Source organism: Muricomes intestini, from assembly GCF_004346165.1.
GTDB classification, from domain to species: domain Bacteria; phylum Bacillota; class Clostridia; order Lachnospirales; family Lachnospiraceae; genus Muricomes; species Muricomes intestini.
This window is the reverse complement of the sequence record NZ_SLZZ01000009.1, coordinates 1-57,671: the sequence shown is the minus strand read 5'-3', so window position 1 is coordinate 57,671 and position 57,671 is coordinate 1. Positions and strand designations below refer to the sequence as shown.

General features: G+C 43.6%; 56 protein-coding genes (1 of these 56 running past the window's edge). 51 read left to right on the top strand and 5 right to left on the bottom strand.

The features are described from left to right. Window positions 1–1,891, top strand: partial view of a cation-translocating P-type ATPase gene (locus EDD59_RS07920; protein WP_132380727.1) — the 3' portion only. Its footprint begins 551 nt before the window's first position; only the last 1,891 of its 2,442 coding nucleotides appear in the window; its start codon lies off the left edge, out of view; it ends in the stop codon at window positions 1,889–1,891. Between the two features lie 8 nt (window positions 1,892–1,899). Here EDD59_RS07920 and EDD59_RS07915 read toward each other — a convergent pair whose 3' ends face one another. Then, window positions 1,900–2,613 (bottom strand): J domain-containing protein, encoded by a 714-nt coding sequence (locus tag EDD59_RS07915; protein WP_132380725.1) that lies wholly within the window; start codon window positions 2,611–2,613, stop codon window positions 1,900–1,902. A 382-nt stretch (window positions 2,614–2,995) separates the two neighbouring features. Here EDD59_RS07915 and EDD59_RS07910 point away from each other — a divergent pair, with 382 nt between their 5' ends. The 8 genes from EDD59_RS07910 (at window position 2,996) to EDD59_RS07875 (ending at window position 12,048) form a co-directional block, all read left to right on the top strand. Further along, entirely contained in the window at window positions 2,996–4,156 is a 1,161-nt protein-coding gene (locus tag EDD59_RS07910; protein ID WP_132380723.1) for an SAM-dependent methyltransferase, read from the top strand. A 66-nt stretch (window positions 4,157–4,222) separates the two neighbouring features. Continuing rightward, window positions 4,223–5,569, top strand: coding sequence for a D-alanyl-D-alanine carboxypeptidase family protein (locus EDD59_RS07905; RefSeq protein WP_243117368.1), 1,347 nt, complete (start codon window positions 4,223–4,225; stop codon window positions 5,567–5,569). Between the two features lie 102 nt (window positions 5,570–5,671). Then, entirely contained in the window at window positions 5,672–6,328 is a 657-nt protein-coding gene (gene deoC / locus EDD59_RS07900) for a deoxyribose-phosphate aldolase (RefSeq protein WP_132380721.1), read from the top strand. After that, entirely contained in the window at window positions 6,321–7,202 is an 882-nt protein-coding gene (locus tag EDD59_RS07895; protein ID WP_132380719.1) for a metallophosphoesterase, read from the top strand. The genes deoC and EDD59_RS07895 overlap by 8 nt, the downstream gene beginning before the upstream one ends. A 44-nt stretch (window positions 7,203–7,246) precedes the next feature. Then, window positions 7,247–7,990: a segregation and condensation protein A gene (locus EDD59_RS07890; RefSeq protein WP_132380717.1), complete on the top strand. Its 744-nt coding sequence runs from the start codon at window positions 7,247–7,249 to the stop codon at window positions 7,988–7,990. 16 nt (window positions 7,991–8,006) lie between these two features. After that, the gene (scpB, locus tag EDD59_RS07885; protein WP_132380715.1) at window positions 8,007–8,576 is read left to right on the top strand and encodes an SMC-Scp complex subunit ScpB; all 570 of its coding nucleotides are present in this window, start codon (window positions 8,007–8,009) and stop codon (window positions 8,574–8,576) included. Window positions 8,577–8,655: 79 nt separating this feature from the next. Beyond that, window positions 8,656–9,936, top strand: coding sequence for a D-alanyl-D-alanine carboxypeptidase family protein (locus EDD59_RS07880; protein ID WP_132380713.1), 1,281 nt, complete (start codon window positions 8,656–8,658; stop codon window positions 9,934–9,936). Window positions 9,937–10,059: 123 nt separating this feature from the next. Then, on the top strand, window positions 10,060–12,048 hold the full coding sequence (locus tag EDD59_RS07875; protein WP_132380711.1) for a 2-isopropylmalate synthase: 1,989 nt from the start codon (window positions 10,060–10,062) through the stop codon (window positions 12,046–12,048). A gap of 80 nt (window positions 12,049–12,128) precedes the next feature. Here the strand turns inward: EDD59_RS07875 and EDD59_RS07870 are convergent, their stop codons facing one another. Beyond that, on the bottom strand, window positions 12,129–13,475 hold the full coding sequence (locus tag EDD59_RS07870) for a peptide MFS transporter (RefSeq protein WP_132380709.1): 1,347 nt from the start codon (window positions 13,473–13,475) through the stop codon (window positions 12,129–12,131). Between the two features lie 228 nt (window positions 13,476–13,703). Between EDD59_RS07870 and EDD59_RS07865 the strand changes: the two genes are divergently transcribed. The 12 genes from EDD59_RS07865 (at window position 13,704) to EDD59_RS07810 (ending at window position 25,751) form a co-directional block, all read left to right on the top strand. After that, the gene (locus EDD59_RS07865) at window positions 13,704–15,491 is read left to right on the top strand and encodes an aminopeptidase P family N-terminal domain-containing protein (RefSeq protein ID WP_132380707.1); all 1,788 of its coding nucleotides are present in this window, start codon (window positions 13,704–13,706) and stop codon (window positions 15,489–15,491) included. Window positions 15,492–15,527: 36 nt separating this feature from the next. After that, a complete protein-coding gene (locus EDD59_RS07860; protein WP_132380705.1) occupies window positions 15,528–16,481 on the top strand; it encodes a MurR/RpiR family transcriptional regulator in 954 nt (317 codons plus the stop codon). Then, window positions 16,474–17,706: a BaiN/RdsA family NAD(P)/FAD-dependent oxidoreductase gene (locus tag EDD59_RS07855; protein ID WP_132380703.1), complete on the top strand. Its 1,233-nt coding sequence runs from the start codon at window positions 16,474–16,476 to the stop codon at window positions 17,704–17,706. The genes EDD59_RS07860 and EDD59_RS07855 overlap by 8 nt, the downstream gene beginning before the upstream one ends. Before the next feature lie 27 nt (window positions 17,707–17,733). Beyond that, window positions 17,734–18,453, top strand: coding sequence for a (d)CMP kinase (gene cmk / locus EDD59_RS07850; protein ID WP_132380701.1), 720 nt, complete (start codon window positions 17,734–17,736; stop codon window positions 18,451–18,453). 106 nt (window positions 18,454–18,559) lie between these two features. Further along, entirely contained in the window at window positions 18,560–19,420 is an 861-nt protein-coding gene (ispH, locus tag EDD59_RS07845; RefSeq protein WP_132380699.1) for a 4-hydroxy-3-methylbut-2-enyl diphosphate reductase, read from the top strand. After that, window positions 19,401–20,483: a 30S ribosomal protein S1 gene (gene rpsA / locus EDD59_RS07840; RefSeq protein ID WP_132380697.1), complete on the top strand. Its 1,083-nt coding sequence runs from the start codon at window positions 19,401–19,403 to the stop codon at window positions 20,481–20,483. The genes ispH and rpsA overlap by 20 nt, the downstream gene beginning before the upstream one ends. A gap of 240 nt (window positions 20,484–20,723) precedes the next feature. Further along, a complete protein-coding gene (gene rsxC, locus EDD59_RS07835; RefSeq protein ID WP_132380695.1) occupies window positions 20,724–22,043 on the top strand; it encodes an electron transport complex subunit RsxC in 1,320 nt (439 codons plus the stop codon). An 84-nt stretch (window positions 22,044–22,127) separates the two neighbouring features. Next, the gene (locus EDD59_RS07830) at window positions 22,128–22,994 is read left to right on the top strand and encodes an RnfABCDGE type electron transport complex subunit D (RefSeq protein WP_408632282.1); all 867 of its coding nucleotides are present in this window, start codon (window positions 22,128–22,130) and stop codon (window positions 22,992–22,994) included. Continuing rightward, window positions 22,994–23,608, top strand: coding sequence for an RnfABCDGE type electron transport complex subunit G (locus EDD59_RS07825; protein ID WP_132380691.1), 615 nt, complete (start codon window positions 22,994–22,996; stop codon window positions 23,606–23,608). The genes EDD59_RS07830 and EDD59_RS07825 overlap by 1 nt, the downstream gene beginning before the upstream one ends. Then, window positions 23,601–24,326, top strand: a complete 726-nt coding sequence (gene rsxE, locus EDD59_RS07820) for an electron transport complex subunit RsxE (RefSeq protein WP_132380689.1) — start codon at window positions 23,601–23,603, stop codon at window positions 24,324–24,326. Before EDD59_RS07825 ends, rsxE begins: the two co-directional genes overlap by 8 nt. A gap of 11 nt (window positions 24,327–24,337) precedes the next feature. Further along, window positions 24,338–24,913 carry an electron transport complex protein RnfA gene (locus EDD59_RS07815; protein WP_132380687.1) on the top strand — a complete coding sequence of 192 codons (576 nt, stop codon included), beginning with the start codon at window positions 24,338–24,340 and terminating at the stop codon, window positions 24,911–24,913. A 13-nt stretch (window positions 24,914–24,926) separates the two neighbouring features. Further along, window positions 24,927–25,751, top strand: coding sequence for an RnfABCDGE type electron transport complex subunit B (locus EDD59_RS07810; protein ID WP_132380685.1), 825 nt, complete (start codon window positions 24,927–24,929; stop codon window positions 25,749–25,751). A gap of 13 nt (window positions 25,752–25,764) precedes the next feature. On the opposite strand, the gene EDD59_RS07805 is transcribed toward EDD59_RS07810, so the two are convergent. Next, window positions 25,765–26,736, bottom strand: a complete 972-nt coding sequence (locus EDD59_RS07805) for an FAD:protein FMN transferase (protein ID WP_132380683.1) — start codon at window positions 26,734–26,736, stop codon at window positions 25,765–25,767. A 176-nt stretch (window positions 26,737–26,912) separates the two neighbouring features. Between EDD59_RS07805 and ruvA the strand changes: the two genes are divergently transcribed. The 10 genes from ruvA (at window position 26,913) to EDD59_RS18285 (ending at window position 36,250) form a co-directional block, all read left to right on the top strand. Continuing rightward, complete coding sequence (gene ruvA, locus EDD59_RS07800) at window positions 26,913–27,512, top strand: Holliday junction branch migration protein RuvA (RefSeq protein WP_132380681.1); 600 nt, start codon at window positions 26,913–26,915, stop codon at window positions 27,510–27,512. A gap of 12 nt (window positions 27,513–27,524) precedes the next feature. After that, window positions 27,525–28,526, top strand: a complete 1,002-nt coding sequence (gene ruvB, locus EDD59_RS07795) for a Holliday junction branch migration DNA helicase RuvB (protein ID WP_132380679.1) — start codon at window positions 27,525–27,527, stop codon at window positions 28,524–28,526. A 72-nt stretch (window positions 28,527–28,598) separates the two neighbouring features. Beyond that, window positions 28,599–29,009 (top strand): cell division protein ZapA, encoded by a 411-nt coding sequence (zapA, locus tag EDD59_RS07790; RefSeq protein ID WP_089984441.1) that lies wholly within the window; start codon window positions 28,599–28,601, stop codon window positions 29,007–29,009. A 96-nt stretch (window positions 29,010–29,105) separates the two neighbouring features. Beyond that, on the top strand, window positions 29,106–31,532 hold the full coding sequence (locus tag EDD59_RS07785; protein WP_132380677.1) for a peptidase U32 family protein: 2,427 nt from the start codon (window positions 29,106–29,108) through the stop codon (window positions 31,530–31,532). Between the two features lie 14 nt (window positions 31,533–31,546). After that, window positions 31,547–32,971 (top strand): FtsW/RodA/SpoVE family cell cycle protein, encoded by a 1,425-nt coding sequence (locus tag EDD59_RS07780; RefSeq protein WP_132380675.1) that lies wholly within the window; start codon window positions 31,547–31,549, stop codon window positions 32,969–32,971. Window positions 32,972–33,008: 37 nt separating this feature from the next. Then, window positions 33,009–34,361 (top strand): peptidoglycan D,D-transpeptidase FtsI family protein, encoded by a 1,353-nt coding sequence (locus EDD59_RS07775; RefSeq protein WP_132380673.1) that lies wholly within the window; start codon window positions 33,009–33,011, stop codon window positions 34,359–34,361. A gap of 18 nt (window positions 34,362–34,379) precedes the next feature. Then, window positions 34,380–34,724, top strand: a complete 345-nt coding sequence (locus EDD59_RS07770; protein WP_132380671.1) for a hypothetical protein — start codon at window positions 34,380–34,382, stop codon at window positions 34,722–34,724. 6 nt (window positions 34,725–34,730) lie between these two features. Next, the gene (locus tag EDD59_RS07765) at window positions 34,731–35,645 is read left to right on the top strand and encodes a DUF2953 domain-containing protein (RefSeq protein ID WP_132380669.1); all 915 of its coding nucleotides are present in this window, start codon (window positions 34,731–34,733) and stop codon (window positions 35,643–35,645) included. A gap of 11 nt (window positions 35,646–35,656) precedes the next feature. After that, complete coding sequence (locus tag EDD59_RS07760) at window positions 35,657–36,067, top strand: GerW family sporulation protein (RefSeq protein WP_132380667.1); 411 nt, start codon at window positions 35,657–35,659, stop codon at window positions 36,065–36,067. Window positions 36,068–36,115: 48 nt separating this feature from the next. After that, a complete protein-coding gene (locus tag EDD59_RS18285; protein WP_279233341.1) occupies window positions 36,116–36,250 on the top strand; it encodes a hypothetical protein in 135 nt (44 codons plus the stop codon). A 59-nt stretch (window positions 36,251–36,309) separates the two neighbouring features. On the opposite strand, the gene rpmB is transcribed toward EDD59_RS18285, so the two are convergent. Beyond that, window positions 36,310–36,495, bottom strand: coding sequence for a 50S ribosomal protein L28 (gene rpmB, locus EDD59_RS07755; RefSeq protein WP_132380869.1), 186 nt, complete (start codon window positions 36,493–36,495; stop codon window positions 36,310–36,312). A gap of 198 nt (window positions 36,496–36,693) precedes the next feature. Here rpmB and EDD59_RS07750 point away from each other — a divergent pair, with 198 nt between their 5' ends. From EDD59_RS07750 to EDD59_RS07720, 7 genes are all read left to right on the top strand, one after another. After that, complete coding sequence (locus EDD59_RS07750; RefSeq protein ID WP_165920894.1) at window positions 36,694–37,053, top strand: Asp23/Gls24 family envelope stress response protein; 360 nt, start codon at window positions 36,694–36,696, stop codon at window positions 37,051–37,053. 14 nt (window positions 37,054–37,067) lie between these two features. Beyond that, a complete protein-coding gene (locus tag EDD59_RS07745) occupies window positions 37,068–38,738 on the top strand; it encodes a DAK2 domain-containing protein (protein WP_132380663.1) in 1,671 nt (556 codons plus the stop codon). Window positions 38,739–38,749: 11 nt separating this feature from the next. Next, entirely contained in the window at window positions 38,750–40,807 is a 2,058-nt protein-coding gene (recG, locus tag EDD59_RS07740; RefSeq protein ID WP_132380661.1) for an ATP-dependent DNA helicase RecG, read from the top strand. A 114-nt stretch (window positions 40,808–40,921) separates the two neighbouring features. Continuing rightward, entirely contained in the window at window positions 40,922–41,125 is a 204-nt protein-coding gene (locus EDD59_RS07735; RefSeq protein ID WP_132380659.1) for an alpha/beta-type small acid-soluble spore protein, read from the top strand. A gap of 96 nt (window positions 41,126–41,221) precedes the next feature. Then, on the top strand, window positions 41,222–41,791 hold the full coding sequence (gene rsmD / locus EDD59_RS07730; RefSeq protein WP_132380657.1) for a 16S rRNA (guanine(966)-N(2))-methyltransferase RsmD: 570 nt from the start codon (window positions 41,222–41,224) through the stop codon (window positions 41,789–41,791). Further along, complete coding sequence (gene coaD / locus EDD59_RS07725; protein ID WP_132380655.1) at window positions 41,785–42,276, top strand: pantetheine-phosphate adenylyltransferase; 492 nt, start codon at window positions 41,785–41,787, stop codon at window positions 42,274–42,276. The genes rsmD and coaD overlap by 7 nt, the downstream gene beginning before the upstream one ends. A 2-nt stretch (window positions 42,277–42,278) precedes the next feature. Continuing rightward, on the top strand, window positions 42,279–42,869 hold the full coding sequence (locus EDD59_RS07720) for an ATP synthase subunit B family protein (protein WP_132380653.1): 591 nt from the start codon (window positions 42,279–42,281) through the stop codon (window positions 42,867–42,869). On the opposite strand, the gene EDD59_RS07715 is transcribed toward EDD59_RS07720, so the two are convergent. Next, window positions 42,855–43,784, bottom strand: a complete 930-nt coding sequence (locus EDD59_RS07715) for a transporter (RefSeq protein ID WP_132380651.1) — start codon at window positions 43,782–43,784, stop codon at window positions 42,855–42,857. The two genes, EDD59_RS07720 and EDD59_RS07715, sit on opposite strands and share 15 nt — an antisense overlap. 108 nt (window positions 43,785–43,892) lie before the next feature. Here EDD59_RS07715 and EDD59_RS07710 point away from each other — a divergent pair, with 108 nt between their 5' ends. The 13 genes from EDD59_RS07710 to EDD59_RS07650 form a co-directional block, all read left to right on the top strand. After that, a complete protein-coding gene (locus tag EDD59_RS07710) occupies window positions 43,893–45,335 on the top strand; it encodes an aminoacyl-histidine dipeptidase (RefSeq protein WP_132380649.1) in 1,443 nt (480 codons plus the stop codon). A 57-nt stretch (window positions 45,336–45,392) separates the two neighbouring features. Continuing rightward, window positions 45,393–46,238 carry a M23 family metallopeptidase gene (locus tag EDD59_RS07705; RefSeq protein ID WP_243117367.1) on the top strand — a complete coding sequence of 282 codons (846 nt, stop codon included), beginning with the start codon at window positions 45,393–45,395 and terminating at the stop codon, window positions 46,236–46,238. A gap of 104 nt (window positions 46,239–46,342) precedes the next feature. After that, a complete protein-coding gene (locus EDD59_RS07700; protein ID WP_132380647.1) occupies window positions 46,343–47,746 on the top strand; it encodes an RsmB/NOP family class I SAM-dependent RNA methyltransferase in 1,404 nt (467 codons plus the stop codon). Between the two features lie 107 nt (window positions 47,747–47,853). Then, entirely contained in the window at window positions 47,854–48,528 is a 675-nt protein-coding gene (locus tag EDD59_RS07695) for an HAD family hydrolase (protein WP_132380645.1), read from the top strand. Window positions 48,529–48,531: 3 nt separating this feature from the next. Continuing rightward, entirely contained in the window at window positions 48,532–50,364 is a 1,833-nt protein-coding gene (locus EDD59_RS07690; protein ID WP_132380643.1) for a YgiQ family radical SAM protein, read from the top strand. Window positions 50,365–50,368: 4 nt separating this feature from the next. Beyond that, window positions 50,369–51,229, top strand: coding sequence for an SDR family NAD(P)-dependent oxidoreductase (locus EDD59_RS07685; protein WP_132380865.1), 861 nt, complete (start codon window positions 50,369–50,371; stop codon window positions 51,227–51,229). Beyond that, entirely contained in the window at window positions 51,156–52,121 is a 966-nt protein-coding gene (locus EDD59_RS07680; RefSeq protein WP_132380641.1) for an RluA family pseudouridine synthase, read from the top strand. Before EDD59_RS07685 ends, EDD59_RS07680 begins: the two co-directional genes overlap by 74 nt. A 1-nt stretch (window position 52,122) precedes the next feature. Further along, entirely contained in the window at window positions 52,123–52,656 is a 534-nt protein-coding gene (locus tag EDD59_RS07675) for a Holliday junction resolvase RecU (RefSeq protein WP_132380638.1), read from the top strand. A 71-nt stretch (window positions 52,657–52,727) separates the two neighbouring features. Next, entirely contained in the window at window positions 52,728–53,972 is a 1,245-nt protein-coding gene (hisZ, locus tag EDD59_RS07670; protein ID WP_132380635.1) for an ATP phosphoribosyltransferase regulatory subunit, read from the top strand. Between the two features lie 11 nt (window positions 53,973–53,983). Next, on the top strand, window positions 53,984–54,628 hold the full coding sequence (hisG, locus tag EDD59_RS07665) for an ATP phosphoribosyltransferase (protein ID WP_132380632.1): 645 nt from the start codon (window positions 53,984–53,986) through the stop codon (window positions 54,626–54,628). 13 nt (window positions 54,629–54,641) lie between these two features. Continuing rightward, a complete protein-coding gene (hisD, locus tag EDD59_RS07660) occupies window positions 54,642–55,934 on the top strand; it encodes a histidinol dehydrogenase (protein ID WP_132380629.1) in 1,293 nt (430 codons plus the stop codon). 23 nt (window positions 55,935–55,957) lie between these two features. Next, a complete protein-coding gene (gene hisB, locus EDD59_RS07655) occupies window positions 55,958–56,548 on the top strand; it encodes an imidazoleglycerol-phosphate dehydratase HisB (RefSeq protein ID WP_207670385.1) in 591 nt (196 codons plus the stop codon). Between the two features lie 79 nt (window positions 56,549–56,627). After that, window positions 56,628–57,671, top strand: a 1,044-nt coding sequence (locus EDD59_RS07650) for an RNA-guided endonuclease InsQ/TnpB family protein (RefSeq protein ID WP_132380626.1), incomplete at its 3' end; no start/stop codon positions are given.

Sequence of the window (57,671 nt, the reverse complement as noted above, 5' to 3'; positions counted from 1 at the left end):
CAGTCTGATGTCAGGAAGCTTTATTGTATCGGGAAAATGTCATGCAAGGCTGGATAAGGTGGGGATGGACTCCTATATTTCCAAATTGACACTGGAAGCAAAGGCGATGCAGAAAGGGGAACAGTCCGAAATGATCCGTTCCCTGGATAAACTGGTAAAAGGCGTCGGAATAGCCATCATACCTATTGGAATTATTCTGTTTGTGCAGGCACTTTATTTTCAAAAGGAAGGATTTCAGTCCAGCATCACATCTATGGTTGCAGCAGTCATTGGAATGATTCCCGAAGGACTTTATCTTCTGACAAGCGTAGCACTTGCAGTCAGTTCGGTCAGGCTGGCTCACAAAAAGGTTCTGCTTCATGATATGAAATGTATTGAAACACTGGCCCGAGTCGATGTACTTTGTGTGGATAAGACGGGAACTATCACGGAGAATACCATGGAAGTTCAAAGGGTGATTCCTGCAGAAGGGTATGACATTGAGACCATGGGTCTTTTGGATGTGATGATCGGGGACTTCACGTCGGCAATGGAGAATGACAACATTACAATGGAGGCCATGAAAAGTTATTTTCAGTCTACGTCCGGAAAAAAGCCGGTGAGTAAGACGGGATTTTCCTCTGCCACAAAATACAGCAGCGTTACATTTGAGAATGCTGCCTATGTGCTTGGTGCCCCTGAGTTTGTTCTCCGTCAACATTATGAAAAGTATGAAGACACAATTATGGAATATGCTTCAAAAGGAACCAGGGTGCTTGTGTTTGGTTTTTATGACGGTGAAATAGACGGTAAGGCATTGAAAGAAGAGGTTGTTCCCCTGGGATATATCCTTCTGGAAAACCCCATCAGAAAAGAAGCGGAAGAGACTTTCCAATACTTTGCTGAGCAGGGAGTTGAAGTGAAAGTAATATCAGGAGACAATCCGGTAACTGTTTCTGAGGTGGCAAAGAGAGCAGGCATTGCTCATGCAGAAAATTATGTAGATGCATCTTCTCTGAAATCAGACGAGGATATCCGCGAAGCTGTGCTGAAAAACACAGTCTTCGGGAGGGTGACCCCCAGTCAGAAACGTCAGTTTGTACAAGTGTTAAGGGATGCAGGAAAAACAGTTGCCATGACAGGTGACGGCGTAAATGATGTGCTGGCGCTTAGAGATGCAGACTGTAGTATTGCCATGGCATCCGGAAGCGAGGCGGCAGCTCAGGCATCCCAGCTTGTACTCTTGGAGTCGGATTTTTCGTGCATGCCCCAGGTGGTTATGGAAGGGCGGAGAGTTGTCAACAATATTCAGCGCTCGGCGAGTCTGTTTTTGGTAAAAAACATATTTTCCTTCCTGCTATCCTTGTTCTCTGCTGTATTTATGATTACTTATCCTCTGGAGCCTTCCCAGGTATCTCTGATCAGCATGTTCACAATCGGAATACCGGCATTTTTCCTTGCTCTTGAGCCAAATAAAAATATTATTAAAGGCCATTTCCTGACAAATGTATTTTTGAAGGCACTTCCGGCAGCGCTGACAGATGTGCTGGCAGTCGGGGCTCTTGTAGTGTTCGGCCTGACGTTCGATGTGAGCTCTACAGACATTTCTACAGCGGCCACTATGCTGCTGGCAATTGTAGGATTCATGATTTTATATAAAATCAGTGCCCCCATGAATATCCTGAGAGTGGTGGTAGTGGCAGGCAATATTATAGGGCTGCTTTTCTGCAGTATTTTCCTGAATGACTTATTTGCCATTACATCCATGTCTACAAAATGTGTAATGCTATTTATAGTCTTCTCCATTGCAACGGAACCTGTGCTGCGTTACCTGACATCTTTTCTTGGAAAGCTAAGACTGTACTACGTGAGATTAAGAGGACGCTCAGAAGAATCTACAGGCACTTATTGAATTGATTTTCATTTTAGAACGGCATAGCTTAGCAATTTTTGTAGATTATTATAGAATTGCCTGTTCTGGGAACGGAGCCTTGCTTTTTCTGTGTTCGTCCGGTTTTGTTCCACGTAGGCCTCATATTTTGAAAAGAGCACACGGTAATCCATGCTCTGTTTTTGCCCCCAGCGAACCAGTACCCAGTTCATAGCCTCGGGCTGCCAACAGTTTAGAGGAATTTCTGCTGCTTTTAAAATCGTAATATAGCGGATGGCCTGCAGGGATAAAGTGTTAAGCTGCTCTGCAACTGCTGTGTCATCCCCATTTTGCTTTCCGATTTTTCTAAAAATTTTGAATGAAATTCTTTCTTTTTTGTGGCTGGTCTCTATGATTTTCTCACTTTGTGATACAATTTCATTAAGCTTGCAGGCGGCATTCCAATATGTAACAAAAGAGGGGGCAGTGCATTCTGCAGAATCTCCTTTTCCGACGGTGTAAGTGCGGAACACACGGTTCGGCTTCCCTGCCAGTACATGGTTGTATTCCTTTCTCTTGTCAGGATTGGAGAGTATCCGGTATGCCTCCAGTATTTCCTGCATATAGGATGTTGTATCTATATCATTATGTATATTGGCATCAGGGTGGTATACCTTTGCCAAAGCATTCTTTGCATCTGTAATATCCTCCGTGGTTGCTTCTCTGGATACACCGAGAATGTCGTAATATGTACGGGTTTCCATTGCTTTCTCCTTGCCTTATTTATTCCCGCGGGCAACGAGCCAAGCGGAAATGCTTGCATTTCCATTTGGCGACTGCCGCGAGGGTCAAAGGGTATTTTGACCCCTGATACCTACGGATTGCTCCGCACTTTGTGCTCCCGCAATCCTAAAAACATTCGAAATCCCCCCTATTCGGGCTACTTTCTCATGTTTTGCGGGTCCCAAAGTCATGCTTTATCATGCAAGCATGAAACGCATGACCTTTTGCCTCTGGTATCATATTACGATATGAGAAAAGAAAAATCAAGAAAAGTTAGGAGACAAAATACTCCCTTTTAAGGGGTTGAAAAATAAACTGAAAGTTTTATAATTACTTGGTATAAGGCTGAATAGGAGGATTATTATGCAGACATTTATTAAAGAGTACCTGGGACATATTATACCTGTCACTTTCTATCTGAAATCCGGCGGAGAAGTTTCACAGATAGGAAATGCGTCAGTCCCAGAGTTTACGGTAACCTTAAATAAGAATCTGGAGCAGAAGGAATTGCTTACCAGCACATCGCTTGCACTGGGCGAAGCATATATGCGTGGAGATCTTGAGGTGGACAGGGATTTGTATGAGGTACTTGACTTATTCATGGGCGAGATGGGAAAGTTCACAACAGATAAGTCGGCCCTGAGGAAATTAATCACCACATCAAAATCTAAGAAAAATCAGAAAAAAGAAGTGACTTCCCACTATGATATCGGCAATGATTTCTACCGCCTCTGGCTGGATGAGACCATGAGTTATTCCTGCGGTTATTTTAAGGAGGATTCCTATACCTTGTATCAGGCACAGGTGGGAAAGGTACATCACATTCTGGACAAGCTTCATCTGGAAGAGGGAATGACACTGCTTGATATAGGCTGCGGCTGGGGATTTCTCCTGAAAGAAGCAGCAAAAAAATACGGTGTGAAGGGAACCGGCATAACCCTGAGCCAAGAGCAGTACAAAAAGTTCTCTGACGATATAGAGAAAGAAGGGCTTCAGGACTTACTGTCTGTAAAGCTTATGGATTACAGAGACTTGGAGAAATCAGGCCTGCAATTTGACCGGGTGGTCAGTGTCGGCATGCTTGAACACGTGGGCCGGGGAAATTATGAATTGTTTCTGAAAAATGTATATGAGGTTTTAAAACCGGGAGGATTGTTTTTACTGCATTACATCAGCGCACTGGAGGAACATGAAGGTGACGCATGGATTAAAAAATATATTTTTCCCGGAGGAACCATACCAAGCCTGCGGGAGATTATAAATATTCTGCCGGATTACAAGTTCTATACACTGGATGTGGAAAGCCTGAGAAGACATTATAATAGAACACTGCTGTGCTGGCGTGAAAATTTCTTAAACCACAGAGACGAGGTTGTAAAAATGCAGGGAGAGGAATTTGCCCGGATGTGGGAACTCTACCTGGCTGCCTGCGCCGCAACATTCCATAATGGCATTATAGATATACATCAGATTTTAATTTCTAAAGGAGTAAATAACGAGCTACCCATGACCCGAGTGGTATAAAAAAGTTCTAATTTTTTTCTCCCTCTACTATATTGTTAATAGACGATGTAGCAGAGGGAGTTTTATATGAAACGAGTATTGGCGGTACTTCTCAGTACATTCCTATGTGTGCAGAATGTATATGCAATGCCGGCAAAAGAACATATTGTCTATGAGGATACTCAAGAAACGATTGAGGGTACAGAGGATACCGAAAACACGGACGACACAGAAAATATAGAAGAGTCAGAGGATACCGAAAATACAGAAGTTCCAGAAGATGTAGAGGAAATACAGGAAACCGTATCAGAGGATTCTGAAGGAGAACAACCTGCCCAAGAAGCAGCAGGTCCCCAGGTCAGTGCGCCATCTGCAGTTTTGATGGAGGCTTCGACGGGTGAGGTTATCTACGAAAAGGATGCAGATACGCCCCGTCCTCCGGCAAGTGTGACGAAGGTTATGACCATGCTGCTGATTTTCGATGCTCTGGCAGAGGGGAAGATTAAGCTGGAGGATCAGGTGACAACTTCTGAATATGCGGCATCTATGGGCGGTTCTCAGGTGTTTTTGGAGGCAGGAGAGACTCAGACTGTAGATACAATGCTAAAATGCATCTCCGTAGCCAGCGGAAATGATGCTTGTGTAGCTATGGCAGAGTACATATGCGGCAATGAAGAGGAGTTTGTCAGACGGATGAATGAGAGGGCAAAGGGACTGGGCATGGAGAATACTCATTTTGTTAATTGCAATGGGCTGGATGCGGACGGACATGTTACAACAGCAAGGGATATTGCCCTGATGTCACGGGAGCTGATTACAAAATATCCTCAGATTCAGGACTACTGTATGATATGGATGGAGAATATTACCCATACAACCCAAAAGGGAACTTCGGAATTTGGCCTTACAAATACGAATAAACTTGTGCGGCAGTATGAATACGCCACCGGATTGAAAACCGGTTCTACCGGGTTGGCAAAATTTTGTGTGTCGGCAACAGCTAAAAAGAATGACATTGATCTGGTCGCAGTCATTATGGCGGCAGAAGACTCTAAAGCCCGGTTCAAGGATGCCACCACACTGCTAAATTATGGATTTGGGAAATGCCAGCTCTACAAGGACGAGAAGCCTCAAAAGTTAAAGGATATAGATGTGAATGGCGGAGTGGAGGATACTGTACCCTGTAAATATTCCGGGACATTCCGCTATCTTGACACAACAGGAGCCAATCTGTCAGAAATTACAAAAAAATTGAATATGAAGAAGAGCCTGGATGCGCCTGTCAAGAAAGGGAATGTCGCAGGAAGCCTGGTATATGAGCTGGATGGGAAAGAAATAGGCAAGGTGGATGTCATTGCCTCCCAAAATGTAAAAAAAGCTGGTATATTTGACTATCTTAAGAAGGTAATGAAAGAATTTACTATAGCTGCATAAGCAGTAATTGAATTTGCCGGCAAAAAATGTTAATATAATGTAAATGCTAACAGATTTGCCGGCAGATTTATGCCGCTTTACTGTTACTGATGGAGGATAATGATGGATTTTTCGAAAATGATTGATCATACAATTTTGAAACCAGAGGCAACAAAGCAGGATGTGGAGAAGCTTTGCAGGGAGGCTGTGGAATATGGTTTCCATTCTGTTTGTGTAAATTCCAGTTTTGTATATTACTGTGCAAAGCTTTTAAAGGACAGCGATGTAAAAGTGTGTACGGTAGTTGGGTTCCCCCTCGGTGCCATGTCCACGGCAGGGAAGGCCGCAGAGACTCTTGCAGCTGTGGAGGACGGGGCAGAAGAGATTGACATGGTCATTCATGTGGGGATGATTAAGAGCAGGGACTGGGATTACGTGAAACAGGATATATCTTCTGTTGTGGAAGCGGCAGGAGATAAGGCAATAGTAAAGGTCATTCTCGAGACTTGTCTTCTCACCGATGATGAGAAAGAATATGCCTGCAGAATATGCCGGGAGTCGGGGGCAGCTTTTGTGAAAACCTCCACAGGCTTTTCAACGGACGGCGCCCGGGAGGATGATGTAGCCCTGATGCGCAGGATTGTAGGATCAGGTATGGGGGTGAAAGCTTCCGGCGGAATCCGGAGCCCTGAGACGGCTTTAGACATGGTCCGCGCAGGTGCCGACAGGCTGGGGACAAGCTCGGGGATAGCAATTGTAGAAGGAATAAAGCATGAGTAGGATTGTTGGCACAATTTTTCTTGTATTGCTTGTAATCATTCTGGTGGAGGGAAAACGGGAACTGGGGTTTTTTAAAATCACCAGATATTCCTTACAGGTTCCCAAATTCCGGCTGCTGGATACAGAGAAAAAAGTAGTTCTGCTGGCAGATCTGCACAATAAAGTATACGGTGAGCACAATGATGAGCTTTTCAGGGCCATACGCAGGGAAAAACCAAATTTAATTCTAATAGCAGGGGACATGCTGGTGGGGAAAGAAAACTCTGATTTTCAGGAGGCCCTTTCTTTTATTGCAAAACTGCCTTCTGTTTGTCCAGTGTATTATTCCCTCGGAAATCATGAGCAGCGTTTAAAGGAATCTCCCTGGGACTATGAGCGGAAGATTTATTACAATTATAAGAATGCACTTCAAAAATCCGGCGTTCATTTTCTGGAGAATCAGGCGGAAGATGTAATGCTGGATAAGCTTTGTGTGCGCATATCCGGGCTGGAGCTTCCCATAATCACTTATGAAAAGTTTAAGAAACATCAGGTTGCTCCGGAGGATATCAGCCGGTGTATACAGGATGCCAAAAAGAATAAATATAATATATTGCTTGCCCACAATCCGGTGTTTTTCCCCGTGTATAAGGAGTGGGGAGCTGATTTAACACTGTCGGGGCATCTCCATGGAGGTATTATACGTATTCCCGGTCTTGGAGGACTCATTACTCCGCAGGCTGTTTTGTTTCCAAAATATTCAGGAGAGATGACGCAGAAAGACAATCAGGCCCTTGTCGTGAGCAAAGGCCTGGGTACTCATACAATCAATCTGCGTTTCTGCAACAATGCAGAAGTGGTCGTCATCAACCTGCAGCCATTTAAAAGGGAATAAGAATGTCTGTGTCAGTATGAATACCTTAAGGGAGAATGTGAAATATGGGAATACCTGTAAAGCTGGAAGTGTTTGAAGGTCCTCTGGACCTTCTGCTTCATTTGATTGAAAAAAGTAAAATAGATATTTATGATATACCAATTGTAGAGATTACCGCCCAGTACATGGATTACATCCACGACATGCCGAAGGAAGACTTAAACATCATGAGTGAATTTCTCGTAATGGCTGCTACGCTGCTGGATATCAAGTGTAAAATGCTTTTGCCCAAAGAGGTCAATGAAGACGGGGAGGAAGAAGACCCCCGCCGGGAACTGGTGGAACAGCTTCTGCAGTATAAAATGTTTAAATATGTGGCTTACGAGCTGAAAGACCGGCAGCATAATGCTGATCAGATTTTATTTAAGACACCCGGAATTCCGGAGGAGGTCATGGAATATGTGGAGCCTGTAGATATAGATCTGCTTCTGGGTGACCTGACACTGAAACAACTGAATCAGGTTTTTCAGGATATCATGAAGCGCAAAGAGGATAAAATAGACCCAGTGAGAAGTAAGTTCGGTAAAATTGAAAAGGAAGAAATTCCTCTTCCTGTAAAACTGTCCTATGTAGAGGACTATGCCAGAACACATCATAAATTCAGTTTCCGACGGCTCCTTGAAGAGCAAAAGAGTAAGATGCATATCGTTGTAACCTTCCTGGCCATTCTAGAATTAATGAAGCTGGGGACAATTCGAGCAGAGCAGGAGGAAACATGCGGGGAAATCATGATTCGCTCGCTGATATAAAAGGATGGAAGAGGATATGGAAATAGAAAAACTGCAGGGTATTATAGAGGCGATTCTTTTTGCAATGGGAGATTCCGTGAAGCTAAACCAAATTGCAGCAGTGATCGGACATGACGAGGATACAACAAGGAAGATTATTCACAATATGATGGATAAATATGAGCAGCAGGACAGGGGTATCCGCATCCTTGAACTAGAAAATTCTTTTCAGATGTGTACCAAAAAGGAAATGTATGAATATCTGATACAGATTGCTAAACAGCCTAGAAAATATGTCCTGACGGATGTTCTGCTGGAAACCTTATCTATTGTGGCCTATAAACAGCCGGTTACAAAATTAGAGATTGAAAAAATAAGAGGTGTGAAATCGGATCATGCCGTAAACAAACTGGTGGAATATGGACTAGTGGAGGAAGTGGGGCGTATGGATGCACCCGGCAGACCTCTGTTGTTTGGGACTACCGAGGAGTTTCTGCGCAGGTTCAGTGTCCAGTCTCTGGATGACCTGCCTTCAATCAACCCTGAACAGGTAGAGCATTTTAAGGAGGAGGCTGAGGAGGAAGCACAGCTGAAACTAGATATCTGACCGTTTAAAGAATGTAGTTCTATCGAAATGTATTTTCACATAGATACTAATAATATGGTATGTTGTGAAGTGGGCTAAAATGGCGGAGCAGGAAAGAAACACGGATAAGGGCAAGATGACTGTCCTAAAAATAAAAAGAAGAATCGCAGCGTTAATTCTAATCTGCTGTACCGTATACGTTACAGGGCTTTCAGGCATGAAAACACAAATGCGGGAGGTACAGGCGGAAACGAAAGAACCGGAAAATTTATACGCCCAATCGGCGGTCCTTATGGACGCGGACAGCGGGCGTATTTTATTTTCGAAAAATGGACAACAGGAAAGGGCAATGGCCAGTACTACGAAAATTATGACCTGTATTCTGGCGCTGGAATACGGGGGCCTGGATGACAAAATGTCAGTCAGTGCTTACGCTGCATCTCAGCCTCAGGTACACCTTGGAGCTGTGAAGGGGGAAGAGTTTTACCTTAGAGATTTACTTTATTCCCTGATGCTGGAATCCCACAATGATTCTGCGGTTATCATTGCTGAAAATGTTGGGAAAAGCGTGGAAGGCTTTGCGGACATGATGAATGCAAAAGCAAAGGAGCTGGGGTGTAAAAACACATATTTCATTACTCCCAACGGACTGGATGCATCCGATGAAAAGGGAAGTCACCACACTACCGCAGAAGATCTGGCAAGGATTATGAAATATTGTATTATGGATTCCCCCGAAAAAGATATGTTTCTGGAAGTCACAAGAACATCCAATTATCAATTCACTGACTGCTCCGGAAAACATTCTTATTCCTGTACAAACCACAACGCATTTCTGCAAATGATGAAGGGTGCTCTTTCAGGGAAGACCGGCTTTACCGGAGATGCAGGTTATTGCTACGTAGGCTCGCTGAAAGATAAAGGGAGAACCTTCATTGTGGCTCTGCTCGCATGTGGCTGGCCAAATAATAAAAGCTATAAATGGGCGGACACGAAAGCTTTGATGAATTATGGCTTAGAACATTACGAGTATCGCAATATCAGGCAGGATGTGCCTACGGGTACTCTGAAAGTATATCATGGAGTTGACAGTCAAAACCCTTTTGAGCCGGAAACTGAAATTCCTCTTGAGGTGGCAGGAACTGCTGAGAATTGGAGCATACTTCTGAGAGATGACGAAAAGGTAAACGTGAATTGGGAAAAGAAAAAGAATGCAGAAGCTCCTGTTGGAAAAGGAGAAAAAGTAGGGGAAGTCCGGTATACCTTGAATGGAGAGCTGTTAAAATCTTATGATATTGTAAGTGGCTGCAGTATACCTGAAAAAAACGCCGCCTGGTATATAAAGACGATTTTCAGGCTGTATTTTCTACAGAAAGTTTGAAAAAAATAAAATATATCAATAATAATGATTAAATTTACCACTGGTGAATGACGGATTCTTATGGTAGTATAAGAAAGAATAAAAAAAGACAATTAATTTGATTAAATGTAAGGAGCCGTCAATATGAAGAACTTTGAAAAATACGAGAAAATGTACTTTATGCCGCCCGAGCCATGCTATGATTGGGTAAAAAAGGATTCTATCACCAATCCCCCTATATGGTGCAGTGTGGATTTGAGAGATGGAAATCAGGCACTAGTAGAACCTATGAGCCTGGATGAAAAGATTGAATTTTTCCAGCTTCTTCTGGACGTAGGATTCAAAGAAATTGAAGTCGGGTTTCCGGCATCTTCTGAGACAGAATATCAGTTTCTGAGGGCACTTATTGAGCAAAATATGATTCCTGACGATGTGACGATTCAGGTTTTGACACAGGCCAGAGAACACATTATCAGGAGAACCTTTGATGCGGTACAGGGAGCCCCTCATGCCGTTATCCATGTTTACAATTCCACTTCTGTGGCTCAGAGAGAACAGGTGTTTAAAAAGGGACCTGAAAAAATCAAGAAAATTGCAATCGATGGTGCAAAGCTGCTGAAAAAGCTGGCAAAAGAGACGGAAGGGAATTTTATCTTTGAGTACAGTCCTGAAAGCTTTCCGGGAACGGAGGTGGATTATGCGCTGGATGTATGCAACGCAGTTCTTGATGTGTGGAGGCCAGATGGAGAGCATAAAGTTATCATTAATCTCCCTACAACCGTAGAAAATGCCATGCCGCATGTGTTTGCAAGCCAGGTGGAATACTTTGACAAACATCTCCTCTACCGAAAAAATGTGATACTTTCTCTTCATCCTCACAATGACAGGGGCTCAGGTGTCAGTGACGCAGAGTTGGGAATTCTTGCAGGAGCAGACCGCATAGAAGGAACTCTTTTCGGCAACGGAGAGAGAACAGGCAATGTGGATATTGTTACCCTGGCAATGAACATGTTTTCCCATGGCGTGGACCCGAAGCTGGATTTCTCTAACATGAACGAAATCTGTGAGACTTATGAGAGACTCACGGGAATGCAGGTATCTCCCCGTCAGCCCTACGCGGGAGAACTAGTATTTACCGCTTTTTCGGGGTCTCATCAGGATGCAATTGCCAAGGGGATGTCCTGGAGAGAAGAAAGACAGGAAGACAAATGGACAGTGCCTTACCTTCCGATTGATCCCAAGGATGTAGGCAGAAGATACGATTCTGATGTAATAAGGATTAACAGCCAGTCTGGTAAAGGCGGGGTCAACTATATCCTCAAACAGAACTTCGGCATCAGTCTTCCTGAGAAAATGAAGGAAGAAGTAGGATATCTGGTAAAGGATGTCTCGGACAAAACGCATAGGGAGCTCAGTCCTGACTGGGTTTATCATATTTTTGAAGACAACTATATTAATGCAAAGTCAATTTTCACAGTAGACGAGTGCCATTTTAAACAGGAACATGGCATTGTAACAAAGGCAACCATCCATCATGCAGACACTGACAGGATAATTACAGGCGTGGGAAATGGACGTCTGGATGCAGTAAGCAATGCAATCAAGCAATATTTCAATGTCAACTATGACCTTGCATTTTATGAGGAACATTCTCTGACAAAAGGCTCCTCCTCCAAGGCGGTGGCTTACGTAGGTGTGATATACGGCAAGAAGAAATTCTGGGGTGTGGGAATTGATGCGGATATTATCAAGGCATCTGTAGAGGCTCTTGTTGTAGCTGTCAACAAGATTGAAGAAATCAGAAATGCCGAGAGCTGTAAAGATGAAAGACTACTGGAAATCACCAATTATATTTATATGAATTACAAAGATGTAACGCTGGAAGATTTATCTGAAAGGTTTTTCCTCACCAAACCGTACCTTTCCAAATATATCAAAGAAAAGTCGGGGACAACTTTTGGAGAAATCTTAAAAGAAATACGGTTGAAAAAGGCACGCGCGATGCTAAAGAGCAATAATACAACAGTGGAAAGTATTGCAGAATCTGTAGGATATCAGAATGTAGAACACTTTAACAGGGTTTTCAAGAAAATGTATCATATGACCCCTGTACAGTTCAGAAACAGCAAATAGAATAGCATAAGAAAAGAGTACCGGAATGAATAATCCGATACTCTTTTTGGTCTGATCAAAACCAGCCTGATACTGATGTTTTATTTCTCTTCAACTGCAAGCTTATCCAGTTTACCACTCATGAACCAGAGTAGAAGGCCGAGGATGATTACGATAGCTGCAACAACTCCATATCCGCTCTGGAAAGGAACTGTCTTCAGATATGCGTACAGTGCAGGGTAAATGAGTTGTGCGAAGAATACGGCAATTGGCCAGAATCCCAGCAGCAGTCCCAGTACCTTTGCAGGTGCAAACATTGTAATGAAAGAATTTCCAAGTGGAGAGAATATCATTTCGCCCACAGACATCAACAATGAGATGATTACAATCCAGATCAGATTAGCCTGACCTTCACCCCTAATGATATCAGCAATTACCATAGCTGCAAAAGAACACCCAACTAAAATCATACCGAGCGCTGTCTTTTTGAACATGCTTAAATCTCCTTTTGGGCGTCTTGCAAGCCTTGCCCATAAGCCAGCAAATACAGGTCCTAGAATAATGCAGACGATTGCATTCATAGAATCAAACCAGGATGTGGGTACTTGGAAATTCCCAATAAACCAGTTTGCGTGATTCAGGAAGTCGGAACCGTCGCCCCATCCAAAGTAGAAGTATGCGGGCATATATGCCATATACCATACAAGCCAGAACACGGCAGAGAACAAGGTAACAAGAACAATAGCAAGGATACGCTTTTTGTCACTTGTTGTAAGCGGCTTACTTTCTTCAGCTTTTTTCTTCTCGTTGGCAACGAATTTTCTCTGATCATGCTTGAAAGGTTTCTTGCCGGCATCCCCAAGAGACTTTTGATTTGCAGCAAACCAGATAGCATCAACAAAGAGGAAGAGTGCGCAGAGCAGGAATACAAAGTTGTATCCCATTGGTCCGGCTATAAGTGCAACGAAAGTTGTTCCTATGAAGGAGCCAATGTTTACGAATGAATACTGAATAGAGAACGCATTATTCAAGTCATCCTTGTCCTCAAACAACAGACCGTTTACTCCGGAAAGATTCCCCTTAAACAGACCTGTTCCCACTGCTACAAATAAGATCATAACCCATACCAGTGCAGTAGAGTGAGCCTGCCATGTAAATAAGTAGCCGATTCCCATCAAAATCATACCCGCGATAACACAGATTTTGGGACTTAACCAGTAGTCAGCAACGTACCCGCCGAAAATAGGCGTAATGTAAGTTGCAGCTACGAAGATTGCAGACATAGATGCTCCTTTAGCGTCTGTCAATCCAAGGCCGCCGCCTGCAGCATTTGTTGCAATCCAGATTGCCAGTAAGTACTTTACTGTGTAAAATGCGCAGCGCTCAAACGTGAAACCTAAGGCACATACATAAAAGCCAAATGGTTTCTTCTTTTTTGCTGTTTCCATAAATAGAACCTCCATACCAAAAATTATTTTACCTAGGAAATTGTATCATAAATTGTACAAAAGAACAAATAGAATTTTATATTTTCTTAATAAAATTTCTCTCATTTTTATATTCTGCGGAGATGTCAGGTTTTCCAATTCGTGTTTGCTATTTCCTTTGAGATAATATATACTATAGGCGATGAAAATTTGGTCTTTATTTTAATGGTTTTCAAAGGAGGTTTTTGCATGAAGGTTTCAGAAAGAGTTGACAGGCTCCGCCTGTTGATGGAAGAGAAGGGAATAGATGCTTATGTTATTCCTACAGCTGATTATCACCAGAGTGAATATGTGGGGGAACATTTCAAGGTGAGAGCTTTTATGACGGGCTTTACAGGGTCAGCGGGCACTGCAGTATTTACAAAAAATGAGGCGGGTATGTGGACAGACGGAAGGTATTTTATACAGGCTGCCCTGGAGATGGAAGGCACAGGTGTCACACTCCGCAAAATGGGAGAACCCGGAGTTCCCACTGTCGAGGAGTACTTAAAAGAAACACTTCCTGAGGGCGGTATGATTGGATTTGACGGCCGTACAGTAGGAGTAGATGAAGGACAGTCTTACGCCGCTATTGCCAAAGCTAAAGGCGGAGACATTATCTATGACTGTGATTTAGTGGATTCAATATGGTCAGACCGGCCTCCTTTGTCGGAAAAACCTGCCTTTTTGCTGGAACTGAAATATGCTGGGGAGACAACTGCCTCCAAGCTTGAACGTGTGAGAAACGAGATGAAAAAGGCCGGTGCAAATTTACATGTTATCACAAGCCTGGATGATATCGGTTGGCTCTTAAATGTGCGCGGAGATGATGTAGAATATTTCCCGCTGCTTCTTTCCTATGCCATTGTAAAAATGGATTCTGTGGAGCTCTATGCAGATGAAAGGAAATTTAGTGATGCAATCAAGGCAGAATTTAAAAAGAATCATGTCTGCATACATCCATATAATGATATTTATGAAGCTGTAAAAGCATTTGGCGCAGGGGATGTGATGCTGATTGATCCCAGACGTCTAAATTATGCACTTTACAATAATATTCCTGATGTTGTAAGAACGGTGAAACAGGAAAATCCTACAATTATCATGAAAGCAGTCAAGAACGACGTTGAGACTGCAAACATCAAAAAAGCTCATATCAAGGACGGAATTGCACACACGAAGTTCATGTACTGGCTGAAACATAACGTAGGAAAAATGAAAATAACAGAGCTAAGTGCCTCCGACAAACTGGAAGAGCTGCGTGCAGAACAGGGAAATTTCCTGTGGCCGAGTTTTGAGCCAATCTGTGCATATAAAGAACACGGCGCCATTGTCCATTACACTTCCTCGCCTGAGACGGACGTAGAGCTAAAAGAGGGCGGGATGTTTCTGACAGATACAGGGGCAAATTATTACGAAGGCTCCACAGACATCACAAGAACAGTTGCTTTCGGAGAGATAAGCCAGATAGAAAAGGAGCATTTCACATCCGTCGCAATCAGTATGCTCAATCTTGCAGATGTAAGATTCCTCTACGGCTGCTCCGGCATGAATCTGGACTATGTGGCAAGAGAACCTTTCTGGAGACAAAACTTAAACTTTAATCATGGAACCGGGCATGGGGTAGGATACCTTGGAAATATTCACGAGCCGCCTACAGGTTTCCGCTGGCAGTTCCGCCCCAATGAGGTTCATCCCTTTGAAGCTAATATGATTATTACAGACGAACCTGGAATCTATATTGAAGGCTCCCACGGCGTACGCACTGAGAATGAACTGTTGGTCTGCAAAGGAGAAAAGAATGAATACGGACAGTTTATGTATTTTGAGCCTATTACATTTGTGCCTGTGGACCTGGACGCCATTATTCCGGAACTGATGACAGAAAAGGAAAGAACTCTTCTCAATGACTATCACAAAAAGGTTTACGAACTGATAGGCCCTCATTTGACTAAAGATGAACAGGAATGGCTCAAAGAGTATACAAGGGCAATATAAAGGCTGCGTGTAAAGCAGCATAAGAGAGGTACTACTGTGAATGAAAATAACTTAAATGCAAATGAAAGCACAACCAATGAACTTCTGATTAGGATTGAAGCTAAATATAACAATCTCAGCAAAGGGCAGAAACGTCTTGCAAATTACGTCTGTGAGAATTATGATAAGGCAGTATTTTTAACAGCCGCAAAGCTGGGAGAAATTGTGGGAGTTAGTGAATCCACAGTAGTACGCTTTGCTACACAGCTTGGATACAAGGGATACCCGGGATTTCAGCAGGCCCTGGAGGAGCTTGTGCGCAACCGCTTAAATTCTATCCAAAGAATGGAAGTGACTTACGGGAGAATCAGCCAATCCGAGATTCTTAACAACGTATTGCAATCTGATATAGAAAAAATCAAGATGACTCTTACGACAGTTGACCAGAAGGCATTTGAACTTGCAATTGATACAATTTTAGGCGCCAGGAAGATTTATGTGATTGGTATACGAAGCTGCGCTCCTTTAGCCTCATTCCTTACATTCTACCTGAATTTGGTCTGTGAGGATGTGACTGCAGTGAACACCAACAGTTCCAGTGAGATTTTTGAACAGCTGATACGCATTAATGAAAAGGATGTGATTATCGGAATCAGTTTTCCGAGATATTCCATGCGGACCTTAAAAGCCTTGGAGTTTGCCAGCAACCGGAAAGCAAAGGTAATTACACTGACTGACAGCGTACATTCCCCTATGAATCTATACTCTTCCTGTAACCTGATTGCAAGAAGTGATATGGCTTCTATTGTGGATTCCTTGGTTGCTCCTTTAAGTGTGATCAATGCCCTGATAGTGGCTCTCTGCATGAAAAAACAGGGCGAAGTGGTCTCCACCCTGGAGACTCTGGAAAAACTCTGGGACGAATACCAGGTATACAGCGGAGATGAATTGAATCACGTGAACAGTCCCCTGCCTGTAACCACAGACAGGAAAGGAAAAGAAGATGAGTAGAGTATTTATCATAGGCGGCGGTGCAGCGGGGATGATGGCAGGGATTTTCGCAGCCAGGAACGGGCATAAAGTCCATATATATGAAAAGAATGAAAAATTGGGAAAGAAACTTTTCATTACAGGAAAGGGCCGGTGCAATATTACCAATGCCGCAGATATGGACACTCTCTTTGCTTCGGTTGTCAGTAATCCCAAGTTTTTATATAGCGGGTTTTACAGCTTTTCCAACGAACAGGTGATTCAATTTTTTGAAGAGCTTGGCATTAAAACAAAGGTTGAGAGAGGAGAGAGGGTATTTCCCCTCTCCAATCACTCTTCTGATGTGATAGGGGCTTTGGTGCAGGAATTAAAGCGTCTCCATGTGAATATTCATCTGCACAGCGAAGTAAAGGCTATATATACTGAGGCAGGCAGGTTTCATAGTATCGTTTTGCCGGACGGAAAAAGAGTATCAGCAGATGCCTGTATTATCGCCGCCGGAGGAATTTCTTACCCGTCTACAGGTTGTACCGGGGATGGATACCATTTTGCCAGGCAGACAGGACATTCTGTGACAGAACTTTTCCCTTCCCTTGTTCCTATGGAAGTAAAAGAACCTTATGTCAGAGAGCTTCAGGGTCTTTCTCTTCGGAATGTGAACGTGTCGATTTACGACGAAAAGGAAAAGATTTATGAAGAATTTGGAGAGATGCTTTTTACCCATTATGGAGTGAGCGGCCCGGTTGCTTTAAGTGCCAGCAGTCTGGTGGGGCCGGTATTAAGTAAAAAAACTCTAAAGCTTGTCATTGATCTGAAGCCGGCATTATCTTTAGAACAGTTGGACCAGCGGATTTTAAGGGGGTTTAAAGAAGAAATGAACAAGCAGTTTAAGAATGCGGTTGCTGGCCTGTTCCCTGCAAAATTAAAACCTATTATGCTTAAATTATGTGGAATAAATCCTGATAAAAAAGTCAATGAAATAAGCAGGGAGGAAAGACTTGCGTTTGTGCACCTGATAAAGAATCTGGAAATGACACTGTCCGGACTGCGGGATTATAAGGAGGCTATCATTACGAAGGGCGGTGTGAATGTAAAGCAGATCGACCCGGGAACAATGGAATCAAAACTTGTAAGAGGACTATATTTCATCGGAGAGGTACTGGATCTGGATGCACTGACAGGCGGATTTAATCTACAGATTGCCTGGTCCACGGCATATCTGGCAGGTAATGCGCTAACAATATAGAAGAGAAAGGAAATATAAAGAAGGGTTATGGGATATAATGTTGCAATTGATGGTCCTGCGGGTGCGGGAAAAAGTACAATAGCCAAATTGGTGGCAAAAGAAAAGGGATACATTTATGTTGACACGGGGGCCCTATACCGGGCGATGGCAGTCTGCTTTCTTGATGCAGGCATTAGTCCCGGCGAAAAGGAGAAAATCATTGCAGCATCTGAAAAGGCACAAGTAAGCATACGTTATGAGAATGGAGTCCAGCAGGTCTATGCAGGCAGTGAGAATGTAACATCACGGCTTCGGGAGGAAATAGTTGGGAATATGGCATCTTTCAGTTCCGCTATTCCAGAAGTGAGAAAAAAGCTTTTAAAGCTCCAGCAAAATCTTGCAGAAAACGAAGATGTGGTCATGGATGGCCGCGATATTGGAACCAATATTCTCCCTCACGCGGATGTAAAAATATATCTGACAGCCGATACGGCAACGAGAGCAAAAAGACGGTATGAAGAGCTGGTAAGAAAAGGACTGCCATGCGATTATGATAAAATTGAGAAAGATATTGAAGAGCGTGATGCCAGGGATATGAACCGGGAAACGGCCCCTCTAAGGAAGGCTGAAGATGCAGTTTTAATTGACAGTTCCCATATGACAATAGAAGAAGTTGTGTCTGAAATTCTAAAATATTGCAAGTCAAATACCCCGCAGCAAGCTGACGGGGCATCAAACTTGCAGCGCAGCAAGCTGCGGGGTATTTGACCCTCGCGGCAGCCGCCAAATGGAAATGCAAGCATTTCCGCTTGGCTCGTTGCCCGCGGGAATAACATCAATAGATAGTGTATATTTATAAAAGGGGCAAAGAGATATGGAAATAAAACTGGCAAAAACAGCAGGCTTTTGTTTCGGTGTAAAACGCGCCGTAGATGCAGTTTATAAGCAGCTTGAAAAAGAGAAGGACGGCCATACTCCAATTTACACATATGGTCCGATTATCCATAATGAAGAAGTAATCAAAGATATGGAGAAAAGGGGCGTCAGTGTATTGAAAAATCCGGAGGAACTGGAAGAGTTGACTGAGGGAATCGTTATTATCCGTTCCCACGGAGTGTCCGAGGCCATCTGCGAAAAACTGAATAAAAGAGGATTGACAGTAGTGGATGCCACTTGCCCCTTCGTTAAAAAGATACATAGTATTGTGAAAGAGGAAAGCCAAAAGGGCAGACATATCGTAATCATAGGCAATCCGGAGCATCCGGAGGTGGAGGGCATCAGAGGCTGGGCCGGAGAATATGCAACAGTGATTCAAAATGCGCAGGAGGCAGAAAATTTTATACCCGGGCCTGGAAAGAAAGTCTGTATTGTTGCTCAGACGACATTTAATTACAATAAATTTCAAGATATAGTTGAAATTATTTTAAAAAAGGGTTATGATGTAAGTGTTTTAAATACTATCTGCAGTGCAACAAAGGAGCGTCAGGCTGAGGCTCAGAGTATCGCAGAAGAGGTGGATGCTATGATAGTGATTGGCGACAAACATAGTTCCAACACCCAGAAGTTATTTGAAATATGCCAGAAAGCATGTAAAGATACGTACTATATACAGACACTTGACGATTTGGATTTGAATCAATTAGGGTCAGTGGAAACAGTAGGTATTACAGCGGGGGCATCCACGCCCAACAATATAATTGAGGAGGTTCAAAATAATGTCAGAATTATCTTTTGAACAGATGTTAGACGAGTCATTTAAAACAATTCATAACGGAGAGGTAGTTGAGGGTACAGTCATTGATGTAAAACCGGATGAGATTATCCTGAATATCGGATATAAAGCAGATGGTATTATTACAAAGAACGAATATTCTAATGACCAGTCAATTGATTTGACAACTGTTGTTTCGGTTGGAGATTCGATGACAGTTAAGGTCTTAAAAGTAAATGACGGCGAAGGTCAGGTATTATTAACTTACAAGAGACTTGCTGCAGAGAAGGGCAATGAGAGACTGAGAGAAGCCTTTGAGAATAAAGAAGTATTGAAGGCTACGGTTACTCAGATTCTTGGCGGCGGTCTGTGTGCAACAGTGGACGAGGCACGCGTATTTATTCCTGCAAGTCTCGTATCTGATTCCTATGAGAAAGATTTGAGTAAATATGAAGGTCAGGAGATTGAGTTTGTAATCAGTGAATTCAATCCCAGGAGGAACCGTGTGATCGGTGACAGAAGGCAGCTGCTCGTTGCAGAGAGAGCCGAGAAGCAGAAAGAGCTGTTCGCGAGACTGAAAGTCGGCGATAGAATTGAGGGGACTGTTAAGAATGTAACGGACTTTGGTGCTTTTATAGACCTTGGCGGGGTAGATGGATTGCTGCATATTTCTGAGATGTCCTGGGGAAGAGTAGAGAATCCGAAGAAGGTATTCCAGGTAGGTGATACTTTAACAGTGCTTGTAAAGGATATCAATGATACAAAGGTTGCACTCAGCCTGAAGTTCCCGGAGACAAATCCATGGGCACACGCCTCAGAAGATTTTGCAGCCGGAACCATCATCACAGGCAAGGTTGCGCGTATGACAGACTTTGGGGCATTTGTTGAACTTGCACCAGGAGTGGATGCGCTTCTTCATGTATCTCAGATTTCAAGGGCACATGTCGATAAACCATCAGATGTACTTTCTGTCGGCCAGGAGATTACAGCCAAAATCGTAGATTTGAATGAAGCAGATAAGAAAATCAGTCTGAGTATGAAAGCTTTGGAGTCAGAAAACCAGAATGCTGCTTACACAGAAGAATAAAATTCATAAAAAACAGAGGCTGGAAGGTCTCTTTTTTTATGTCTAAATGTGAAATTTGTGTCACACATGAATTTCATGTGGACTAATCTCCATGTACGCAATTTAGCAGCATTAATTGTTAAAAAAATAGCAGTATGTATTTTTTTATGTACAATAAAATGCCCGATTTTACTGGTATTTACAGAGAATTCATTGTACAATAATTATAATGGGAAAAGTAAGGAAGGAAGGTAGCAGAGAATGGGATTTTTAACTTTTAAAGGTGGAATCCATCCAAAAGACGGAAAAGATTTATCCAAAAACCAGGCAATTACTGAATTACTGCCAAGAGGTGATTTACTGTATCCACTTTCACAGCATATAGGGGCACCGGCAAACCCCATTGTCAAAAAGGGAGATCATGTTTTAAGGGGGCAGAAGATTGCAGAAGCGGGAGGTTTTGTATCGGCACCGGTATATTCTTCTGTGTCAGGGAATGTCAAAGGATTGGAAGTTCACTTAGGCCCTACGGGAAATAAGGTGGATTGTATTGTAGTTGAGAATGATGGACAGTATGAGGAAACTGAATATGCTCCTGTAAAATCATTGGAGGAACTTACAAAAGAAGAAATTCTGAACATGATTTCAGAAGCAGGGATTGTTGGCATGGGCGGTGCAGGTTTTCCCACAAGAGTAAAGCTTTCCCCAAAGGAACCTGAGAAAATAGATTATGTGATAGCGAACTGTGCAGAATGTGAACCTTATATTACAGCAGATTACCGCAGAATGCTCGAGAATACAGAGGAGCTTGTAAGTGGAATGAGAGTAGTTCTCTCGCTGTTTGATAATGCAAAGGGAATTTTTGGGATAGAGGATAATAAAAAAGAGTGTATCGAAAAATTGCAGGAGGCCGTTAAGGACGAGCCCCGTATGGAAGTGAAGGTGCTTCAGACGAAGTACCCCCAGGGAGCAGAACGCCAATTGATTTATGCTCTCACAAAACGTGCGATTCATTCCGCCATGCTTCCGGCGGATGCAGGATGTGTTGTAGATAATGTGGAGACGCTGATTGGAATTCATTATGCGGTAATGGAAGGCAGGCCTTTGACGGAACGTGTTGTTACCGTCAGTGGAGATGATATACAGAGCCCGGGTAATTTTAAAGTGCTTTTAGGAACAAATCATCAAGAACTGGTGGATGCGGCAGGCGGATTTAAAACGGGACCTAAGAAGGTGGTATCAGGCGGCCCTATGATGGGGTTTGCAATGGTGACACTTAACACTCCTGTGACAAAAACGTCTTCTTCTATTCTGGCATTTTCCGAGGATGAGGTGTCAAAAAGAAAATCAACGCAGTGTATTAACTGTGGCCGCTGTGTAGAAATATGCCCCTGCCGGCTTGTTCCATCCAGACTGGCAAAGTATGCCGACAGACATGATGAAGAGACTTTTGTCGCACAGTATGGAATGGAATGTGTGGAGTGTGGCTGCTGCAGCTATGTCTGTCCGGCAAAATTACCACTGAAGCAGTCTATCGGTTCTATGCGCAAGATTGCAATTGCTAACAAAAAGAAAAAATAACAGAGAGGTGAACTAAAATTGAACGAGAATTATAACATATCATCCTCACCACATATACGGGATAAGGCAACCAGCAGCAATATTATGCTGATGGTTCTGATTGCATTACTGCCGGCCACAATCTTTGGTATTTATAATTTCAGGCATGAGAATGCATGGCTGCTCATTGTAGTTACGACAGCAACGGCAGTATTATCTGAGTATATATATGAGAAACTGATGCATAAACCGATTACGATAGGGGATTTCAGTGCGGCTGTCACAGGTCTTCTTCTTGCACTGAATCTTCCGCCTACCCTTCCTCTTTGGATGGGTGCTTTAGGCTCTGCATTTGCAATTATTATTGTAAAGCAGCTGTTTGGAGGACTGGGACAGAATTTTATGAACCCTGCCCTGGCGGCCAGGTGTTTCCTTCTTATTTCTTTCGCAGGACGTATGACATATTTTGTATACGACGGCGTGACAGGTCCAACTCCGCTTGCCAACCTAAAAGCAGGAGAAGCAGTAAATACTATGGATATGCTGCTTGGAAATACCAGAGGTACAATCGGGGAAACTTCTGTTCTTGCAATTATGATTGGTGCCATGTTCCTACTTTTGCTGGGTGTTATTGATCTGCGGATCCCCGGCACATACATTGTAACATTCGTTATTTTTATTATTATTTTCGGCGGTCACGGTTTTGACGCACAGTATATCACCGCACAGCTCTGCGGCGGTGGCCTCATGCTAGGCGCATGGTTTATGGCTACAGATTATGTGACTTCTCCCATCACTCCGAGGGGCCAGATTCTCTATGGGATCTGTATAGGGCTGCTGACAGGGCTTTTTAGAATATTTGGCGGCTCTGCGGAAGGGGTATCCTATGCAATTATTATCAGTAACCTTTTGGTTCCGCTGATTGAAAAGATCACTCTTCCAAAACCATTTGGCAAAGGAGGAGAAAAGTAATGAATAAAATTGTAAAAAATACGTTGATACTTACAGCTATTACATTGATTTCCGGCATTCTCCTCGGACTGGTTTATGAAGTTACAAAAGCTCCCATTGCCACTGCCCAGGAAAAGGCTAGACAGGAAGCATATAAAGATGCACTTCCGGATGCTGTTTCTTTTGAATCCTATGATGATTTTGATGAGAGTGGTGCTGCCCAAATTCTCAAAAGTGCAGGTTACAGCGATGATGATGTTACAGCAACCGTTATTGGAAAAGACGAAGGCGGAAATGACATAGGCTGTGTCATTACCGTAGTTTCCCATGAAGGATACGGCGGTGATATCATATTGTCTGTAGGAATCCTGGCAGACGGAACCGTAAAAGGCGTGGAAATCCTCGACATCAGTGAGACGGCCGGTCTTGGCATGAAAGCTTCAGAGGCGGATTTTAGAGATCAGTTTAAGGATAAGCAGGTAGAATCATTCTCCTATACAAAGAATAATGAAAAAGGTGATGATAAAATTGATGCAATCAGTGGAGCGACCATCACAACGAATGCAGTAACGAATGCAGTGGATTCGGCACTGATTTATTTTCAAAATACGTTAGGAGGTAGTGTCAATGAGTAAGTCAGCAGAAAGACTGTTTAATGGTCTGGTCAAAGAAAATCCTACCTTTGTACTGATGCTGGGCATGTGTCCTACACTGGCAGTCACGACTTCCGCAATCAACGGCATCGGAATGGGACTTTCTACTACAGTTGTACTTGTGCTTTCCAATGTCATGATTTCCGCCTTGCGGAAAATTATACCTGATTCTGTGAGGATGCCGGCGTTCATCGTGGTAGTTGCATCCTTTGTAACAATTGTACAGTTTTTATTGGAGGGCTTCGTCCCGAGCCTGTATAATGCACTGGGAATTTATATTCCTCTGATCGTGGTAAACTGTATTATTTTGGGAAGAGCAGAAAGCTATGCTTCCAAGAACCCCGTGATTCCTTCTTTATTTGACGGCCTTGGAATGGGGCTTGGCTTTACTGTTGGACTGACGGCAATTGGTATAGTCCGGGAAATTTTGGGCGCAGGGAAGGTTTTCGGCACACAGATTCTTCCGGATTCCTATGAGCCAATCACTATTTTTATTCTGGCGCCGGGAGCATTTTTGGTTCTCTCTATGCTGGTTGCTTTGCAGAATAAAGTGAAGAGGCATATAGCCCTGAAAAAAGGCGAGCCTATACCGGAACCCGCTGAGGGCTGTGAAGGATGTGCAGGATGTGGCAGAGCAGGAAGCTGTGCAGGGGGAATCTTCCCTGTAGAGTCTAAAACAGAGAAAAAAGAGAATGATTAGGGGGAAATGAGATGAAAGAGTTAATATTACTTGCAGTCGGTGCGGCATTTGTGAATAATGTTGTGCTCAGCCAGTTCCTTGGAATCTGTCCTTTCCTCGGCGTTTCCAAGGATGTAAAAACTGCGGCAGGAATGGGCAGTGCTGTTATTTTTGTTATTACAATTGCATCCTTTGTAACAAGCCTGATTTATAAATTCATTCTTGTTCCGGTGCATTTTGAATATTTGCAGACAATTGTATTTATCCTCGTCATAGCTGCTCTGGTACAGTTTGTAGAGATGTTTTTAAAAAAGGCAATGCCTCCGCTTTATAATGCACTTGGGGTATATCTTCCTTTGATTACCACAAACTGTGCGGTACTTGGTGTTGCTCTGGTAAATGTTCAGAAATCCTATAACATCTTAGAAGGTGTCATAAACGGGCTTGCAACCTCCACCGGATTTTTGGTTGCAATTGTGCTGATGGCAGGTATACGTGAGAAGATTGAACACAATGACATTACAGAATCCTTTCAGGGAACCCCAATTGTCCTAGTGACAGCCGGGCTGATGGCAATTGCTTTCTTTGGATTCGCGGGATTAATTTAGGAGGGTATAAAAGATGAGTATAACAGGGATTATAATTGCCGCAGCTATTGTCGGCGGTACCGGGTTATTCATCGGTGTTTTCCTCGGGATATCGGGCAAGAAATTTGCCATAGCGGTAGACGAGAGAGAAGAGGCCGTATTGGAGGCTCTGCCCGGAAATAACTGCGGAGCGTGCGGATATCCCGGATGTTCTGGTCTTGCTGCCGCTATAGTGGCAGGTGAGGCGGAGGTTGGAGCATGTCCCGTAGGCGGGGCTCCTGTTGCAGAGAAAGTCGGTGCAATTATGGGGGTATCTGCAGGAGAACAAGATCGCCAGGTGGCATTCGTAAAATGCGGCGGAACTTGTGAACAGGCAAAAGAGCAATATGAATATTTTGGAGTGAAAGACTGCATCATGGCAAGCATGATGCAGGACGGCGGACCGAAAGGCTGCAGCTATGGCTGCCTTGGTTTTGGAACCTGTGTAAAGGCCTGTCCATTTGATGCAATACATGTTAAAGAGGGCATTGCAGTCGTAGACAAGGAAAAATGCAGGGCCTGTAAAAAATGCGTGGCAGCATGTCCGAAGCAGCTGATAGAGATGGCTCCCTATGATCAGGAGTATCTTGTTCAATGCAACTCACATGACAACGGGAGAACAGTAAGAGATGTATGCCAGGTCGGCTGTATAGGATGCCGTATCTGCGAGAAAAACTGTGAAGTAAAAGCTGTGACGGTTACAGATAACCTCGCCCACATTGATCCGGAAAAATGCGTGCATTGCGGTGTCTGTGCTGAGAAATGCCCAAGGAAAATCATTACACCGAGAATGGTGGCAGGGGAGGCCATGGTTTCGTAAGTAAATTTTAATATCAATATCCGGCATAATGCAGGTTGTAGTCATCTGTCACGAATATGGCTTTGATTCCATCGAGATCTTCTATCAGGGCACCGCCTTTATTCAGCCCCAGTGCGAAACAGGTGGTGCTCAGCCCGTCACCGTCCACGGAATGATCGGAGATGATTGTGACCTGCAGTAAATGGTTATCATAAGGATATCCGGTAAACGGATTTAAAATGTGATGGTAAACCTTACCATCCTTTTTAAAATACCGTTCATATACTCCGGAGGAAACCACCGACTTATCTTTGATATCTACACTGGTTATAGCAGAATTTTGCTCATCAAAGGGTTTTTGTATGCCAATATGAAAATCTTCTCCATTCATCTTATCACCGACAGCCACAATATTTCCGCCCAGATTAATCAAGGCGTGCTCGATTTCCCGGCTTGTCAGGTAGTCTTTTAGCTTATCTGCAATAAATCCTTTTGCAATGGCTCCTAAATCGATGCCGGCCTTCGGATCTTTCAGTGTCACCGTATTGCCCTCCAGGAGGACATTCTTATAATTTACATGGCTTTTTGCTTCCTCAATAGCTGCCGGGCCCGGAATATTTCCGGGCCTATCATCAATGTCCCACAGTTCACTTAAAGGGGCTATGGTGATGTCAAAAGCGCCTTTTGACAGACGGCTGTAATATAATCCTTTCCCAATTACCTCTGCTGTTCTGGCATCCACTTCCACAGGTGCTCCATTTGCAGAATTGATTCTGGAGATATCACTGGTATCAATGGTTCTGCTTAAAAGCTGTTCATATTCGGCGCATAAATCTTTGCAGTGGGCGAGGATAGACGTATCCGTACTTCCCCATACTTCTATCGATATCACTGTGTCAAAATACATACCGGTTGTTTTGATGGACTCTTCGGAAGACGGCCCGGTACATCCGGAAGCAGTAAACATTATAATTATCGTAAGAAACCATATCAGAATACGTTTCATATATTCCTCCTCTTCTACGGCATGGCTGGCTTAACAGTCATAAAAGGGCCGTTTTATGTTTCAGCAACTGGATTATTATATACAATTTCCGCCAAAATTACAATCGAACATGTGATTGCATTCTAAAAGTCTCTGTGCTATGATAATGGCTAGAAGCTATAGAAAAGGGGCGTTTTATGATTTCATATGTTTGCGGCGAGCTGGCCGCAGTGGAACCGGAACAGATAATCGTAGATGTTGGCGGTGTGGGATATGGCATTTACATGCCGGCTCAGGCCATGGGACTTCTTCCAGCTCCCGGAAGCCAGGTAAAGATTCATACATATTTGAATGTCCGGGAGGATGCCATGCAGCTGTTTGGCTTTCTGACCCGGGATGATCTGGAGGTATTCCGTCTTCTTATCGGAGTCAGCGGAATAGGACCAAAGGGCGGGTTAAACATACTTTCTCAGCTTTCGCCGGACTCCCTGCGCATGGCAGTTATGTCGGGAGATGTCAAGGCAATCTCAGCCGCACCAGGAATAGGTAAGAAAACAGCAGAGAAGCTCATCATTGAGCTGAAAGATAAATTTAAAATAGAAGACCTCCGCATGGGAGATATTCCGGATTCCTCTGCTATTTCAGGGACTGGTCAGGGTGGTGTACAGGCGGAAGCTGTACAGGCTCTGGTAGCACTGGGGTATGGAAATACAGAAAGTCTTCGCGCAGTTAATGGAGTAACGCTGGAGAATCCAACAACAGAGGAACTCCTGAAGGCAGCTTTAAAGAAGTTATAAAGGAAACGGTATATGGGAAAACGAATCATAACAACGGAAAATCTGGAAGAGGACATTAAAATAGAGAGCAGCCTGCGCCCTCAGTTTCTGAAGGACTATATCGGGCAGGAGAAAGTGAAGGAGACTCTGAATATCTATATTAAGGCTGCAAGAGAGAGAAAAGAGGCTCTGGATCATGTACTGCTCTACGGGCCTCCCGGTCTGGGAAAGACTACCCTTGCAGGTATCATAGCCAATGAAATGGGAGTGAACATTAAAATTACCTCCGGCCCTGCCATCGAAAAGCCGGGGGAAATCGCTGCAATTCTCAATAATTTACAGGAAAATGACCTTCTTTTTGTGGACGAGATACATCGGCTGAACCGACAGGTAGAAGAGGTCTTATACCCGGCAATGGAGGACTATGCCATTGACATTATGATTGGCAAGGGTTCAGCTGCCCGGTCTATCCGTCTGGATCTGCCCAAATTTACACTGGTAGGGGCCACGACCAGAGCCGGAATGCTGACCGCCCCTCTGCGGGACAGATTCGGCGTAGTCAATCACTTGGATTTCTATACAGAGAAGGAATTAGAAACCATCATACTGAGATCGGCACAAAAGCTGGATGTAGAGATTGATGAGAAGGGTGCCGTGGAGCTGGCAAAACGTTCAAGAGGAACCCCCCGGCTCGCCAACCGTCTCTTGAAAAGAGTCCGCGACTTTGCACAGGTGAAGTATGACGGAGTTATCACCGAATCAGTCGCCCACTATGCTCTGGATATGCTCGATGTGGATAAATACGGACTGGACCGCATTGACCGGAATATTTTGTTTACAATGATTGAGAAATTTCAGGGAGGACCTGTAGGACTGGATACGCTTGCAGCAACCATTTCAGAGGATGCAGGCACGCTTGAGGATGTTTATGAGCCCTATTTGCTGAAAACCGGATTTATCCAAAGAACCCCCCGGGGGCGGGTTGTCACCCAGCTGGCTTACGGCCACCTGGGAATTCCCTTTTCGGAGTGCTAAATCTTGAAAAAATGGTTGGTTTTTCCTTTTATATAGTTTATAATAGCAGGTAAGAAACGCGAGGAGGATGCTATGAGTTCAGCAAAACATTTTACAGAAGTTCTGATTGGGGGAAAGGTTTACACATTAAGTGGCTTTGAAGGCGAAGAGTATCTTCAGAAGGTTTCCTCCTATCTGAACCATAAGATCACGGAATGTGCAAACAGTGAAGGGTACCGAAAGCAAAGCTCTGATACCCGCAATGTACTTCTTGCGCTGAATATCGCAGATGACTACTTTAAGGCGAAGAAGCAGGGGGATTCCCTGGAGAGTGACATAGAGCTGAAAGATAAAGAGATGTACGATTTAAAGCATGAGCTGATATCTGTTCAGATAAAACTTGAGAATGCGGAAAAAGAGCTGGCAAAGATGAAGGAAGAAAATAATGATTTGCAGATGCAGATTGTGAAGTTGGAAACAGAGATGAAAAATCGTAGAAAATAAAAAATAAGCTGTCTGCAGACAGCTTATTTTAAGGTAACGCAACATACATTGTAACGGAACTGTTACCATGTATGAAGAACAGGGAAAGGAGCAGAATTGGCTGAAAATACATTAAAAAGAAAAATTGAAATACTGGCGCCGGCCGGTTCTTATCCTAGTTTCAGGGCAGCTGTCCTGGCGGGGGCAGATGCGGTTTATGCAGGTGGTACACGCTTTGGCGCCAGAGCCTTTGCAGACAATTTCGCAGAAGAAGAGTTGCTTGCAGCCATTGATTACGCGCATCTCCACGGTCGTAAGCTTTATCTGACGGTAAATACTCTTTTGAAGGACGGCGAGACAGATATGCTTTATGATTACCTGGGGCCTTTCTATTTGCGAGGATTAGATGCAGTAATCGTACAGGATATCGGGGTAATGAAATTTGTGCGGGAACATTTTCCTGATATGGATGTCCATGCAAGCACACAAATGACAGTGACAAATACAGAGGGAGCTCTTTTTTTGCAGGAGCAGGGGGTAAAGAGAGTTGTCCCGGCAAGAGAATTGTCTCTGGATGAGGTGTGTCATATGGCGGAACATACAAATCTGGAGATAGAGTGCTTCGTCCATGGCGCTCTGTGCTACAGTTATTCGGGCCAGTGCTTGATGAGCAGTATGATTGGGGGCAGAAGCGGCAACCGTGGACAATGTGCACAGCCATGCAGGCTGCCCTATGTAGTGAATGGTAAAAAAGAGTATATTTTGAGCCTAAAAGATATATGTACTCTGGATTTGATTCCTGATTTGATAGAGGCAGGCATTGATTCTTTTAAAATTGAAGGACGCATGAAGAAACCGGAATATGCGGCACTCGTCACTTCTATGTACCGAAAATATACAGACTTATATTTAGAAAATGGAAGAGAAGGATTTAAAGTATCTTACAGTGACAGGGAAATGCTGATGGATATTTATAACCGCGGCGGTTTCAGTCAGGGGTACTATAGGCAGCATAACGGCCGGGATATGCTTTCTCTGAAACGGCCGGGGCATTCAGGTGTTCCTGCCATGAGGGTGAGTTCACAAAAAGGACGGGAGATAACAGGTAAAACGCTCACAGACATTTACAAGGGTGATGTGCTGGATTTGTCCTGTGAAGAGAACAACGCAAGTGTAAAGGGAAATTATACCTTTGGAAAAGCAATCTCAAAGGGTGATACTGTACAAATTCTTGTGCCTAGGGGAGAACAATATCGAAAAGAGACAATTCTGCACCGTATCCGCAGGCCAGAACTTCTTGAGCAGGTGAACAGAACCTATGAAACAGGAACTGTACAGGAACCCATATGGGGGAGCTTTTGGACTGCCCCAGGTGAACCGGCCGTTCTGACCGCTGGGCTTGGGAATCTCTCAGTAACTGTCCGGACAAAAGAAAAGACAGAAGAAGCTAAAAAGCATCCCCTGGATCAGGTCCAGGTCAGAAAGCAGCTGATGAAGACAGGAAACACGGAGTTTATATTTGAAACACTGGATATTGCTATAGAGGAGAATGTTTTTTTGCCCATGCAGCGTCTTAACGAACTTAGGCGCCAGGTGTTGGAACAACTGACAGCCAAAATCTGTGGGATTTACCACAGAAGAAAAATCGGACAGCCAGACATATCAAAGCAAAATGCCTGTGAAACTCAGGTGACTGAACACAAAGTTTCTGACGGATTGGGAATGTATCTGTCTGTTCTGGCAGAAACAAAAGGACAGGTGCAGGCGGCTCTTGCCTGCCCCGAGGTGAAACGAATTTATCTGGAGTCCTGTTTATATAGTATCCCTTATGGAAACTCGGAATGTAAGGAAATATGCCGGGAAGCTTCGGAAAAGGGAATAGAAGTTTTCTTTGCTATGCCTCATATTTACCGCCAGGAGACAATCTCACTTTTTTCCGCCGGATATTCGGCTCTGATGGAGATGGAATTTGACGGGTTCCTAATACGTAATTACGAAAGTTTTCATTTTTTAATGCGTCAGGGATTTGACAAGAAGATCATATTGGACCATAATCTATATGTATTTAACCACTGGGCAAAGCAATTCTGGAACTCACAGGGTGTTTATTCATTTACCGCACCTGTGGAATTGAACAGAGGTGAACTGGGAATACTTGGGATATTCCGGGCAGAACTGATTGTCTACGGAAGGCTGCCGGTGATGGTGTCTGCACAGTGTGTTGAGAATGCGGCAGGGGAATGTAGCAAAAAGCCGGGAATCCTGATGCTAAAGGACAGATATCAAAAAGAATTTCCGGTTAGAAATTATTGCGGGTTCTGTTATAATGTAATATACAATACAGCACCTTTATTTCTTCTGGAGCAGAAGGAGGATATCCTGAATCTGGCTCCTGCAGGACTTAGAATTCAGTTTACTGTGGAGGATGAAAGGTCTGCTGAAGATATTTTGAAAATGTATGGGGACATTTACTGCAGCGGTCTGCCCGCTGATGTGCCCGTTGTTGAAGTTACCAGAGGACATTTTAAACGTGGAGTAAACTAAAAGCAGGTGAAACAATGGTTAATATAATAGTAGAGCTATCAAAATATGTCATCATTTTATTGATGTCGATCTATACGTTTTCATGCTTTTCCGTATTTGCAAAGGTGTATGAGGAAGATAAAAAAGGAATACTAATACGCCAGAACGTGCTGATGTTTCTAATGCAGTTTACCGCGTATGGGGTAATGTATCTGCAGACAAAAAAGCAGGAGCTCCTGTACTTTTATGGCGCTCAAGTTCTGCTCCTGATTGCGGTACTCGTATTATACCGGATTTTTTATCCAAAAGCATCCCGGCTGGTTGTTAATAATATGTGTATGCTGCTGAGTATCGGTTTTATTATGATTACAAGGCTTTCCTACGCAAAAGCGGTGAAGCAGTTTATATTTGCAGCGCTGGGGCTTGTGATCGGACTCATTGTCCCTGTACTGATACGAAAACTTCAATTTCTGAAAGACTGGGCTTATATTTACGCAGGGATAGGAATTCTGGCACTGGGAGCGGTTGCCGTTCTGGGGCAGCTCTCGGATGGTGCAAAGCTGGGATTTACTATAGGCGGATTCGGGATTCAGCCTTCGGAATTTGTGAAAATATTATTTGTATTTTATGTGGCGGCAAGTCTGAATCAGTCTACAGAATTTAAAAATGTCGTAGTGACTACGGCTGTTGCGGCTATGCATGTACTGATTCTGGTGCTTTCCACCGATCTGGGTGCCGCTCTTATTATGTTTGTGGTATACCTGGTGATGCTTTATGTGGCCACAAGTCAGCCCCTCTATGCTCTGGCGGGAATCGGTGCCGGCAGTGCCGCGGCTGTTTTGGCCTTTCACCTGTTTTATCATATCCAGGTTCGGGTTATGGCATGGAAGGATCCTTTTGCTTCTTACAGTGAGGGCGGATATCAGGTAGCACAGTCACTTTTTGCAATTGGAACGGGGAGCTGGTTCGGGATGGGACTGTACCAGGGACTTCCCGACAGCATTCCTGTTGCAGCGGAAGATTTCATATTTTCTGCAATTTCAGAAGAGATGGGGTTGATTTTTGCATTGTGCCTCATTCTGGTATGTGTCAGCTGCTATGTAATGTTTTTGAATATTGCTATGGCAATCCGCAACCGGTTCTATAAACTGATTGCTCTTGGTCTTGGAACCTGTTATATTTTCCAGGTGTTCCTGACAATCGGCGGTGTCACAAAGTTTATCCCCTCCACTGGAGTTACGCTTCCGCTGGTCAGCTATGGGGGGAGTTCCATGTTAAGCACCATGATTATGTTTGGAATTATACAGGGTCTGTATATTTTAAGAGAAGACGAGGAAGAAAATATTGAGAAGAGAAGAGAATTACGAAGAGGTAGACAACCAGAGACGGCGCCCCGGAAAAAACAGCGCCGGAGGGAGAAAGCAGCCTTCGAAGAAGTTCCGAAACAAAGAGTTCGCTAGAGTAACTTACTTTTTCGTTGTCTTGTTCCTTGCACTGATGAGTTATATCGTATATTTTAATATTGCACGTGCAAAAACTGTTGTAAGTAGTCCTTATAACAAACGTCAGGATGCTTTTGCTGACAGAATTATCCGGGGAAGTATTGCCGACAGAAACGGAAATGCCCTTGCCATGACAGATGTGGGGGATGACGGGACAGAGGTGCGTTCTTATCCTTACGGGGCAGCATTTGCACACGTGGTTGGCTTCAGTGACCCCGCTGTCGGAAAAAGCGGGCTGGAATCTGTGGAAAACTCTGAGCTGCTCACATCCAACGCTTTCTTTTTACAGAAGATGATGAATGAATTTAAAGATGAAAAAAACATGGGAGACACAGTCGTTACAACCCTGGATGCAGACCTGCAGCAGGCGGCATACGATGCACTTGGCAGCAACAAAGGGGCTGTAGTAGTGATGGAGCCAGGTACAGGCAAGATTTTGGCTATGGTTTCCGGGCCTTCCTATGATCCTAACAGTGTTGCAGTCAACTGGGATGCCTTAAATACAGACGAAGATAATAGTCCTCTTTTGAACAGGGCCTCCCAGGGGCAGTATGCGCCTGGCTCCACCTTTAAAGTAGTGACAGCCCTGGAATACATGCGGGAGCACAGTGATTATCAAAACTACAGTTACGACTGTGTGGGGGAGATTACTGCCGAGGGAACTACGATACACTGTTTTGACAATACCGTCCACGGTCTGGAGGACTTGAGGAGTTCCATGGCCAATTCCTGCAATTCTTCATTTGCAAATATCGGCCTCACTTTAAATAAAACATCCTACCGCAATACGGCTGAGGAACTTTTGTTTAATAAGGAGCTTCCCGCTGTGCTGGACACATCGAAAAGCTCTTTTAAAATCACGGAGAAATCCAGCAGTGCAGATATGATGATGACGGCCATGGGACAAGGAGAAACATTAGTCAGCCCGTACCATATGGCACTGATCACTTCGGCCATAGCCAATGGCGGTACACTTATGGAGCCCTACCTTGTTGAAAAGGTAACAAATTATACCGGCGCAGAAATCCGGAAGAATGTACCGAAGAGTTACAAAAAGCTTATGACATCTGCTGAGGCTGCACAGCTCAAGGACTATATGCGCGCCGTTGTAGACGAAGGGACTGCATCCCTGTTGAGTGGTCAGTCATACACTGCTGCCGGAAAAACCGGAACAGCAGAGTACAGTATGGTGGACGGTGAGAAGACCCACTCCTGGTTTATGGGGTTTACAAATGTGGATAACCCGGAGCTGGTCATCAGTGTGATTATCGAAGGTTATGACGGGGATGCGGGAGCAAAAGCTGTGCCCATTGCAAAACAGATATTGGATGCTTATTATTATAATTAAAACCAGGCGGTGAAAATTATGCAGATGGCATTTTACTGTGATTTATATTTCAGTGAGGAGCTGAAACACAAAAAAGAAAAAGTGATTCAAAAATTAAATACGAATTCTGCCCAGCCTTCCATTTATATAATTACTTTAGCACAGGGAATGCAAAATCACCTGGAATTTTATTCGTCCCTGTTGTTGAAACAGCATTTTTATGAAGATACTCCACTGTTTGTGGTAGGGATTGCCAGAGGCTACGACGGTGCACTTTACCTGACAGAGCATATTGTAAAAGAAATCTATGAAAAGGCACAGGATACAGATATACGAAGCTTTATCGTAAATCGTCAAAAAGAATATGAGGAAGGCAGAGTGTAAGAGCAAATGTTACATATAATCCTGTTGATTCTGAAAATTATAGGATGGATACTGCTGGCAATACTCGGTTTGGCTGTATTGCTTATTTGTGTTGCTCTTTTTGTCCCTTTTCGTTACCGGGTTAAGGCAGTCTGTGAAGGAGATCTGGATTCCCTGCATGCAAATGCCAGATTCTTATGGATTTTTCACCTGATCAGTGGAAATGTCTCCTACGAAAATAAGAAGCTTGACTGGGAACTCCGAATTGCGTGGAAAAGGATAGGACAGGTTCAAGATGAGGATGAAGAGAAAGCTCCTTTTGAAAACAAGGAAAAAGTAGAAGAAGAGCAGAGGACAGAAAAAGAGGAGGAAAGAGACGAAGAGAAAACTCTGGCAAGAGAAATACCCAAAACACTTCATAATGGAAAGAGCGATGACAAAATCGGGAAGCGGGAAGAAAAGAAATCCTCTTTTTACCAAAAGATAAAATATACAATCTGCAGAATCTATGATAAGATAAAGCAAACAATCCACAAAATCTGCAGTGCCATAAAGTCATTGTTGGAAAAGAAGGACAAGCTGGCAGAATTTATTGCAGATGAAGCCCACAGGTCGGCATTAGGGACGGTTCTTACAGAATTAAGGCGGCTCCTTGGCTTTCTAAAGCCCCGTAAATTAAAACTTTGGGCTCATTTTGGCTTTGAGGACCCTGCCAATACAGGCTATGTTCTGGCAGCTGCCAGTATGCTTTCCCCATTTCTTGGGAAACATACAAATATTCAGCCTGATTTTGAACAGGAGATACTTGAGGCAAATTTATTTGCTTCAGGAAAGATACGGGGTATATACTTTGTCATATCACTCTGGAGCCTGATATGGAATAAAAACGTCCGTATCACATTCAGACATATTAAAAATATAAAAACATGGTTTTCAAATTAGGAGGATTAAAAATGGCAGCGGAAAATAATTTTAAGGACACGGTTGAATCACTGTTTCGTGGCATGGACCAGGTTATTACGACAAAAACGGTCGTCGGCGACGCAATCCATATTAATGATATCATCATTCTTCCTCTTGTGGATGTAACCTTTGGAGTGGGGGCCGGATATTTTTCCGGTGATAAAAAAGGAAGGGGAACAGGAGGTCTGGGCGGCAAAATAACCCCCAGCGCGGTTCTGGTCATTAAAAATGGCACAACAAAACTGGTAAACATTAAAAATCAGGATACAATTACTAAGATTCTGGATATGGTGCCGGATGTGGTAGATAAATTTACTTCAAAGGATGAAAAGGTTACAGAGGAAGATGTTGCGGACATTTTAAATTCTGAAGAATCCGGAGAAGACGGAGCACATATTTAAAAAAGCTGCATAGAATAATAGTAAACCTCTGCCGGGAGTAAACGGATTATGAAAAAAGTAATAGGATTTGCACTGCTGTGGTTTGGAGTCGGCATGATTCTGATGTTGGTATTGCCGAATGCAATAGGTCTGATTCTGACAATCATTGCTCTGGCGGCGGGGTATAAGCTGTTCTGCGGGTAAAAGACAAAGAAAAAAGTACCCACATTGCAGTGAGTACCCCGTGTCTTCAAAATATTCTCTTAAGCACGTTCTACACGTCCTGATTTTAAGCAGGAAGTACAAACGTACATCTTTTTTGATCCGCCTTCTGTTTTAACTCTAACGGATTTCACATTTGATTTCCACATTTTTGGTGATCTTCTATGAGAGTGACTTACGTTATTACCGAAATGAGCACCCTTTTCACAAATAGCACATTTAGCCATCATTGCACCTCCTAACGATCTGAAATAGCCTATATAGGCTCACAACACTGTTATTTTATCAGAAAGGGTTTCCTATTGCAAGCATTTTCTGAAATTTTTCATTTTTCCGAATCTATATTGTAAAATCCAACCAGACAGAGTATAATACCTATGTTAATTATGTTTAAAAATCCATTTAGGAATTGGAGGTAATATATGATGAAGGGCAGTATGAGTACAGAGCTCGGGATTGTCACAATCAGTTCGGATGTAATTGCAAAATATGCAGGCTCTGTTGCAGTGGAATGTTTTGGTATTGTCGGGATGGCCGCAGTCAATATGAAAGATGGATTAGTAAGACTGCTGAAGAAAGAAAGCCTGACCCAGGGAATCCAGGTGGAACTTTCCGATGACAATGTTCTAAAGTTAAATTTTCATGTGATTGTTGCATACGGAGTAAATATTCTTTCAGTTTCTGACAATCTGATGAGCAGTGTAAAATACAAAGTAGAAGAATTTACCGGGATGACTGTAGATAAAATAAATATCTTTGTCGAAGGTGTCAGAGTGATTGATTAAGGAGGATACTTGTCGTGGCAACGAATACGATAAACGCAGAACTGTTCGCGAAAATGTTTTTAGCGGGAGCAGCTAATCTGGAAGCCAAAAAAGAATTTATTAATGAACTGAATGTATTTCCGGTTCCCGATGGAGATACAGGAACTAATATGACGCTGACTATTCTGTCTGCAGCAAAAGAGGTGACTGTACTTGAACAAACAAATATGCAGGCTCTGGCCAAGGCCATTTCTTCTGGCTCACTGCGCGGTGCCAGGGGTAACTCCGGCGTAATCCTGTCTCAGCTGCTGAGGGGGTTCACAAAAGAGATACGCGGATATAAAGAAATTGATGCAGAAATTTTTGCACAGGCATGTGAGCGTGCCCGCGCAACAGCGTATAAAGCAGTTATGAAGCCAAAAGAAGGAACAATTCTTACCGTTGCTAAGGGGGTTGCTCAAAAGGCGGCGGAGTTGGCGGAAACGACCGGTGATTTTGAAATATTTCTTCCGCAAATATTAGAACATGCAGAATATGTACTTTCCAGAACCCCCGAGATGCTCCCGGTGCTGAAGGAGGCCGGTGTGGTAGACTCCGGCGGACAGGGACTTCTGGAGGTGTTAAGGGGTGCATATGATGCATTCCAGGGCAAGGAGATTGACTACAGCGCCATCGAAACAAGCTCCGGCACCACCATGGTAAGACCGGGAGTTCAAGCGGAGGCAGACATTAAGTTCGGCTATTGTACTGAATTTATTATTATGACGGAAAAGAAATTTTCCGAAAAGGACGAGACAGAGTTTAAGGCCTATCTTGAATCTATCGGAGATTCCATCGTATGTGTGGCAGACGATGATATTATAAAGATTCATGTGCACACCAATGATCCAGGACTGGCAATTCAGAAAGCACTGACCTATGGACAGCTTACCAGGATGAAGATTGATAATATGCGTGAGGAACACCAGGAGAGATTGTTCAAGAATTCTGAAAAACTGGCGGCAGAACAGAAAAGGAACGCCTCCTCAAAAGCAAAAGAGCCTGAAAAGGAGATAGGCTTTATTGCAGTTTCCATAGGAGAGGGCCTGAACAATATCTTCCGGGAGCTGGGGGTGGATTATATCATTGAAGGCGGGCAGACCATGAATCCGAGTACGGAAGATATGCTGACGGCTATCAACGCAGTCAGCGCAAAACATATTTTTATACTTCCGAATAACAAAAACATTATACTGGCAGCAAATCAGGCGCGGTCCCTGACAAAAGAAAAGGATATCATTGTGATACCTACAAAGACCGTGACACAGGGGATTACCGCAGTAATTAATTATATGCCTGAAAGAGGCATTTCTGCAAATGAAACAAATATGTTAGAGGAAATTCAGAAAGTAAAGACCGGACAGGTCACATATGCAGTGCGGGATACCCGCATTGATGACAAGGAAATTCATGAGGGCGATATCATGGGAATCGGCGATGAAGGAATTCTCTCCGTAGGTCAGTCTGTGGAAACTGTAGCAAAAGAAATGCTTTCCTGTCAGGTAGACGCTGATACAGAGCTCATCAGCTTGTACTACGGGAAAGATGTATTGGCCGAAGATGCAGTGCGCTTTGCACAGGAGATAAGCAATCTCTACCCGGAGGCGGATGTAGATGCCCATTTTGGAGGTCAGCCCATTTACTATTATATATTATCGGTAGAGTAGAATATTAAGCCATGAATGAGAATTCTAAAATCAGCACATTAAAAGGAATCGGGGATAAAACCCAGGCACTCTTTGAAAAGGCAGGTGTGGGAACGTTAAGTGAACTGCTTCGCTATTATCCAAGAGGTTATGATATATATGATGACCCGGTTCCTTTGGGAGAAGTAGAAGAAGGCAGGACAGTAACTGTTACCGGTGCAATATCCGGCAGGGTGCAGCTCGACGGGAACCACAGCAGACAGGTTGCCAGGCTGTTTATAAGAGACATGACCGGAACCTTAAAGATAATTTGGTTTCGCATGCCATTTTTAAAAAACACCCTCCGCGGCGGTGTTATCACCCTTCGCGGAAGAGTGGTCAGAAGAAGGGATGGTCTGGTAATGGAGCATCCTGAGATTTTTTATCCCAGTTCAAAATATGAAAAAAAGCAGGGCACTCTTCAGCCGGTTTACCCTCTCACAGCGGGCCTTACTAATAATACAGTGAAAAAAGCTGTAATGCAGGCTATGGAATATATGAACTCTAAACAGGACCTGCTTCCTGAAGATATTCGGGAAAATTATGATTTGACAGACTTTTGTTCCGCAGTCAGAGGAGTGCATTTTCCTCAAAATAAGGAAGAATTCTATTGTGCAAGAGAAAGACTGGTTTTTGAAGAATTTTTAATTTTTATTTTATCGCTTAGAATAATAAAAACCAGAGAAGATAAAGCTATAAACAGCTTTACATTTTCAGAGTCTCAACCAATAGATGCCTTTTTAAATGCATTGCCTTATGAATTGACGAATGCTCAGAAAAAGGTTTGGAGCGAAATAAAAAAGGATATGTCTGGAATGCATGTCATGTCCCGGCTCGTTCAGGGGGATGTTGGCTCCGGCAAGACGATTGTGGCACTTCTGGGACTGATGCTTGCGGGATTAAATGGATATCAGGGTGCTATGATGGCCCCCACGGAAGTCTTGGCTAAGCAGCATTACGAAAATATTTTATCTATGCTCCGGCAATATAATATTTCTCTAAAACCGATACTCCTTACGGGCTCCATGACAGCCAAGGAAAAGAAAATAGTCTATGAAAAAATTATTTTGGGAGAAGCGGATATCATAGTCGGCACCCATGCATTGATACAGGACAAGGCGGAGTACCACAATTTAGCACTTGTGGTGACCGACGAGCAGCATCGTTTTGGTGTAAAGCAGAGAGAAGCACTTGCAGGTAAGGGAAGTATACCTCATATACTGGTCATGAGTGCAACTCCAATTCCCAGATCACTGGCCATGATCCTATATGGAGATCTGGATATTTCTGTTATTGATGAGCTTCCGAAGAACAGGCTTCCCATAAAAAACTGTGTGGTAGATACCGGATACCGCAGCACTGCATACCGTTTCATGCAAAGGCAGGTGGAGGAGGGACGGCAGTGTTACGTCATCTGTCCAATGGTGGAAGAAAGTGAATCTCTTGAAGTGGAAAATGTTACAGACTATACACAATTTCTGAAAGAAGCTATAGGAGACGGTATAAATATTGCCTGTCTGTATGGAAAAATGAAGCAGGCTGAGAAAGATGCTATCATGGAGGCTTTCGGCAGAAATGAAATTCAGATCTTAGTTTCCACGACTGTGATTGAAGTGGGGATTGATGTTCCCAATTCTACAGTTATGCTTATTGAAAACGCAGAGCGGTTCGGTCTTGCCCAGCTCCATCAGCTCCGCGGACGGGTAGGACGGGGAGAGCACCAGTCTTATTGTATTTTTATGAGTGCTTCAAAATCAAAAGAAACAAGAGAGCGATTGGAAATTTTAAATAAATCAAATGATGGCTTTTTTATTGCATCTGAGGATCTGCGGCTTCGCGGCCCCGGAGACTTATTTGGAATCCGTCAAAGTGGGATTATGGATTTCCGGCTGGGAGACATATTTCAGGATGCAAAAATTTTGCAGAAAGCAAATGAAGCGGCTGAAAAAATTTTGACAGAAGATCCAAAACTGATTCTTGAAAAGCACGAAAAGCTCAAATCATACTTGAATCATTACATGTCAAAAGTGATGCTGGAAACAACGCTCTGAGCCAAGAATTTCCAGTGTAAAAGATGAATTCCTCCATATACTATGGTTGTAACACACTACAGTGTTATAAAAATCTGAAGAAGTAACTAAAGTTACGAAAAGGAGGAAAATATCATGGCAAGTTCATCTAATCGAGCAGCCGTACCTGAGGCTAAAACAGCACTGAACAGATTCAAATATGAAGTAGCGAATGAGCTCGGAGTGCCGCTTACTGATGGGTACAATGGAGACTTAACTTCAAAGCAGAATGGTTCTGTCGGTGGTTATATGGTTAAGAAAATGATCGAACAGCAGGAAAGACAGATGTCCGGTAAATAACCAAATTTTCTAAGAAAAAGCGCTTGGGATTGACCTGAGCGCTTTTTTCTGCTAAAATTCAGCATTATAAGGAAACAACGAATGAAGGTGTTGTCTATGAGAGTCATAGCAGGAAGCGCAAAAAGATTACAGTTAAAGACATTGGACGGATTTGACACAAGGCCGACCACAGATAGAATTAAAGAGACCTTGTTTAATATGATTGCACCATTTATCTATGACAGTGTCTTTTTGGATTTGTTTAGCGGCAGCGGCGGGATCGGAATAGAAGCCTTAAGCCGTGGGGCAAAGGAGGCTGTTTTTGTAGAAAAGAGTCCACAGGCCATGACATGCGTTAAAGAAAATTTAAAGACAACTCATCTGGAATCAGGAGCGATGACTCTGACCCAGGATGTGATGTCAGCCCTTTACAGACTGGAGGGTGAGAAAGTGTTTGATTTTATTTTTATGGACCCTCCCTATAATCAGGGACTGGAGAGGAAAGTGCTGGAATATCTCAGTGAATCCCATCTTGTATACGGGGATACCGTAATCATTGTGGAAGCCGCCAGGGAAACCGAATTTTCCTATCTTGAAGAGCTGAAATTTTCCTGCATAAAGGAAAAAGTATACAAAACAAACAAGCATGTCTTCATTGAAAAGGCTGGAAAGGAAGAAATATGTTAAGAGCTATCTATCCGGGAAGCTTTGACCCTGTCACATACGGGCACCTCGACATTATCGAAAGATCCTGCAGAATCGTTGACGAATTAATTGTCGGAGTGCTGAACAATAATGCCAAAAGGCCGTTGTTTTCTGTAGAAGAACGTGCTAAAATATTAAAAGAAGTCACAAAAGACTTGAAAAACATAAAAGTTGTCCCCTTTGACGGATTATTGGTTGATTTTGCAAGACAACAAGAAGCAAAGGTTATAATCCGGGGACTTCGGATGATTACCGATTTTGAATATGAATTACAGATGGCCCAGACGAATCATAAGCTGGAGCCGGGTGTCGATACTATGTTTTTGACGACAAGTATCGAATATTCTTACTTAAGTTCCACAACTGTAAAGGAAATTGCAGCTTTTGGGGGAGACGTTTCACAATTTGTGCCGGAGGCTGTAGAAGTGGAGCTGAAGAAAAAGATGAACGCAAAAAGGAGAGTGTAACTATGAGCAGCCGTATTGAACAGATTATAGAGGAAATCGAAGAGTACATCGACCGGGATTGTAAATTCCAGCCATTGTCCACTACAAAGATTATTGTAAATAAAGAGCATCTGGATGAGCTATTGCGCGAACTTAGAATGAAAACTCCCGATGAGATTAAGAGATATCAGAAGATTATCAGCAACCGGGATGCAATTATTGCAGATGCCCAGGCGAAAGCAGATGCCATGATTGAAGAGGCACAGCTGCAGACCACAGAACTGGTCAGTGAGCATGAGATCATGCAGCAGGCCTACTCTCAGGCCAATGAGATTGTCACACAGGCGAGCGCGCAGGCCCAGGAGATTGTCGACAATGCGACAGAGGATGCCAATGCAATCAGACTTGGAGCAATTCAGTACACTGATGACCTGCTTGCCAATGCAGAGAGCATTATCGGACATACACTTGACAGCTACACGACAAAGTATGATGGACTGATTAATTCTCTTCAGGAGTGCTATGATGTGGTGAGGACAAACCGTGCAGAGCTCGAGGTACCTCCAGAGGATGATCAGGAATATTCTCAGCAGGACATTTCAGATAATATGTAAATATAAGAAAGCTATTATACTGGCCACCACTGCGGTGACCAGTTTTTCAATTATGTAGGGGAAGATAGAAATATTTGTTTTCTGTATCATGCACTGGGTCTGGGCAGCTGCGCAGAAGCCCCCGAAAGAAGTCAGCCCGATGATCGCCGGGTACTGCAGGTCAAAGATAACTTTAGATTTTCCGATGATTGCAATCCCGTTTGTCACTTCCAGTGAAGGAAGCAATATTTGAAGCAGCATAGGCTTTAGGGGCAATGACTGGAACAGAGATAATATAACAGAAAATACTATAATATAGCCTCCTACCTTAGTAATTGTTTCAAAGCCATCCATAATACAGGTATCCACAACCTGGAAATTCCACTTTTTTCTATTTCTTGTTTCCTTCTTCTGATTGCAGAAATATTTTTCCTCTTTAAGATAAAACCTTCGGAAAACAAAGCTTAGCAGCATAGGTGTGCCCAGCAGAATGAAAATTGACGGAATAAGTAATTCTTCTCTGCCCAGCGTTTTCCATATAATGAAATTCATAATAAAAACAGGGCTGGTATTATTGCAGAAAGAAAGGAGATACTTTCCCTCCTCCTCTGTAATATACCCGCCGATTATTAAATCTGCGGCCACTTTTGCCCCCATGGGATAACCACATAAGAAACCTGCGATAACAGCAAAGCTTCCGTTTTCCGACACTTTAAATATGCAGGACAACAACCTTCCGAATATTCGGGATATGTAGTGTATACTATCTGTATACACTAAAAGATTTGTAATCATGATAAAGGGAAGCAAAGTGGGCAGAATGATTTGAAACCATAAAAGAAGGCCTTCACTTGCTCCATTGAAAACAGCCTTCGGAGACATAAGCATGAATGCAAACAAAAGGACGATTCCGGCCCCGGCCAAATTACGTTTCATAAGCACTTTCTCCCGGGAGACTTTTATAAAGATATATGAAATCGGTTGATTTTTTATTCTCTATGTGACAAAATGAAGATATTAAATAACAGAGAAGAGGGATGCAAAATGTCAATTTTAAGCGGACTGGAACCGAGGGAAGTGTTCCAATATTTTGAAGAACTAAGCCGGATACCAAGAGGAACTTTTAACACAAAGGCAGTCAGCGATTATTGTGTGAAGTTTGCCAGGGAACGTGATTTGGAGGTGATTCAGGATGATCTGAACAATATAATTATTAAAAAACCGGGGACGCCAGGTTATGAGCAGAGCGAACCAGTCATTATCCAGGGCCATCTGGACATGGTGTGTGAGAAGACAAAAGACTCAAAGCATGATTTTACAAAAGATCCTCTGGTTCTTTATGTAGAAGACGGTTTTATTAAAGCCAGGGATACCACCCTGGGGGCGGATGACGGTATTGCAGTTGCGATTGCCCTTGCCCTTCTGGACAGTAAAGATATTCCCCACCCGCCATTGGAGGTTCTGTTTACAGTAGATGAAGAAGTTGGGATGGACGGGGCGAAGGAAATTGATTTGTCTCAGCTGAAGGGGAAAATGCTTATCAACCTGGATTCTGAAGATGAGAATGTGGTCACTGTGGGCTGCGCAGGAGGAGCTACCTTCCGTATGAATCTTTCGATTGACAGAAAGCCGGAAGCCGGAACCTGCCTGGATGTAACTATCCATGGGTTAAGAGGCGGACATTCAGGGACAGAGATCAACAAGCAGCGTGGAAATGCCAATAAACTGGCCGGAAGACTTTTGAATCGCCTGGATCAGAATATAAAGATTTCTCTGGCAGACATCCAGGGAGGAGCAAAAGAAAATGTAATCCCCTCCACATGTGAATTCACTGTTCTGGTACAGGACAGTATAAAGGCAAAGAAGATAATCGAGGATATGTTTCATACCTGGAGAGCAGAATTCGGAGCTGATGAACCAGACCTGAATATAACCGTGAGCCAAACAGAACACTCAGAAATATCTGTCATGTCCAATTCAGATATGAAAAAGATTATTTTCTTCATCAATAACTGTCCGAATGGTGTTTATGGCTTCAGCCGTGCCCTGAAAGGCCTTGTGGAGACGTCAGATAACCTGGGAGTGATCAATTCGGATGAAAGGAAGGTTTCCTTTGTCTTCCTGATTCGAAGCTCTGTGTCTTCAAAACTGGATGAAATGAAAGAAACATTTGTCAGCTGGGCAAAATTTCTGGGGGGGACTTATGGAATTTCTTCTGAGTATCCCGCATGGATGTACAGAGAAGAGTCCAGAATCCGTCCTGTCACAGTGGAAACCTTTGAAGAGATATATGGGGAGAAACCTGAAGTTTCCACCATACATGCAGGTCTGGAATGCGGCCTTCTCACTGGGAAGAAACCAGAACTGGATTGTGTCTCCTTCGGCCCTCAGATGTGCGGTGTACATTCCGTAAAAGAGTGTTTGAACATTGAGTCCACAGCAAAAACATGGACTGTGATAAAGGAAATCCTGAAAAAGTGCAAATAGGACATTCTCTTCACATATATTAGAGAGAGTGAACTGTGCAAAGGAATGTCCTGAACATTGAAACGAAGAAAGCTTCATAATTATATTCTCATAAACCTCCTTTTGTGCCTTTTTCTTTCTATCGGTATACATAAGCTACAGGAAACCGGAGGCTTTTTAAGGCTAAATGAAAATACAATCACAAAAGATGCATTTCGCAGACAAAAATTAAATGAAGAAATATTGAGCTGCGCACGAGATACAAAAGACCCGGGGAAGAACCTGGGTCTTTATTTACTGGAAACAAATTTTGGCGGGAAGACGCTGAAAAATCCGATAGATCCGGGGATTTTTCAACGTCTGGAAAATAAGTGGGCTAGAAGAGAGTATTTTGACGATTACACTGCTCAGTGCCGGAGTATCTGGAATGATCTGGTATACTTTCCGGTTCCGGAGCCTTCTAATAATGTTTCAGCTGGCGTATCCTATGTGGACTCGTGGATGTTCGAGCGCAATTATGGGGGGAAGCGCGGGCATGAGGGAACAGATATTATGGCAAACAAAAATCAAAGAGGTTTCTATCCTATAGTCAGTATGACAGATGGGGTAGTGCGCCATAAGGGCTGGTTGGAGCAGGGCGGGTGGAGGCTGGGCATCGTCTCCCCCGGCGGAGCGTATTTCTACTATGCCCATATGGATTCTTACGCGGATATTGAAGTGGGAGATACCATAAAAGCAGGAGATTTGCTGGGCTATATGGGAGATACCGGATACAGTACAGTAGAAGGAACCACTGGAAATTTCCCGGTACATCTACATGTAGGTATTTACCTGTTTCACAAGGAAGAAGAAGTCAGTGTAAATCCATACTGGGCTCTCCGATATATTGAAAACCAGAAGATAAAGTGTGCATACTCACAGTGACAATATATCTGGCAAATAGTCACAGTCCAGGCATATGAATTTTCGGCCGGGTCTTTCACGAATGGAGTAGTTATGATATAATGCTCCCATGTGGAGGAAATGAAATGAACTTACCTAAAGCATTTGAAGAGAAGATGAAAAATCTGCTGCATGAGGAGTATGAAGATTATATATATTGTTTCGATGAGCCGCGCCATTATGGTCTCCGTGTAAATACAAACAAGATCAGTGTGGGGGGTTTTTTAAAAATAGCACCCTGGCCGCTTTCACCGATTCCCTGGATACACAATGGATTCTACTACGACGGAGAGCACATCCAACCCGCAAAGCATCCTTACTATTTTGCGGGGCTATATTATCTGCAGGAGCCAAGTGCCATGACGCCTGCCGACAGACTGCCGGCAGAGCCGGGTGAGAGAGTTCTAGACATCTGTGCCGCCCCCGGGGGGAAAGCCACAGAATTAGGAGCAAAGTTAAAGGGTGAGGGTGTACTTATTGCAAATGATATCAGCAACTCCAGAGCTAAAGGCCTGTTGAAGAACCTGGAGCTTTTTGGTATTGGAAATATGCTGGTATTAAGTGAAGAACCTGGAAAGCTGATGGAATACTTTCCTGAGTATTTTGATAAGATATTAATCGATGCCCCATGCTCGGGTGAAGGTATGTTCCGCAAGGATAAAAAAATGGTGAAGGCCTGGGAGGAACACGGCCCGGAGTTTTTCTCAAAACTTCAAAGAAGCATTATCACACAGGCGGCGGCTATGCTGCGGCCCGGCGGAAGCATTTTGTATTCCACCTGTACATTTGATCCTTTAGAAAATGAGCAGACGATAGAATATTTGCTGTCCAAATTTCCAGAGTTTGAAATATGTCAAATAAGACCCTATGAAGGGTTCGCTCCCGGAATCCCAGAGCTGACAGAAAGCGGCAATCAGGAAATTTCCAAAACTGTCCGCATTTTTCCCCATAAAATGCGGGGGGAAGGACATTACCTTGCACTTCTGAGAAAAGGGAGCCCTACGGGTTTTCAAGATGGAGAGAAAAAGAAGCCGGGCCTTGAAAAAGTGAACACGAGATTCGAAAAACTGCCGGAGGAATTTACCGAATTTTGGCTGGATGTAAGCTGGAATTTGGAGCCCTCCCGCCTGGATATCCACGGTGAGCGTATTTATTACATGCCAAAAGGACTTCCCTGTATGCGGGGAATACGTTTCCTACGGTCAGGACTTCTCCTGGGGGAGCTGAAAAAGAACCGTTTTGAGCCCAGCCAGGCTTTGGCTATGTGCCTTAAAAAAGAAGAATACGGAAAAGTGCTGGATTTTCCGCTTTCAGATACCAGGGTCATCCGGTATCTGAAAGGGGAGACATTGGAAGTGGAGGACAAGGCCTCTGAAAAAGAAAAGGGCTGGTATCTGATTTGTGTGGATGGATACCCGCTGGGATTTGGAAAGCTGAACCGGCAAATCTTAAAGAACAAATATCTCCCTGGCTGGAGGTTCCAGCCATGAAAAGAAGTCCTGTACTTAAGAAGGATACAAATAGGTTCCCTAGAACTGGACGATACACTTTTACCGGGTACCTACAGAAAATTAACAGAGAAAGAGATACAATTATTATGTTAGAGAACAAAAAGGCAGTAATATTTGATTTGGATGGCTCCCTTGTGGATTCTATGTGGATCTGGCCGGAGGTTGACAATCTATATATGAAAAAATATAATCTGGAAGCACCAGAGAACTTTGAGAAAGGGATAGAGGGGAAGAGTTATACAGAAACAGCACAGTATTTTCTTACTACTTTTCCTTCTCTTAACTGTACGGTGGACGATGTTCACAGAGAATGGACGAAAATGACCATAAATTTGTACAGGACAAAGGTTCCGCTGAAGCCTGGAGCAAGCGAGTTCCTGGAAAATCTGAAGACCACGGGAATTTTAATGGGAATTGCCACCAGCAATGGCCGGGAACTGGTAGAGGAGGCTTTAAAGGCGCTTCATATCCGGGAGTACTTTACTTCCGTGCGGACTGCCTGCGAAGTGGCGGCAGGGAAACCTGCTCCGGATGTATATTTAAAAGTTGCAGAAGACCTGCATGTGCATCCGGAATCCTGTCTTGTGTTTGAGGATATCCCCAAGGGAATTGAAGCCGGTAAGAATGCAGGAATGACCGTCTGTGCCGTGGATGACCTGTTCTCAAAGCCCGACGAGGAGGAAAAGAGGCGGTTGGCAGACTATTTTATCCGAGATTATTATGATATCAGGAATAGTACATATGATATATGTGGAGTATAAGAGATGAATCGAAATTTTTTGCCTTTATGTAAAAAGGACATGCAGGACAGGGGCTGGGATGGCGTAGACTTTGCGTATGTGATAGGGGATGCATATGTAGACCATCCTTCTTTTGGACATGCTGTAATCAGCCGGGTGCTAGAGGCCCACGGCTTTCGCGTGGGCATTATTTCTCAGCCCGACTGGAGAAATAAAGAGAGCATTACAGAATATGGAGAGCCCCGTCTGGGATTTCTCGTGTCCGCAGGAAATATGGATTCTATGGTCAATCACTACTCTGGCTCCAAAAAAAGACGCAGACAGGATGCATACACCCCGGGAGGTGTTATGGGAAGGCGCCCTGACTATGCGGCTGTTGTCTACGGGAACCTGATCCGCCAGACTTATAAAAAAATACCTGTCATATTGGGCGGTATTGAAGCAAGCCTCCGCAGGCTGGCCCACTACGATTATTGGTCCGGCAAAATAAAACGCTCCATCTTGCTGGATTCGGGAGCAGACATAATTTCCTACGGAATGGGAGAACATTCTATTGTAGAGATTGCAGAGGGACTGGACGGGGGAATTGCAGTAGAAGACCTGATTTATCTGGACGGCACGGTGGTCAAGGTAAAGGATCTGAATTCTGTCTATGACGCAGTTATACTGCCTTCTTACGAGAAGCTCCAGAAGAGCCCCAAAATCTATGCTGAAAGTTTTTATGAACAGTATCGGAACACAGATTCCGTTTCCGGAAAGCGGTTGGCAGAGCCTTACGGAGAACATCTGTACGTGGTACAGAACCCTCCCTCCGGACCCTTAAGCCAGCTGGAGATGGATGATATATATGGACTTCCCTATATGCGAACCTACCACCCGTCCTATGAAAAGGCAGGCGGGGTGCCTGCCATCGCTGAAATCAAATTCAGTCTGACAAGCACACGGGGATGCTTCGGCGGCTGTAATTTCTGTGCACTGACCTTTCACCAGGGGAGAGTGATTCAGGCCCGGAGCCATGAGTCACTGCTGAAGGAAGCTAGAATTTTGACAGAAGAACCGGATTTCAAAGGGTATATCCACGATGTAGGCGGCCCCACTGCTAATTTTCGTCAGCCTTCCTGCAAAAAGCAATTAAAGTTTGGGGTTTGTAAAGAACGCCAGTGCCTGTTTCCTAAGGCCTGCAGCAATATGGAGGCAGACCACAGCGATTATATAAATTTGCTGCGGAAACTTAGAAATGTTCCAAAGGTAAAGAAAGTGTTCATCCGTTCCGGCATACGATTCGATTATCTGTTGGAAGACAAGGATACCACTTTTTTAAGAGAACTTTGCCAGTACCATGTAAGCGGGCAGCTCAAGGTCGCTCCGGAACATGTGGCAGATGAGGTTCTTGATAAAATGGGAAAGCCACGGCACGAAGTTTACCAGAAGTTTACGAAAGAATTTACAGATATGAACCTTAGGCTTAAAAAGAAACAGTATCTTGTTCCTTACCTGATGTCCTCACATCCCGGCTCCGATATGAAAGCTGCCGTGGAACTGGCGGAATACTGCCGCGATCTGGGCTATATGCCGGAACAGGTACAGGATTTTTATCCGACGCCGTCCACGATTTCTACCTGTATGTACTATACCGGTCTGGACCCGCGGACCATGAAAAAGGTTTATGTACCGAGAAGCCCACATGAAAAGGCCCTGCAGAGGGCGTTGATCCAATACCGCAATCCGAAAAATTATGATCTGGTAATAGAAGCCCTGCATAAAGCCGGACGGACAGATTTAATCGGCTTCGGTGAAAAATGTCTGGTGAAGCCTCGCAGGCTTTCCAGGAAAAAATTAAATGCAAAGAGAAGGTGAAGATATGAGAATTGCAATTGTTACCGGTGCATCTTCCGGAATAGGAAGAGAATTTGTGAAGCAGCTCCCTTATTTTTACAGGAGTCTGGAGGAAATCTGGGTCATAGCCAGAAGAAGGGAACGGCTGGAGACCCTGGCAAATATGTCTCCTGTTCCTTTAAGAATATTTGAAGGTGACTTAACAGAAGGACATGTATATTCAAAACTTGGAAATGCTTTGGAGACTGAAAAGCCAAACTTACGTATGCTTGTAAATGCAGCCGGTTTTGGGAAAATAGGACAGGTATCTAAGCTTGCCGAAACCGCTCCCTCAAGCCAGATGGAGATGGTGGATTTAAACTGCCGCGCACTGACCCGCATGACGCTGACCTGTCTGCCATACCTTTCAAAGGGAAGCAGAGTTATCCATATGGCCTCCGCGGCTGCCTTTCTTCCCCAGCCCTCCTTTGCGGTCTACGCGGCTACAAAAGCCTATGTCTTAAGCTTTTCCAGGGGACTTGGGGCCGAGCTTGAAGATAGAGGCATCTTTGTCACTGCTGTCTGCCCGGGCCCTGTAGATACGGAATTCTTTGAAATATCCGGTAGTATAAAAGCCTCCTGGAAAACCCGGGTTATGGCAAAACCTGAAAAGGTTGTAAAACAAGCACTTCTAGATTCCAGAAATAAAAAGGCTGTTTCAATATACGGCATTGCAATCAAAACAGCACAGGTGGGGGCAAAACTGCTGCCTCACCGATTGGTCATGAAAACCTTTAACGTAGACAGCAGCTCCAAAAAAGAAAGGCACCACTATGCAGAAAATCACAATCGGCGCAAACGAGGCGGGCCAGAGATTCGACAAGATGCTGGCGAAGTATCTGAATAAAGCTCCCAAAAGCTTTCTGTACAAAATGCTGCGCAAAAAGAATATTACCCTGAACGGACAAAAAGCCGCCGGAAGTGAAAAGCTTCATATAGGAGATGAGGTGAAGCTTTTTCTGTCCAATGAGACAATTACTGGATTTTCTGACAGACATTTTCAGTGTAGGCCGGAAAAACTTGATATTTTCTACGAGGATGAGAACATTGCCCTTATAAACAAACCGGCAGGAATGCTTTCCCAGAAAACCTCCCCAGATGATGTTTCTCTCGTGGAACATTTCATTACTTATCTGATTCAATCGGGGCAGCTTACAGAAGAGGGGATGAGAACTTTTCGTCCTTCTGTATGCAACCGGCTGGACAGGAACACCAGCGGGATAATTGCGGCTGGGAAAAGTTTGACAGGTCTGCAGGATTTAAGCCGCCTTTTTAAAGATAGGTCCATCGGAAAGTATTATCTTTGCCTTGTGGACGGGCGGTTAGAACATTCTTCACATATTGGCGGATTTTTAAAAAAGAACAGTCAGACAAATCGGGTGAAAATCAGTCAAAAAGAGGAAACTGGAAGCAGTGTCATAGAGACGGAGTTTGTCCCTCTCAAAACCGGCGCGGATACGACATTACTTGAGGTACACCTGATTACGGGAAAAACTCATCAGATACGTGCACATCTTGCGTCTGTGGGGCATCCTATTTTAGGAGATTATAAGTATGGAGGACGAAAAATCAATGACTTCTGCCGCACAGAATATGGTCTGACGCATCAGCTTCTGCATGCATACAGGATTACCTTTCCCAGCCTTGAGGGGGCACTTTCAAACCTGTCAGGCAAAGAATTTTTTGCGGAACCGCCCCAGTATTTTCAGAGGATAGCGAAAGACAAGGGAGTTTTTTAATATGGCTACATGGAATTCAAGGGGGCTTCGAGGTTCCACACTGGAGGATCTGATCAACCGCACCAATGAACGATATGATGAGATGGGATTGGCGCTGATCCAGAAAATTCCTACTCCTATTACCCCAGTAAAAATAGATAAGGAGCTCCGGCATATTACTCTGGCTTATTTTGATAAAATCAGCACGGTGGACTATATTGGAGTGGTACAGGGAATTCCTGTATGCTTTGACGCGAAGGAATGTGTCAGGGACACCTTTCCTTTACAAAATATTCATGAACACCAGATGATATTTATGGAAAAATTCGAGCGGCAGTGCGGCATTTCATTCCTTATTATTTATTACAGCAGCACCGATGAATTATATTATATGCGCTTCAAAGAAATCCAGAGGTTCTGGGAGCGCGCAAAAACCGGGGGCCGTAAAAGCTTCCGTCGTGAGGAACTTGATCCGGCATACTTCATGGAATTAAAGAGCGGATATTTTGTTCCTTACCTTGACTACATACAGCAGGATTTAGATGCCAGGGATTGACATTTCTGTGTAAACTGCGTATAATTTACATATTGTTTAACGAATTAGCACGATAAAGTGAGGCGGCAGATATGGAAAAGAAACTACATACTCCCGAGGGAGTCAGAGATATTTATAACACAGAGTGCAAAAGGAAACTGAAGGTTCAGGATAACCTGCACGAGGTTCTGAGGGTTTATGGTTACCAGGATATTCAGACTCCTACATTTGAATATTTTGATGTGTTCAGAGAAGAAATTGGTACAATTTCTTCCAGAGAATTATATAAGTTTTTCGATAGGGATGGGAATACGCTGGTACTGCGTCCGGACATCACGCCCTCTATTGCACGGGCAGCGGCAACCCTATTTGAGACAGAAGATTTTCCCCTCCGTCTCTGCTATACAGGCAGCACATTTATCAATCATTCCAGCTATCAGGGACGTCTCAAGGAAAACACCCAGATGGGGGCGGAGCTGATCGGAGCCGACTCCATAGAAGCTGATGCGGAGATGCTTGCAATGGTAGTCGACGGCCTGAAAAAGGTAGGCTTGAAAGAATTTCAGGTAAATATCGGCCATGTTGATTATATTCAGAGTCTGATGGATGCCACAGATCTGGAAAAGAATGAAAAAGCGGAAATCCACCAGCTGATTTCCAACCGGAATTATTTTGGGGTGGAGGAGATTCTTGACAACAAAAATGTGAAACAAAATATTAAAGAAGCTTTCCACATATTGCCTGAGCTGATGGGAGATGTGGAAATCCTGGATACGGCGCTGGAAATCGCACCAAGTATTGAGGCCCGGCATGCCATTTCTCATCTGCAGCAAATATATAAACTGCTGACACTTTATGGCGTGGAGGAGCACATTACATTTGACTTGAGCATGAACGGAAGCTACGGATATTACACAGGAATTATTTTCCGTGCCTACACTTATGGAACAGGAGATGCCGTTGTAAGAGGAGGCCGCTATAATCATCTTCTTGAAAAGTTCGGGGAAAATACACCGTCCATTGGTTTTGCCATCATTATCGATGAATTGATGAGTGCGCTTGGCCGTCAGAAAATCCCTGTGGAGACCAGTCATACAAATATGATTGTGTACACAGAGGCAACTCAGAAATGGGCCATTGCCCTTGCAAGGGACTTCCGGGCCAAGGGCAGGTGTGTGGAGATGCAAAAGCGGGAGGAAGAGGATACCAAAGAATATTACATGTCCTACGGAAAGCGCACACAGGCTATCAGTATGCTTTATCTGAATGATGACCTGACCATTGGGATGATAAACCTGCTTACAGGGGAAGAAAAACTGATCAATGCGGGAAGATAAAAGGAGCAGCTATGAGATATTTGACTTTTGCCCTGACAAAAGGGCGTCTGGCAAACCAGACAATGGAGATACTGGAAAAGCTTGGGATTACATGTGATGAACTGAAAGACAAGGATTCCCGGAAGTTGATTTTTGTAAATGAAGAGTTAAAGCTGAAATTTTTCCTGGCAAAAGGACCGGATGTCCCTACCTATGTAGAATATGGTGCTGCGGATATCGGTGTAGCAGGAAAAGATGTTATTATAGAAGAGGGGCGCAAGGTTCATGAGGTTTTGGACCTGGGCTTCGGAAAATGCCGGATGTGTGTCTGTGGCCATGAGGATGCAAAAGATCTGCTCCATCGCCGTGAGCTTATCCGCGTAGCAACAAAATATCCCAATATTGCAAAGGACTATTTCTATAATAGAAAGCATCAGACAGTAGAGCTTATTAAAATGAATGGATCTATTGAGCTGGCACCCATTGTAGGGCTTTCTGAGGTTATTGTGGACATTGTGGAGACGGGTTCCACCCTGAAAGAAAACGGACTGGTTGTGCTGGAGGAGGTATGTCCTCTGTCTGCCCGCATGATTGTCAATCCGGTCAGTATGAGAATGGAAAATGTTCGAATTAAGGAACTGATTACAAACTTAAGAGAGCTGCAGAAAAATATCTGAACGGAGGGATAAGATGCGTATAGAAAAACTAGATGAAAGCACAAAGAAGAATCTTCTGGCTGATCTTTTGAAGCGGAGTCCCGATAACTATGGACAATATGAGGCTGGTGTCAGGGAAATCTTAAATGAAGTAAAAGAAAAAGGCGACAAAGCGGTTTTCTCTTATACAGAGAAATTTGATAAAGCAAAAATAGATGCATCCAACATTTTGGTGACAGAGGAAGAAGTAAAAGAAGCTTATGGACAGGTAGAGAACTCTCTCCTTGCCATTATCCGCAAGTCTCTGAAAAATATTGAGTCTTACCATGCAAAGCAAATGCAGTACAGCTGGTTTGACAGTAAACCGGACGGCACGATTCTGGGGCAGAAGGTAACTGCACTTAGAAGAGTGGGGGTGTATGTGCCCGGGGGAAAGGCAGTTTATCCCTCTTCCGTGCTGATGAATATTGTACCGGCAAAGGTAGCAGGTGTCCGGGAAATTATTATGACCACTCCGCCGGGGGCAGACGGGAAGGTAAATCCTGTAACGCTGGTTGCCGCAAAGGAGGCGGGGGCCACCGTTGTATATAAGGTGGGCGGTGCCCAGGCTATCGCAGTTCTGGCCTATGGAACAGAAAGCATCCCCAAGGTGGATAAAATCACCGGTCCCGGGAATATTTATGTAGCTCTGGCTAAAAAAGCAGTCTATGGACACGTGAGCATCGATTCTATTGCAGGCCCCAGTGAAATCCTGGTACTTGCAGATGAGACGGCAAATCCCAGATACGTGGCTGCGGATCTGCTGTCACAGGCCGAACATGACGAGCTGGCTTCCGCTATACTGGTAACAACAAGCCAGGAGCTGGCCCAAAAGGTATCTCTGGAGACAGATGAATTTATAAAAACACTGTCCAGGGGAGAGATTATACAAAAATCACTGGACAATTACGGTCATATTCTGCTGGCGGACAGCCTTGAAGCTGCCATTGACACCGCAAATGAAATTGCTTCGGAGCATCTGGAAATCGTGACAAAAGACCCATTTACTGTCATGACGAAAATACGGAATGCAGGTGCAATTTTCATAGGAGAATACAGCAGTGAACCACTGGGAGATTATTTTGCAGGACCAAACCATATCCTGCCCACTAACGGAACGGCAAAGTTCTTTTCACCTCTGTCGGTGGACGATTTTTTAAAAAAATCAAGTATCATATCCTACTCCAGGGAAGCGCTGGAAGTTGTACACCTGGATATTGAAAAATTTGCCCAGGCAGAACAGCTCACGGCTCATGCAAATTCCATAAAAGTGAGATTTGACAAGTAAATGATTATGAGAAGGAGGTATGTATGATGGACAGGACAGGGAACTGTATTCGAGAAACAAAAGAGACAGACATTGCGTTGACAATCTGTCTTGACGGGAAAGGACATAATAGCATTGATACAGGTATTTCCTTTTTTGACCACATGCTGGGTGGCTTCGCAAGGCATGGGCTGTTTGACTTGGAGATAAAAGTAAAGGGAGATCTGGAGGTGGACTGCCATCACACTGTGGAGGATACCGGGATTGCACTGGGGCAGGCTATATTCGAGGCTCTTGGGAGCAAAACCGGAATCAGGCGCTACGGAAGTTTTATCCTCCCCATGGATGAAACCTTAGCCCTGTGTGCAATAGACCTTTCAGGGCGCCCATATCTGAACTATCAGGCCAGGTTTACAACTGATCGGATCGGCGGGTTAGACACAGAAATGATAAAAGAATTTTTCTATGCGGTATCCTACAGTGCAGCCATGAATCTTCATTTAAAAATATTGGATACCGGCAACAACCACCATATGGCAGAAGCTTTATTTAAGGCTTTTGGAAAAGCACTGGATGCGGCGACTATGGAGGAGCCGAGAATGAAAGAGGTCTGGTCCACAAAGGGCAGCCTGTAAAGGAGCGAGCGTTAAGTAATTAGAAATATAGACAAATATACTCGAATATGACGCAATGTGTCTATAAGGAGGGGTAAAATTGCTAAAGAGCTATAAAACAGAAATAGACCCAACACAAGAACAAATCCAAACAATTAATCGTACAATTGGAACTTGTCGTTTTGTTTATAATTTTTATCTCGCTCACAACAAAGAAACTTATGAAAAAGAAAAGAAATTTGTGTCTGGTATGGATTTTTCGAAATGGATCAATAATGAATTTATCCCGAATAATAAAAATTATAAATGGATAAAGGAAGTAAGCAGTAAGTCGGTAAAGCAAAGTATCATGAACGCAGAAAAGGCTTTTAAAAGATTTTTCAAACATCAAAGCGGATTTCCTGGATTCAAGAAGAAGGGAAAGTCAGACGTAAAGATGTACTTTGTAAAAACAGATTCAAAAGTTATTATTCCTTGTGAAAGACACAGAATTAAGATTCCTACACTGGGCTGGGTAAGGCTCAAAGAAAAAGGCTATATTCCAACCAACTCCGAAACCCACACTATTAAAAGTGGTTGTGTTTCTTGTAGGGCAGGAAGATATTATGTTTCTGTATTAGTAGAGGAAATTCAAAAAGATCAACCGATACTAAATGATTTTGGTATTGGAATTGACTTAGGTATTAAAGAGTTTGCTATCACTAGCAATGGAATCATAAAAAAGAATATCAATAAGACCGCAACAGTCAGAAAACTAGAGAAACAATTAAAACGAGAACAGCGTTGTCTATCGAGGAAATACGATGACTATAAAAAGCGCAAAAAGAAAGGAGAAGCTACTAGACAAAATATCCAAAGACAGCAGCTAAAAGTACAGAAGCTTCATCAGCAAATAGAAAATATTCGTACGGATTATGTCAATAAATGTGTGAATGAGATTGTAAAAACCAAGCCATCTTATATCACTATAGAAGATTTGAACGTATCCGGAATGATGAAGAACAGACATCTCTCTAAAGCGGTTGCTTCACAAAAGTTCTATGAATTTGGAACAAAATTAGAAACAAAATGCAAAGAAAACGGAATTGAATTAAGAGTTGCAGACAGATGGTACCCATCAAGCAAACTTTGTCATGAATGTGGC

Bases quoted from the DNA above. Each gene is read 5' to 3' on its own strand.
- EDD59_RS07675 (WP_132380638.1), top strand. From the start codon at position 52,123: ATGGCTACATGGAATTCAAGGGGGCTTCGAGGTTCCACACTGGAGGAT.
- hisG (WP_132380632.1), top strand. From the start codon at position 53,984: ATGAGATATTTGACTTTTGCCCTGACAAAAGGGCGTCTGGCAAACCAG.
- coaD (WP_132380655.1), top strand. From the start codon at position 41,785: ATGTTAAGAGCTATCTATCCGGGAAGCTTTGACCCTGTCACATACGGG.
- EDD59_RS07770 (WP_132380671.1), top strand. From the start codon at position 34,380: ATGCAGATGGCATTTTACTGTGATTTATATTTCAGTGAGGAGCTGAAA.
- EDD59_RS07855 (WP_132380703.1), top strand. From the start codon at position 16,474: ATGAGTAGAGTATTTATCATAGGCGGCGGTGCAGCGGGGATGATGGCA.
- hisB (WP_207670385.1), top strand. From the start codon at position 55,958: ATGATGGACAGGACAGGGAACTGTATTCGAGAAACAAAAGAGACAGAC.
- EDD59_RS07735 (WP_132380659.1), top strand. From the start codon at position 40,922: ATGGCAAGTTCATCTAATCGAGCAGCCGTACCTGAGGCTAAAACAGCA.
- EDD59_RS07810 (WP_132380685.1), top strand. From the start codon at position 24,927: ATGAGTATAACAGGGATTATAATTGCCGCAGCTATTGTCGGCGGTACC.
- EDD59_RS07685 (WP_132380865.1), top strand. From the start codon at position 50,369: ATGAGAATTGCAATTGTTACCGGTGCATCTTCCGGAATAGGAAGAGAA.
- EDD59_RS07915 (WP_132380725.1), bottom strand. From the start codon at position 2,613: ATGGAAACCCGTACATATTACGACATTCTCGGTGTATCCAGAGAAGCA.
- EDD59_RS07870 (WP_132380709.1), bottom strand. From the start codon at position 13,475: ATGGAAACAGCAAAAAAGAAGAAACCATTTGGCTTTTATGTATGTGCC.
- EDD59_RS07805 (WP_132380683.1), bottom strand. From the start codon at position 26,736: ATGAAACGTATTCTGATATGGTTTCTTACGATAATTATAATGTTTACT.
- ispH (WP_132380699.1), top strand. From the start codon at position 18,560: ATGGAAATAAAACTGGCAAAAACAGCAGGCTTTTGTTTCGGTGTAAAA.
- cmk (WP_132380701.1), top strand. From the start codon at position 17,734: ATGGGATATAATGTTGCAATTGATGGTCCTGCGGGTGCGGGAAAAAGT.
- EDD59_RS07865 (WP_132380707.1), top strand. From the start codon at position 13,704: ATGAAGGTTTCAGAAAGAGTTGACAGGCTCCGCCTGTTGATGGAAGAG.
- hisD (WP_132380629.1), top strand. From the start codon at position 54,642: ATGCGTATAGAAAAACTAGATGAAAGCACAAAGAAGAATCTTCTGGCT.
- EDD59_RS07875 (WP_132380711.1), top strand. From the start codon at position 10,060: ATGAAGAACTTTGAAAAATACGAGAAAATGTACTTTATGCCGCCCGAG.
- EDD59_RS07880 (WP_132380713.1), top strand. From the start codon at position 8,656: ATGGCGGAGCAGGAAAGAAACACGGATAAGGGCAAGATGACTGTCCTA.
- ruvA (WP_132380681.1), top strand. From the start codon at position 26,913: ATGATTTCATATGTTTGCGGCGAGCTGGCCGCAGTGGAACCGGAACAG.
- EDD59_RS07905 (WP_243117368.1), top strand. From the start codon at position 4,223: ATGAAACGAGTATTGGCGGTACTTCTCAGTACATTCCTATGTGTGCAG.
- EDD59_RS07775 (WP_132380673.1), top strand. From the start codon at position 33,009: ATGAGTTATATCGTATATTTTAATATTGCACGTGCAAAAACTGTTGTA.
- EDD59_RS07765 (WP_132380669.1), top strand. From the start codon at position 34,731: ATGTTACATATAATCCTGTTGATTCTGAAAATTATAGGATGGATACTG.
- EDD59_RS07680 (WP_132380641.1), top strand. From the start codon at position 51,156: ATGCAGAAAATCACAATCGGCGCAAACGAGGCGGGCCAGAGATTCGAC.
- EDD59_RS07695 (WP_132380645.1), top strand. From the start codon at position 47,854: ATGTTAGAGAACAAAAAGGCAGTAATATTTGATTTGGATGGCTCCCTT.
- EDD59_RS07825 (WP_132380691.1), top strand. From the start codon at position 22,994: ATGAATAAAATTGTAAAAAATACGTTGATACTTACAGCTATTACATTG.
- rpsA (WP_132380697.1), top strand. From the start codon at position 19,401: ATGTCAGAATTATCTTTTGAACAGATGTTAGACGAGTCATTTAAAACA.
- EDD59_RS18285 (WP_279233341.1), top strand. From the start codon at position 36,116: ATGAAAAAAGTAATAGGATTTGCACTGCTGTGGTTTGGAGTCGGCATG.
- EDD59_RS07815 (WP_132380687.1), top strand. From the start codon at position 24,338: ATGAAAGAGTTAATATTACTTGCAGTCGGTGCGGCATTTGTGAATAAT.
- EDD59_RS07780 (WP_132380675.1), top strand. From the start codon at position 31,547: ATGGTTAATATAATAGTAGAGCTATCAAAATATGTCATCATTTTATTG.
- EDD59_RS07830 (WP_408632282.1), top strand. From the start codon at position 22,128: ATGCTGATGGTTCTGATTGCATTACTGCCGGCCACAATCTTTGGTATT.
- EDD59_RS07700 (WP_132380647.1), top strand. From the start codon at position 46,343: ATGAACTTACCTAAAGCATTTGAAGAGAAGATGAAAAATCTGCTGCAT.
- recG (WP_132380661.1), top strand. From the start codon at position 38,750: ATGAATGAGAATTCTAAAATCAGCACATTAAAAGGAATCGGGGATAAA.
- hisZ (WP_132380635.1), top strand. From the start codon at position 52,728: ATGGAAAAGAAACTACATACTCCCGAGGGAGTCAGAGATATTTATAAC.
- EDD59_RS07910 (WP_132380723.1), top strand. From the start codon at position 2,996: ATGCAGACATTTATTAAAGAGTACCTGGGACATATTATACCTGTCACT.
- EDD59_RS07710 (WP_132380649.1), top strand. From the start codon at position 43,893: ATGTCAATTTTAAGCGGACTGGAACCGAGGGAAGTGTTCCAATATTTT.
- EDD59_RS07760 (WP_132380667.1), top strand. From the start codon at position 35,657: ATGGCAGCGGAAAATAATTTTAAGGACACGGTTGAATCACTGTTTCGT.
- EDD59_RS07720 (WP_132380653.1), top strand. From the start codon at position 42,279: ATGAGCAGCCGTATTGAACAGATTATAGAGGAAATCGAAGAGTACATC.
- rpmB (WP_132380869.1), bottom strand. From the start codon at position 36,495: ATGGCTAAATGTGCTATTTGTGAAAAGGGTGCTCATTTCGGTAATAAC.
- zapA (WP_089984441.1), top strand. From the start codon at position 28,599: ATGAGTTCAGCAAAACATTTTACAGAAGTTCTGATTGGGGGAAAGGTT.
- rsxE (WP_132380689.1), top strand. From the start codon at position 23,601: ATGAGTAAGTCAGCAGAAAGACTGTTTAATGGTCTGGTCAAAGAAAAT.
- rsmD (WP_132380657.1), top strand. From the start codon at position 41,222: ATGAGAGTCATAGCAGGAAGCGCAAAAAGATTACAGTTAAAGACATTG.
- EDD59_RS07890 (WP_132380717.1), top strand. From the start codon at position 7,247: ATGGGAATACCTGTAAAGCTGGAAGTGTTTGAAGGTCCTCTGGACCTT.
- scpB (WP_132380715.1), top strand. From the start codon at position 8,007: ATGGAAATAGAAAAACTGCAGGGTATTATAGAGGCGATTCTTTTTGCA.
- ruvB (WP_132380679.1), top strand. From the start codon at position 27,525: ATGGGAAAACGAATCATAACAACGGAAAATCTGGAAGAGGACATTAAA.
- EDD59_RS07895 (WP_132380719.1), top strand. From the start codon at position 6,321: ATGAGTAGGATTGTTGGCACAATTTTTCTTGTATTGCTTGTAATCATT.
- EDD59_RS07750 (WP_165920894.1), top strand. From the start codon at position 36,694: ATGAAGGGCAGTATGAGTACAGAGCTCGGGATTGTCACAATCAGTTCG.
- rsxC (WP_132380695.1), top strand. From the start codon at position 20,724: ATGGGATTTTTAACTTTTAAAGGTGGAATCCATCCAAAAGACGGAAAA.
- EDD59_RS07715 (WP_132380651.1), bottom strand. From the start codon at position 43,784: ATGAAACGTAATTTGGCCGGGGCCGGAATCGTCCTTTTGTTTGCATTC.
- deoC (WP_132380721.1), top strand. From the start codon at position 5,672: ATGGATTTTTCGAAAATGATTGATCATACAATTTTGAAACCAGAGGCA.
- EDD59_RS07690 (WP_132380643.1), top strand. From the start codon at position 48,532: ATGAATCGAAATTTTTTGCCTTTATGTAAAAAGGACATGCAGGACAGG.